General features: G+C 63.6%; 57 protein-coding genes and 2 riboswitches (2 of these 59 running past the window's edge). Of the genes, 22 read left to right on the top strand and 35 right to left on the bottom strand.

Annotated features, from left to right (window positions below):
• Nucleotides 1-1,762: the 3' portion of a penicillin-binding protein 1C gene (gene pbpC, locus V8352_RS08070; RefSeq protein ID WP_336423762.1), read on the top strand. 272 nt of this gene lie to the left of the window's left edge; 1,762 of the gene's 2,034 nt are visible here — the last part of the coding sequence; its start codon lies off the left edge, out of view; the stop codon is at nucleotides 1,760-1,762.
• A 34-nt stretch (nucleotides 1,763-1,796) separates the two neighbouring features.
• Here the strand turns inward: pbpC and rpe are convergent, their stop codons facing one another.
• Complete coding sequence (rpe, locus tag V8352_RS08075; protein WP_336423763.1) at nucleotides 1,797-2,489, bottom strand: ribulose-phosphate 3-epimerase; 693 nt, start codon at nucleotides 2,487-2,489, stop codon at nucleotides 1,797-1,799.
• A 152-nt stretch (nucleotides 2,490-2,641) separates the two neighbouring features.
• Between rpe and V8352_RS08080 the strand changes: the two genes are divergently transcribed.
• From V8352_RS08080 to V8352_RS08090, 3 genes are all read left to right on the top strand, one after another.
• Nucleotides 2,642-3,067 (top strand): PaaI family thioesterase, encoded by a 426-nt coding sequence (locus V8352_RS08080; protein ID WP_336423764.1) that lies wholly within the window; start codon nucleotides 2,642-2,644, stop codon nucleotides 3,065-3,067.
• Between the two features lie 67 nt (nucleotides 3,068-3,134).
• A complete protein-coding gene (locus tag V8352_RS08085) occupies nucleotides 3,135-4,583 on the top strand; it encodes a TrkH family potassium uptake protein (protein WP_336423833.1) in 1,449 nt (482 codons plus the stop codon).
• The gene (locus tag V8352_RS08090) at nucleotides 4,583-6,175 is read left to right on the top strand and encodes a thiamine pyrophosphate-binding protein (RefSeq protein ID WP_336423765.1); all 1,593 of its coding nucleotides are present in this window, start codon (nucleotides 4,583-4,585) and stop codon (nucleotides 6,173-6,175) included. Before V8352_RS08085 ends, V8352_RS08090 begins: the two co-directional genes overlap by 1 nt.
• 63 nt (nucleotides 6,176-6,238) lie before the next feature.
• On the opposite strand, the gene aroC is transcribed toward V8352_RS08090, so the two are convergent.
• A complete protein-coding gene (gene aroC / locus V8352_RS08095; RefSeq protein ID WP_336423766.1) occupies nucleotides 6,239-7,345 on the bottom strand; it encodes a chorismate synthase in 1,107 nt (368 codons plus the stop codon).
• A 96-nt stretch (nucleotides 7,346-7,441) separates the two neighbouring features.
• Nucleotides 7,442-8,554 carry an alanine dehydrogenase gene (gene ald, locus V8352_RS08100; protein ID WP_336423767.1) on the bottom strand — a complete coding sequence of 371 codons (1,113 nt, stop codon included), beginning with the start codon at nucleotides 8,552-8,554 and terminating at the stop codon, nucleotides 7,442-7,444.
• Between the two features lie 137 nt (nucleotides 8,555-8,691).
• Here ald and V8352_RS08105 point away from each other — a divergent pair, with 137 nt between their 5' ends.
• Both V8352_RS08105 and V8352_RS08110 read left to right on the top strand, forming a co-directional pair.
• The gene (locus V8352_RS08105; protein WP_336423768.1) at nucleotides 8,692-9,150 is read left to right on the top strand and encodes an Lrp/AsnC family transcriptional regulator; all 459 of its coding nucleotides are present in this window, start codon (nucleotides 8,692-8,694) and stop codon (nucleotides 9,148-9,150) included.
• A 113-nt stretch (nucleotides 9,151-9,263) separates the two neighbouring features.
• Nucleotides 9,264-9,812, top strand: a complete 549-nt coding sequence (locus V8352_RS08110; protein WP_336423769.1) for a hypothetical protein — start codon at nucleotides 9,264-9,266, stop codon at nucleotides 9,810-9,812.
• 135 nt (nucleotides 9,813-9,947) lie between these two features.
• Here V8352_RS08110 and pnp read toward each other — a convergent pair whose 3' ends face one another.
• The 9 genes from pnp to rbfA form a co-directional block, all read right to left on the bottom strand.
• The gene (gene pnp, locus V8352_RS08115; protein ID WP_336423770.1) at nucleotides 9,948-12,080 is read right to left on the bottom strand and encodes a polyribonucleotide nucleotidyltransferase; all 2,133 of its coding nucleotides are present in this window, start codon (nucleotides 12,078-12,080) and stop codon (nucleotides 9,948-9,950) included.
• Nucleotides 12,081-12,302: 222 nt separating this feature from the next.
• Nucleotides 12,303-13,475: an aromatic ring-hydroxylating oxygenase subunit alpha gene (locus V8352_RS08120; protein ID WP_336423771.1), complete on the bottom strand. Its 1,173-nt coding sequence runs from the start codon at nucleotides 13,473-13,475 to the stop codon at nucleotides 12,303-12,305.
• A 166-nt stretch (nucleotides 13,476-13,641) separates the two neighbouring features.
• Nucleotides 13,642-13,911 (bottom strand): 30S ribosomal protein S15, encoded by a 270-nt coding sequence (rpsO, locus tag V8352_RS08125; protein WP_336423772.1) that lies wholly within the window; start codon nucleotides 13,909-13,911, stop codon nucleotides 13,642-13,644.
• 160 nt (nucleotides 13,912-14,071) lie between these two features.
• A complete protein-coding gene (locus V8352_RS08130; RefSeq protein ID WP_336423773.1) occupies nucleotides 14,072-15,139 on the bottom strand; it encodes a calcium-binding protein in 1,068 nt (355 codons plus the stop codon).
• Nucleotides 15,140-15,212: 73 nt separating this feature from the next.
• A complete protein-coding gene (locus tag V8352_RS08135; protein WP_336423774.1) occupies nucleotides 15,213-15,734 on the bottom strand; it encodes a DUF1643 domain-containing protein in 522 nt (173 codons plus the stop codon).
• On the bottom strand, nucleotides 15,731-16,642 hold the full coding sequence (gene truB / locus V8352_RS08140) for a tRNA pseudouridine(55) synthase TruB (RefSeq protein ID WP_336423775.1): 912 nt from the start codon (nucleotides 16,640-16,642) through the stop codon (nucleotides 15,731-15,733). Before truB ends, V8352_RS08135 begins: the two co-directional genes overlap by 4 nt.
• 55 nt (nucleotides 16,643-16,697) lie before the next feature.
• On the bottom strand, nucleotides 16,698-18,110 hold the full coding sequence (locus tag V8352_RS08145; RefSeq protein WP_336423776.1) for an MATE family efflux transporter: 1,413 nt from the start codon (nucleotides 18,108-18,110) through the stop codon (nucleotides 16,698-16,700).
• Nucleotides 18,111-18,207: 97 nt separating this feature from the next.
• The gene (locus V8352_RS08150; protein ID WP_336423777.1) at nucleotides 18,208-18,957 is read right to left on the bottom strand and encodes a phosphodiester glycosidase family protein; all 750 of its coding nucleotides are present in this window, start codon (nucleotides 18,955-18,957) and stop codon (nucleotides 18,208-18,210) included.
• Complete coding sequence (gene rbfA, locus V8352_RS08155; protein ID WP_336423778.1) at nucleotides 18,950-19,345, bottom strand: 30S ribosome-binding factor RbfA; 396 nt, start codon at nucleotides 19,343-19,345, stop codon at nucleotides 18,950-18,952. The genes V8352_RS08150 and rbfA overlap by 8 nt, the downstream gene beginning before the upstream one ends.
• Before the next feature lie 85 nt (nucleotides 19,346-19,430).
• Here rbfA and dapB point away from each other — a divergent pair, with 85 nt between their 5' ends.
• Nucleotides 19,431-20,264, top strand: coding sequence for a 4-hydroxy-tetrahydrodipicolinate reductase (gene dapB / locus V8352_RS08160; RefSeq protein ID WP_336423779.1), 834 nt, complete (start codon nucleotides 19,431-19,433; stop codon nucleotides 20,262-20,264).
• 66 nt (nucleotides 20,265-20,330) lie between these two features.
• Here dapB and V8352_RS08165 read toward each other — a convergent pair whose 3' ends face one another.
• Complete coding sequence (locus V8352_RS08165; RefSeq protein ID WP_336423780.1) at nucleotides 20,331-21,362, bottom strand: AI-2E family transporter; 1,032 nt, start codon at nucleotides 21,360-21,362, stop codon at nucleotides 20,331-20,333.
• A 349-nt stretch (nucleotides 21,363-21,711) separates the two neighbouring features.
• Nucleotides 21,712-22,836 carry a pyridoxal phosphate-dependent aminotransferase gene (locus V8352_RS08170; protein WP_336423781.1) on the bottom strand — a complete coding sequence of 375 codons (1,125 nt, stop codon included), beginning with the start codon at nucleotides 22,834-22,836 and terminating at the stop codon, nucleotides 21,712-21,714.
• 97 nt (nucleotides 22,837-22,933) lie between these two features.
• Here V8352_RS08170 and V8352_RS08175 point away from each other — a divergent pair, with 97 nt between their 5' ends.
• The gene (locus V8352_RS08175) at nucleotides 22,934-23,296 is read left to right on the top strand and encodes a dihydrodipicolinate reductase (RefSeq protein ID WP_336423782.1); all 363 of its coding nucleotides are present in this window, start codon (nucleotides 22,934-22,936) and stop codon (nucleotides 23,294-23,296) included.
• Nucleotides 23,297-23,332: 36 nt separating this feature from the next.
• Here V8352_RS08175 and thiD read toward each other — a convergent pair whose 3' ends face one another.
• The 3 genes from thiD to V8352_RS08190 form a co-directional block, all read right to left on the bottom strand.
• The gene (thiD, locus tag V8352_RS08180) at nucleotides 23,333-24,130 is read right to left on the bottom strand and encodes a bifunctional hydroxymethylpyrimidine kinase/phosphomethylpyrimidine kinase (RefSeq protein ID WP_336423783.1); all 798 of its coding nucleotides are present in this window, start codon (nucleotides 24,128-24,130) and stop codon (nucleotides 23,333-23,335) included.
• Nucleotides 24,127-24,300: a hypothetical protein gene (locus V8352_RS08185; RefSeq protein WP_336423784.1), complete on the bottom strand. Its 174-nt coding sequence runs from the start codon at nucleotides 24,298-24,300 to the stop codon at nucleotides 24,127-24,129. Before V8352_RS08185 ends, thiD begins: the two co-directional genes overlap by 4 nt.
• Nucleotides 24,301-24,362: 62 nt before the next feature.
• Nucleotides 24,363-24,458: riboswitch (TPP riboswitch) on the bottom strand.
• A 35-nt stretch (nucleotides 24,459-24,493) separates the two neighbouring features.
• A complete protein-coding gene (locus V8352_RS08190; RefSeq protein WP_336423785.1) occupies nucleotides 24,494-24,685 on the bottom strand; it encodes a DUF1674 domain-containing protein in 192 nt (63 codons plus the stop codon).
• A gap of 66 nt (nucleotides 24,686-24,751) precedes the next feature.
• On the opposite strand from V8352_RS08190, the gene V8352_RS08195 reads away from it, so the two are divergent.
• From V8352_RS08195 to V8352_RS08225, 7 genes are all read left to right on the top strand, one after another.
• Nucleotides 24,752-26,011, top strand: coding sequence for an RsmB/NOP family class I SAM-dependent RNA methyltransferase (locus V8352_RS08195; protein WP_336423786.1), 1,260 nt, complete (start codon nucleotides 24,752-24,754; stop codon nucleotides 26,009-26,011).
• A gap of 106 nt (nucleotides 26,012-26,117) precedes the next feature.
• Nucleotides 26,118-27,872, top strand: a complete 1,755-nt coding sequence (locus tag V8352_RS08200) for a heparinase II/III family protein (RefSeq protein WP_336423787.1) — start codon at nucleotides 26,118-26,120, stop codon at nucleotides 27,870-27,872.
• A gap of 26 nt (nucleotides 27,873-27,898) precedes the next feature.
• Nucleotides 27,899-29,488, top strand: a complete 1,590-nt coding sequence (gene purH / locus V8352_RS08205) for a bifunctional phosphoribosylaminoimidazolecarboxamide formyltransferase/IMP cyclohydrolase (RefSeq protein WP_336423788.1) — start codon at nucleotides 27,899-27,901, stop codon at nucleotides 29,486-29,488.
• 28 nt (nucleotides 29,489-29,516) lie between these two features.
• Nucleotides 29,517-29,987, top strand: coding sequence for a signal peptidase II (gene lspA, locus V8352_RS08210; protein ID WP_336423789.1), 471 nt, complete (start codon nucleotides 29,517-29,519; stop codon nucleotides 29,985-29,987).
• A gap of 78 nt (nucleotides 29,988-30,065) precedes the next feature.
• On the top strand, nucleotides 30,066-30,584 hold the full coding sequence (locus tag V8352_RS08215) for a DUF3035 domain-containing protein (protein ID WP_336423790.1): 519 nt from the start codon (nucleotides 30,066-30,068) through the stop codon (nucleotides 30,582-30,584).
• 202 nt (nucleotides 30,585-30,786) lie between these two features.
• Nucleotides 30,787-32,148, top strand: coding sequence for a M16 family metallopeptidase (locus tag V8352_RS08220; protein WP_442970987.1), 1,362 nt, complete (start codon nucleotides 30,787-30,789; stop codon nucleotides 32,146-32,148).
• Nucleotides 32,145-33,470: a M16 family metallopeptidase gene (locus tag V8352_RS08225; protein ID WP_336423791.1), complete on the top strand. Its 1,326-nt coding sequence runs from the start codon at nucleotides 32,145-32,147 to the stop codon at nucleotides 33,468-33,470. Before V8352_RS08220 ends, V8352_RS08225 begins: the two co-directional genes overlap by 4 nt.
• A gap of 74 nt (nucleotides 33,471-33,544) precedes the next feature.
• Here V8352_RS08225 and V8352_RS08230 read toward each other — a convergent pair whose 3' ends face one another.
• From V8352_RS08230 to V8352_RS08280, 11 genes are all read right to left on the bottom strand, one after another.
• Nucleotides 33,545-34,240: an ABC transporter ATP-binding protein gene (locus tag V8352_RS08230; protein WP_336423792.1), complete on the bottom strand. Its 696-nt coding sequence runs from the start codon at nucleotides 34,238-34,240 to the stop codon at nucleotides 33,545-33,547.
• Nucleotides 34,240-34,947 carry an ABC transporter ATP-binding protein gene (locus V8352_RS08235; protein WP_336423793.1) on the bottom strand — a complete coding sequence of 236 codons (708 nt, stop codon included), beginning with the start codon at nucleotides 34,945-34,947 and terminating at the stop codon, nucleotides 34,240-34,242. The genes V8352_RS08230 and V8352_RS08235 overlap by 1 nt, the downstream gene beginning before the upstream one ends.
• A complete protein-coding gene (locus V8352_RS08240) occupies nucleotides 34,944-35,888 on the bottom strand; it encodes a branched-chain amino acid ABC transporter permease (protein ID WP_336423794.1) in 945 nt (314 codons plus the stop codon). The genes V8352_RS08235 and V8352_RS08240 overlap by 4 nt, the downstream gene beginning before the upstream one ends.
• Complete coding sequence (locus tag V8352_RS08245; protein ID WP_336423795.1) at nucleotides 35,885-36,811, bottom strand: branched-chain amino acid ABC transporter permease; 927 nt, start codon at nucleotides 36,809-36,811, stop codon at nucleotides 35,885-35,887. The genes V8352_RS08240 and V8352_RS08245 overlap by 4 nt, the downstream gene beginning before the upstream one ends.
• 6 nt (nucleotides 36,812-36,817) lie before the next feature.
• Nucleotides 36,818-37,537, bottom strand: a complete 720-nt coding sequence (locus tag V8352_RS08250) for a haloacid dehalogenase type II (protein ID WP_336423796.1) — start codon at nucleotides 37,535-37,537, stop codon at nucleotides 36,818-36,820.
• A 112-nt stretch (nucleotides 37,538-37,649) separates the two neighbouring features.
• Nucleotides 37,650-38,939 (bottom strand): ABC transporter substrate-binding protein, encoded by a 1,290-nt coding sequence (locus V8352_RS08255; protein WP_336423797.1) that lies wholly within the window; start codon nucleotides 38,937-38,939, stop codon nucleotides 37,650-37,652.
• A gap of 186 nt (nucleotides 38,940-39,125) precedes the next feature.
• Nucleotides 39,126-39,863 (bottom strand): SDR family NAD(P)-dependent oxidoreductase, encoded by a 738-nt coding sequence (locus V8352_RS08260; protein WP_336423798.1) that lies wholly within the window; start codon nucleotides 39,861-39,863, stop codon nucleotides 39,126-39,128.
• Nucleotides 39,860-40,423, bottom strand: coding sequence for a DUF3833 domain-containing protein (locus V8352_RS08265; RefSeq protein WP_336423799.1), 564 nt, complete (start codon nucleotides 40,421-40,423; stop codon nucleotides 39,860-39,862). The genes V8352_RS08260 and V8352_RS08265 overlap by 4 nt, the downstream gene beginning before the upstream one ends.
• The gene (locus V8352_RS08270) at nucleotides 40,420-41,694 is read right to left on the bottom strand and encodes an MFS transporter (protein ID WP_442970988.1); all 1,275 of its coding nucleotides are present in this window, start codon (nucleotides 41,692-41,694) and stop codon (nucleotides 40,420-40,422) included. Before V8352_RS08270 ends, V8352_RS08265 begins: the two co-directional genes overlap by 4 nt.
• Nucleotides 41,631-42,386 (bottom strand): DUF1365 domain-containing protein, encoded by a 756-nt coding sequence (locus tag V8352_RS08275; RefSeq protein WP_336423801.1) that lies wholly within the window; start codon nucleotides 42,384-42,386, stop codon nucleotides 41,631-41,633. The genes V8352_RS08270 and V8352_RS08275 overlap by 64 nt, the downstream gene beginning before the upstream one ends.
• Nucleotides 42,383-43,672: an NAD(P)/FAD-dependent oxidoreductase gene (locus tag V8352_RS08280; RefSeq protein WP_336423802.1), complete on the bottom strand. Its 1,290-nt coding sequence runs from the start codon at nucleotides 43,670-43,672 to the stop codon at nucleotides 42,383-42,385. The genes V8352_RS08275 and V8352_RS08280 overlap by 4 nt, the downstream gene beginning before the upstream one ends.
• A 204-nt stretch (nucleotides 43,673-43,876) precedes the next feature.
• On the opposite strand from V8352_RS08280, the gene V8352_RS08285 reads away from it, so the two are divergent.
• Together V8352_RS08285 and V8352_RS08290 are read left to right on the top strand one after the other, a co-directional pair.
• On the top strand, nucleotides 43,877-44,545 hold the full coding sequence (locus tag V8352_RS08285; RefSeq protein ID WP_336423803.1) for a sigma-70 family RNA polymerase sigma factor: 669 nt from the start codon (nucleotides 43,877-43,879) through the stop codon (nucleotides 44,543-44,545).
• A gap of 7 nt (nucleotides 44,546-44,552) precedes the next feature.
• Nucleotides 44,553-45,206 carry a ChrR family anti-sigma-E factor gene (locus V8352_RS08290; RefSeq protein ID WP_336423804.1) on the top strand — a complete coding sequence of 218 codons (654 nt, stop codon included), beginning with the start codon at nucleotides 44,553-44,555 and terminating at the stop codon, nucleotides 45,204-45,206.
• Nucleotides 45,207-45,245: 39 nt separating this feature from the next.
• Here the strand turns inward: V8352_RS08290 and V8352_RS08295 are convergent, their stop codons facing one another.
• Entirely contained in the window at nucleotides 45,246-45,683 is a 438-nt protein-coding gene (locus tag V8352_RS08295; RefSeq protein ID WP_442970989.1) for a hypothetical protein, read from the bottom strand.
• Complete coding sequence (locus tag V8352_RS08300; protein WP_336423805.1) at nucleotides 45,680-46,738, bottom strand: alkane 1-monooxygenase; 1,059 nt, start codon at nucleotides 46,736-46,738, stop codon at nucleotides 45,680-45,682. The genes V8352_RS08295 and V8352_RS08300 overlap by 4 nt, the downstream gene beginning before the upstream one ends.
• A gap of 160 nt (nucleotides 46,739-46,898) precedes the next feature.
• Here V8352_RS08300 and ftsY point away from each other — a divergent pair, with 160 nt between their 5' ends.
• The 5 genes from ftsY to V8352_RS08325 all read left to right on the top strand — a co-directional run bounded on the left by ftsY (nucleotide 46,899) and on the right by V8352_RS08325 (nucleotide 52,017).
• Nucleotides 46,899-48,092: a signal recognition particle-docking protein FtsY gene (ftsY, locus tag V8352_RS08305; protein ID WP_336423806.1), complete on the top strand. Its 1,194-nt coding sequence runs from the start codon at nucleotides 46,899-46,901 to the stop codon at nucleotides 48,090-48,092.
• Between the two features lie 96 nt (nucleotides 48,093-48,188).
• Complete coding sequence (locus tag V8352_RS08310) at nucleotides 48,189-49,091, top strand: DMT family transporter (protein ID WP_336423807.1); 903 nt, start codon at nucleotides 48,189-48,191, stop codon at nucleotides 49,089-49,091.
• Nucleotides 49,092-49,107: 16 nt separating this feature from the next.
• Entirely contained in the window at nucleotides 49,108-49,707 is a 600-nt protein-coding gene (locus V8352_RS08315) for an inner membrane-spanning protein YciB (protein ID WP_336423808.1), read from the top strand.
• A 75-nt stretch (nucleotides 49,708-49,782) separates the two neighbouring features.
• Nucleotides 49,783-49,859, top strand: a riboswitch (SAM riboswitch).
• A gap of 55 nt (nucleotides 49,860-49,914) precedes the next feature.
• Nucleotides 49,915-51,093: an O-succinylhomoserine sulfhydrylase gene (gene metZ / locus V8352_RS08320; protein WP_336423809.1), complete on the top strand. Its 1,179-nt coding sequence runs from the start codon at nucleotides 49,915-49,917 to the stop codon at nucleotides 51,091-51,093.
• Between the two features lie 24 nt (nucleotides 51,094-51,117).
• Nucleotides 51,118-52,017 carry a dihydrodipicolinate synthase family protein gene (locus V8352_RS08325; RefSeq protein ID WP_336423810.1) on the top strand — a complete coding sequence of 300 codons (900 nt, stop codon included), beginning with the start codon at nucleotides 51,118-51,120 and terminating at the stop codon, nucleotides 52,015-52,017.
• 8 nt (nucleotides 52,018-52,025) lie between these two features.
• Here V8352_RS08325 and V8352_RS08330 read toward each other — a convergent pair whose 3' ends face one another.
• From V8352_RS08330 to ahcY, 5 genes are all read right to left on the bottom strand, one after another.
• Nucleotides 52,026-52,304, bottom strand: a complete 279-nt coding sequence (locus tag V8352_RS08330; protein WP_336423811.1) for a hypothetical protein — start codon at nucleotides 52,302-52,304, stop codon at nucleotides 52,026-52,028.
• Between the two features lie 150 nt (nucleotides 52,305-52,454).
• Nucleotides 52,455-53,555, bottom strand: a complete 1,101-nt coding sequence (gene folE2, locus V8352_RS08335) for a GTP cyclohydrolase FolE2 (RefSeq protein WP_336423812.1) — start codon at nucleotides 53,553-53,555, stop codon at nucleotides 52,455-52,457.
• 123 nt (nucleotides 53,556-53,678) lie between these two features.
• The gene (locus tag V8352_RS08340) at nucleotides 53,679-54,020 is read right to left on the bottom strand and encodes a DUF2853 family protein (RefSeq protein ID WP_336423813.1); all 342 of its coding nucleotides are present in this window, start codon (nucleotides 54,018-54,020) and stop codon (nucleotides 53,679-53,681) included.
• A gap of 341 nt (nucleotides 54,021-54,361) precedes the next feature.
• Entirely contained in the window at nucleotides 54,362-55,027 is a 666-nt protein-coding gene (locus tag V8352_RS08345; RefSeq protein ID WP_336423814.1) for a PRC-barrel domain-containing protein, read from the bottom strand.
• Nucleotides 55,028-55,198: 171 nt separating this feature from the next.
• On the bottom strand, nucleotides 55,199-55,657 hold the final stretch of the coding sequence (gene ahcY / locus V8352_RS08350) for an adenosylhomocysteinase (protein WP_336423815.1). Its footprint extends 933 nt past the window's final position; 459 of the gene's 1,392 nt are visible here — the last part of the coding sequence; its start codon lies off the right edge, out of view; its stop codon occupies nucleotides 55,199-55,201.

The raw sequence follows: 55,657 nt of genomic DNA on the forward strand, positions 1-55,657 counted from the left end.
TGATCTGCGTGCCATGCTGCGCGCCGCCGCGCAGGCGGTGGCGCAGGGCGGCATCGTCTCGGGCGCCTCGACACTGACGATGCAGGTCGCGCGCCTGATGGAGGAAGGCAGCACCGGCGAATGGGCAGGCAAGCTGCGCCAGATCCGACTGGCACTGGCGCTGGAGCGGCGGCTGACCAAGGATGAGATCCTGCGCATCTACCTCAGCCGCGCGCCCTATGGCGGCAATATCGAAGGTATCCGCGCCGCCACGCTCGCATGGTTCGGCAAGGAGCCGGCTCGCCTGACCCCCGCCGAGGCGGCGCTGTTGGTGGCCCTGCCCCAGTCGCCCGAAACCCGCCGACCGGACCGGCATCCGGCCGCCGCCCAAGGCGCGCGCGACCGCGTGCTGGACCGCATGGCGCAGAGCGGCGTGCTCAGCCACGACGACGCCGAGGCGGCCAAGCTGGACCCCGTGCCGACGGCGCGCCGGCCCTTTCCCGCGCTTGCGCCGCATTTGTCCGATCGCGCCCTCGCCGAGAGCCCAAGCGCGCTGCACCATGATCTGACCATTGATGCCGCGCTACAGGCCCAGCTTGAGACGCTGGCCGCCCGCGCGGTGCGCGGCCTGCCCGGTGGGGTCTCGGTCGCCATCCTTCTGGCCAATCACCGCAGCGGCGAGATTCTCGCCTCGGTCGGCTCGGCGGGCTATGCGGGCGGCGCGCGGCAGGGCTTTGTCGACATGACCAAGGCGCTGCGCTCGCCCGGATCGACGCTCAAGCCGGCGATCTACGCGATGGCCTTCGACCGGGGGCTGGCCCATCCGCAGACCCTGATCGACGATGCCCCGGCGCGTTTCGGCGACTATGCGCCGCAGAATTTCGACGGCCATTTTCGGGGCGAGGTGACCGTCACCGATGCCCTGCGCCAGTCGCTCAATATCCCGCCGGTGCGCCTGATGGACGCCATTGGCCCCGCGCACCTCATGGATGTGATGCGCCGCGCCGGGATGCGCCCCGAGCTGCCCGGCGATCACGCGGGCCTTGCCGTGGCACTGGGCGGCGTGGGGGTCAGCCTGTCGGATATGGTGCAACTCTACGCCGCCCTCGCGCGGGGCGGCGAGGCGATCCCGCTGCATTGGCGGCAGGGTGCAGAGGGGGCCAGCACCCGCATTCTTGGACGCGCTGCCGCGTGGCAGGTCGGCGATATCCTGTCAGGTCTCGCGCCGCCCCCCAACGCCCCTGCCCGCGCGCTCGCCTACAAGACCGGCACCTCCTATGGGCACCGCGATGCATGGGCGCTGGGATGGGACGGCGCGCATGTCGCGGGCGTCTGGATCGGGCGGCCCGACGGGACGCCGGTGCCGGGCGCATTTGGCGGCGATCTGGCCGCGCCAATCCTTTTCGAGGCATTCCAGCGGCTGAAGCCTGCATTTGATCCCTTGCCCCGCCCCCCGCCGGAGACGCTGATCGTCGGCACCGCCGAGCTGCCGCAGCCCCTGCGCCACTTTGCCGGGCGCGGCGCTGCCTTCGTCACCGACAAGGGCGCGCCCGAGTTGATCTTTCCGCCCGATGGCGCGCGCCTTGCGGGCGAGGCGCCGGGGCTGCCAGTCAAGGTGCGCGGCGGTACCCCGCCCTATACGTGGCTGGCCAATGGCACCCCCAGACTGACAGGCATTCGCGGCGAGCAGGCCAATATCCCCGGCCTCGGCAAGGGCTTCAGCCAGATCGCCGTGATCGACGCCGCCGGGCGGAGCGCGCGCATCACGATACGGTTGGACTGATCCAGTCGGGCTGAGCGGACAGGACTGAGCGCTGCTAGGTCATTGCCGCTTCAGCGGCGCTGCGGATTGCGCGGATATTGTCCCCATAGATGCCGGGGTTCTGGACGCTGCCCCCCTTGAAGACGCCGGAGCCCGCAACAAGGACATCCGCCCCCGCTTCGGCCATCAAGGGCGCGGTCTCGGGCGTGATGCCGCCATCGATCTCGATGTGGATGGGGCGGTCCCCGATCATGGCGCGCAAGGCGCGCACTTTTTCAATCTGGCTGTGAATGAACTTCTGACCGCCAAAACCGGGGTTGACCGTCATGACGCAAATCAGATCCACCATGTCCAGCAGATGGGGCAGCGCATCCAGACCCGTGCCGGGGTTCAGCGCAAGGCCCACCTTGCAACCAGCGCCGCGAATGGCCTGAAGGGTGCGGTGGATGTGCGGCCCCGCCTCAAGATGCGCGGTCAGGATATCGGCGCCCGCGTCTGCATAGGCATCGATATAGGCATCAACCGGCGAGATCATCAGATGCACGTCCATGACGGTCTGGATATGTGGCCGAATGGCCGCCAAAAGGGGCGGGCCAAAGGTCAGGTTCGGCACGAAATGCCCGTCCATGACATCGACATGCACCCAGTCACAGCCCTGATCCTCGATGGCGCGAATTTCCTGCCCGAAATTGGCGAAATCGGCTGAGAGGATCGACGGGGCGATCTTGATCTTGCGGTCGAATGTCATTGGCGCGCTCCGGGGGCTGTGGCAAGGGGGCTCTGGCGAGTTGGCATCTGGTAAATGCTCCTTAACCCCCACCGGGGTCAAGGTCACGCGAGATTGCGGCGAGCGCAGCTTTGTGCCACCTATCTCTTTGTCGCGAGCAAAAAGGCCCCGCCATGACCGAAATGCCCCTCTCTCCCTCCCTGCTCGAGCCGCCCTCGGGGCTGCAAACCCATCTGGGATTCGAGCTGACAGAGTGGTCGCGGGATCATGCCGTGGTCGAACTGGAGTTTGCGCCGCATCTGCACAATCGGCAGGGCCTGCTGCACGGCGGCATCCATGCGCTGCTGCTGGACACGGCGATGGGCTATGCGGGCTGCTATACTGGCGAGCCGGGCAATCAGCAGAACGCGCTAACCCTGTCGATGACCGTCAATTACATCGGTCAATTGCAGGGCAAACGCATCATCGCGACGGCACGCCGGACGGGCGGAGGGCGGCGCACCTATTTTGCCGAGGCCACCGTCACGGACGAGACGGGCGCAGTCGCCGCCTCCGCCACCGGCGTCTTTCGCTACCGATCCGGCCCGCTGACGGGCTGACATGCAGAGCCCCGTCATCTCTCAGGCGCGCGAGGCCGAGGCACGTTCACGCGCGCAAAAGCGCCCGATGCTGGATCTGCGCCCGGTTGGATATGTCATCGGCCTGACATTGACGGCTCTGGGGCTGGCTATGGTGCTTCCCCTCGTGGTCGACATCGGAGAGGGACGCGATCACTGGCATGTCTTTGCACAATCGTCGATCCTGACCTGCCTGATCGGCGGCCTCGTCGCAGGTGCATGCCGCAACGGGGTGGGCGAGGGCCTGACCATCCGGCAGACGTTCCTGCTGACCACCGGCGTTTGGGTGGTGCTGCCGCTTTTTGGCGCGCTGCCCTTCATGCTGGGCGCGACGGGTCTCGATTTCACCGACGCGGTGTTCGAGGCGATGTCGGGCCTCACGACCACCGGATCGACTGTCGTAACGGGGCTCGACACGCTGCCCAAGGGGATCCTCTTGTGGCGCGGCATCATGCAATGGCTGGGCGGGGTCGGCATCATCGTCGTCGCCATGGTGTTCCTGCCCGAGTTGCGCGTCGGCGGCATGCAGCTCTTTCGCGCCGAGGCGTTCGACACGATGGGCAAGATCCTGCCGCGCGCCACTGAAATCGCCAGCCGCATTTCGGTCATCTATCTAGGCATGACCATCGCCTGCATGATGGCCTATGTCCTGACCGGCATGACGCCCTTCGACGCCACCGTGCATGCCCTGACGACCGTCTCGACCGGGGGCATGGCAAACTACGATGCGTCCTTCGATGCCCTGCCCCCTGCGGCAGAATACGTTGCAGTTTTTTTCATGATCCTGTCCGCGCTGCCGTTTGTGCGGTTCGTGCAGCTGATTGCCGGCACCGCAAAGCCGCTCTTGGGCGATCCGCAGGTGCGCGGCTTTTTCATCACCATCCTTTGCATCGTCGGCGTGCTGACGGCCTGGCAATTCCTGCAACGCGCACAGCTCACCGAAGAGACGTTTCGCGAGGTGCTGTTCAACGTGGTTTCGATCATTACCGGCACCGGGTACTCCAGCGATAACTACATGCTCTGGGGGCCCTTCGCGGTATCGATCTTCTTCTTTACCGGGCTCATCGGTGGCTGCGCCGGATCGACCTCATGTTCGATCAAGATCTTTCGCTATCAACTGCTGTTCGCCTCCATCCGCGTGCAGCTGGCTCGCATCCGCGCGCCGCATGGCATCTTCACACCGCGATATGCGGGCAAGACGGTGGGCGACGATGTCTTGAATTCGGTAATGTCGTTCTTCGTTTTCTTTACCGTCAGTCTGGGCCTGATCGCCGTGCTGCTCGGCATGACCGGCCTCGACTTCACCACCGCCATTTCGGGGGCGGCCACGGCACTGGGCAACATCGGGCCAGGCCTTGGCGACACGATCGGCCCGGCGGGCAACTTTTCCACTCTCAACGACACCGCCAAGTGGATCCTGACCGCCGCCATGCTGGTCGGCAGGCTGGAACTTCTGGTGGTCTACGCCCTGTTTACTGTCTCATTCTGGAGGATCTGATGTCTGACACATCCCGCACGCGCCCCTTGGGCGCACAAATCTCGCATATGCTTAAATCACGCGGGGTGGATACCATCTTTGGTATTCCCGGCGTGCATAATCAGGAGATGTATCGCGGCATCGAAGAGGCGGGGATCCGCCATCTCCTCGCCCGTCACGAGCAGGGCGCAGGCTTCATGGCCGATGGATATGCGCGCGCGAGCGGCAAGCCGGGGGTGGCCTACGTCATCACGGGCCCCGGCCTGTGCAACGCGATGACACCGATGGGGCAGGCCTATTCCGATAGCGTGCCCCTGCTGGTGCTATCCTCTTGCCTTGACGATACTGCCGCGACGCGCGGCCAGCTGCACCAGATGCTGGATCAACAGGCCGCAGGCGCGACCGTGTCCGACTGGTCCCATACCGCAGGCAGCGCGGCGGCCGCCTACACCCTGATCGATCGCGCCCTGAGCGAATTTCAGTCCAAACGCGCCCGCACCAAGCATATTCAGGTGCCCATCGCCCAGCTTGAGGGAGAGGCCGAGCCTGCCCCCGAGACGCCGCCACAAACCACCCGTGTGCGCCATGTGATGCCGGATGGGATCGCAGAGCGCATCAAGGCGGCCAAGCGCCCGCTATTTGTCCTTGGCGGCGGCGCTGTGCGCGCCTCCCAAGAGGCCCGGCGCGCGCTGCTGACGCTCAAGGCCGCCAGCCTGCCCACCGATGCCGGGCGCGGCATCATCTCGGTTTCGGGCGATCCGCTGCACTATGGCGGCTATCTGGGCCGTCCTGAAACCGCCGCAGTCGCAGGCAGCGCCGATCTGGTCGTTGTCGTGGGCAGCGAGCTGTCCGAGACGGACCTCTGGCGCGCCAAGCTGGAGCATGAAGCCGATATGATCCGCGTCGACATCGACCCCGAAACACTGGGCCAGGAGCCGGGCAGTATCGCCGTGCAGATGGACGCAAATGACTTCTTTACCGAACTGAACACAGCGTTGGAGGGCCACGAGGCGAACACCTCCTGGACCGCCGATGAGGTCGCCAAGGCGCGCAAGCGCTGGCGCGCCGAAGCCGACAGCGAGCGCCCCGGTATCGCGCGCGTCTGCGATGCCCTGCGCGAGGTGATGCCCGAGGATACGATGTATTTTTCGGATATGACGCAGTTTGCCTATGCCGGCAAAGGGTTCTGGGACATGGAGCGTCCGGGCCACTGGCACCATCCCTACGGCTTTGGCACGCTGGGTTATGCACTGCCCGCCGGCATCGGTGGCGCGGCGGCGCGGCCTGGCTTGCCGACGGTCGTCATCGCAGGCGACTATGGCTTCCAATATACCGTGCAGGAATTGGGCACGGCGGTCGAACTGGGGCAACCTTTGCCCATCCTTCTGTGGGACAACGGCAAGCTGAAAGAGATCGAGGACAGCATGGTCGCGGCGCAAATCGCGCCCAATTCGGTCATAGCGCACAACCCCGACTTCTGCGCGCTGGCCAAGGCGTATGGCGCCGCAGCGGCAGCGCCCAAATCGCTCAAGGAGTTGCAAGAGGCCGTAACGCAAGCCTTCAAGACGGATGGCCCCACCTTGATCTACATGACAGGCGACATGTCCGACTGACCCCTGCGCCAAGGCAATTCTGGTTGCCTTGGCCTCAACTTTTTGCCGATCGCCGGGGGCGCGTCAGCCGATGCGCCCCACAGGGCCCAGTGCCCCTGTCTGCCCGCGATGCAGCAGCAGGTGATCGAGCAGGACACAGGCCATCATCGCCTCGCCCACCGGCACGGCGCGAATTCCGACGCAAGGGTCATGGCGCCCTTTGGTGACAACCTCTGTCGCGCTGCCATCCATGCGGATCGACGCGCGCGGGCTGAGGATGGACGAGGTCGGCTTGACCGCAAAGCGCACAACGATTTCCTGCCCGGTCGATATACCACCCAGAACACCGCCCGCATGATTGCTGGCATACTCGGGGCCGTTCTCGCCCATGTGGATCTCGTCCGCGTTGTCCGTGCCCATCAGCTCGGCGGCGGCCATGCCCTCGCCGATCTCGACGCCCTTGACGGCGTTGATCGACATCATCGCGGCGGCAAGGTCAGTGTCCAGTTTGCCATAGATCGGCGCGCCAAGGCCCGCTGGCACGCCGCGCGCGACCATCTCGATGATCGCCCCGACGGAGTTATGATCCTTGCGCAGCTTTTGCAGGTAAGCCTCCCATTCGGGCGCCGCCTGCGCATCAGGCAGCCAGAAATCATTGCCGTCAATCGCGTCCCAATCGAACGCTGCGCGGTCCAGCGCCATCGCGCCCATGCGCGTCATATAGCCCTTGATCGCCACGCCGGGGATCAACTGATCCAGCGCCGCACGCGCGATGCCGCCTGCGGCCACGCGCGCCGCCGTCTCACGCGCGCTGCTGCGCCCGCCACCGCGATAATCGCGATGCCCGTATTTCTGGTGATAGGTGATATCGGCATGACCGGGGCGGAATGTATTGGCAATGTCGCCGTAATCGCGGCTGCGCTGATCGGTGTTCTCGATCATCAGCTGAATCGACGTGCCGGTCGTCTTGCCCTCGAACACCCCCGACAGGATGCGCACGGCATCCGGCTCGTTGCGCTGGGTCATGTTCTTGTTCTGGCCGGGGCGGCGCTTGTCCAGCCAGTGCTGCAACATCGCCTCGTCTACCGCCACGCCTGGGGGACAGCCATCCACAGTCGCGCCCAAGGCTGGACCGTGGCTTTCGCCCCAGGTGGTGACGCGAAACATATGTCCGAAGGTATTGAGGCTCATGGCGTGGCTCCTTTGAGCATGGGTCTAGCCGCCCCGCCCAAACGCCTCAAGCCATTTTGGCAAAGGGCCGCCCCGATCTGGGACGGCCCGGCCAGATTACAGCAATGACTCGGGATGCACCCAATCAATCCCCAATGCTTCGCCAACCGCCTTGTAGGTCAACTGACCCGCATGCACGTTGAGACCGGCAAGCAGATGCGCATCATCAGCGCACGCCTTTTTCCAGCCCTTGTCGGCAAGGGCCAGCATGAAGGGCATGGTGGCATTGCCCAGCGCGATCGTGGAAGTGCGCGCAACCGCGCCCGGCATGTTGGCAACGCAGTAATGCATGATACCGTCGACCTCATAGATCGGATCGGCATGAGTGGTCGCCTTGGATGTCTCAAAGCAGCCGCCCTGGTCGATGGCCACATCAACCAGAACCGCGCCCGGCTTCATGTCGGCGAACTGGGCGCGCGTGACCAGCTTGGGCGCGGCGGCGCCGGGGATCAGGACCGCGCCGATGACCATATCGACCTGCGCGAGGTATTCCTCGACCAGCCCGGCCGAGGAATAGCCGGTGTTGAACGTGTCGCCAAAGACGTCATCCAGATACCGAAGACGCACGAGCGAGCGGTCGAGCACGGTCACATCCGCGCCCATACCCGCGGCGATGCGTGCGGCATGTGTGCCCACGACACCGCCGCCCAGCACCAGCACCTTGGCCGGGCCGACGCCGGGCACGCCGCCCATCAGCACACCGCGCCCGCCATTGGCCTTTTGCAGCGTATAGGCGCCCACCTGTGGCGCAAGGCGACCCGCAACCTCGGACATCGGCGCGAGGAGCGGCAGACCGCCATTACGATCCGTTACTGTCTCATAAGCGATGGCCGTGCAGCCGGAGGCGATCAGGTCATGCGTCTGGGCAGGATCGGGCGCAAGGTGCAGATAGGTGAACAGCAACTGGCCCTCGCGCAGCATCTTGCGCTCGCCGGACTGCGGCTCCTTGACCTTGACGATCATGTCGGAGGTTTCAAACACCTCCTTGGCAGTGCCGATGATCCGAGCGCCCGCTGCAATGTAATCCTCATCGGCAAAGCCCGCGCCGATACCGGCGCCCGATTGGATCAGCACCTCATGCCCGTGCGAAACGGCCTCCAGCGCGGCGTTGGGTGTGACACCCACGCGGAATTCCTGCGGTTTGATTTCTGTCGGGCATCCGATTTTCATGACTGGTCCTCCTCAGTTGATAGGGCTGACACATGCGCCAGATATCGCGCAAAGGGTGCGCAATTTTACGCGTCAAACCCCTTTTCCCCGCAAGGATCTTCGATAGATTGAACTAATCTGTGAAAGGATTTGCTGCCATGTCCCTCGACTCACTCGATCGTCGCCTGTTGGCCGTGCTCCAGCGTCAGGGCCGCATCTCGAATGCGGACCTTGCCGAGACGGTCAACCTCTCGGCCAGCGCCTGCCATCGCCGCGTTCAACGGATGGAAAGCGAGGGGTATATCAAGGGCTATGTCGCCCTCCTCGATCCGCAAAAGATGGGCGTTTCAGCCACGGTCTTTGTCGAGATCACATTATCCGCGCAGGCCGACAACGTGCTGGAGGCGTTTGAAAAGGCCGTCGCCCGCGTGCCCGACGTGCTGGAGTGTCACCTGACCGCAGGAACCGCTGACTACATCCTCAAGATCGTGGCCGAAAGCACCGAGGATTTCGCGCGGATCCACCGGCAGTATCTGACCCGGTTGCCGGGCGTGGCCAAGATGCAGTCGAGCTTCGCGCTCAGGACGGTGTGCAACACCACGGCGCTGCCGGTTTAGCGGACCGCGGCGCGAGGCATGCGCAGTGCAAACAAGGCCGTGCGCGGATAGTTCGTGCATCATCATGCGGGTTTGCCTCAGTATTCAACTGCTTGATATAAATCCGAAAAATAGTGAAGGAGGGATATTTTATTAACTTTGGAACAAGTGGCAGGACTACCGCGCTGATTGCTGCGGCGCTGATAGGTGGCGCGACCTCGGTCGCAGCCGAGGAAAAGATCGGCGAAATTTTCGCGACAATCGATGGCGAGGCGTTTGAATGGCGCGCGCTTGCCCCGGATGCGGACGGCACGGATTACAACACGTCGCTGCGCTTCTTTGGCCCAATGCAGAGTGTCAGTGTAATGGGGTTTTCACCCGGCCAGATTTCGATGAAGCAAACCATTCAGATCACATTCACCCTGACGCCCGGCTCTTTGGACACGTTCGAGCAGGAAGTCATCTACGCCCCCGAAGGTATGAAGCGGATTTGGACCTCCTTGCCGGACGATGATCTGGTCACTGTCGAAAGCTTCGAAGACACCGACGCCGGTGGAGAGGTCTCGGGGCGTTTCTCGGGCCGCCTATGCCTGAAAGAAAGCATGTTCGCAGAGCCCGATCCGGACCAGTGCAAGGACATTGAGGGAAGCTTTGCCTCCTCTCTTCCCGAAGCGACGATTTGACACCGGGGCGAAGGCTTGCGGCGCCATGCGCGGGCAAGGCTTGGCAATCTGGTATCGGCGGCGCCCACGACCCCGCCAAACAAAAAAGGCCCCGGCGCTTGCACCGGGGCCTTTTCAATTAGTCAGAACAGCCGATCAACCTTCGGCTTTTTCTTCCGTGATCTCTTCGCCGGTCTCCTGATCGACGACCTTCATCGACAGGCGCACCTTGCCGCGATCGTCAAAGCCCAGCAGCTTGACCTTCACGTCCTGGCCTTCCTTCAGCACGTCGGACGGATGGTTCAGGCGGCGGTTCTCGATCTGGGAGACATGGACCAGACCGTCACGCTTGCCAAAGAAGTTCACGAAGGCACCGAAATCGACGATCTTGACGACCTTGCCGTCATAGACTTGGCCCTCTTCGGGCTCGGCCACGATCGACCAGATCAGATCATGGGCTTTCTTGATGGCTTCGCCATTGGGCGACGCGATCTTGATGATGCCCTCGTCGTTGATGTCGACCTTGGCACCCGACACTTCGACGATTTCGCGGATGACCTTGCCACCCGAACCGATGACTTCCCGGATCTTGTCGGTCGGGATCTGCATCGTCTCGATGCGCGGCGCGTGAACCGAGAATTCCTGCGCGCCGGTGATGGCCTTGCTCATCTCGCCCAGGATATGCATCCGGCCGTCTTTGGCCTGCGCCAGTGCCTTTTGCATGATCTCAGGCGTGATGCCCGCGATCTTGATATCCATTTGCAGCGAGGTGATGCCATCCTTGGTGCCTGCAACCTTGAAATCCATGTCGCCGAGGTGATCCTCGTCGCCCAAGATATCGGTCAGAACCGCGTAAGAGCCATCCTCTTCGAGGATGAGGCCCATCGCGACACCGGCCACGGCGGTTTTCAACGGAACACCCGCATCCATCATCGACAGCGAGCCACCGCAGACTGACGCCATCGAGGACGAGCCGTTGGACTCGGTAATCTCACTGACCAGACGGATCGTGTAAGGGAAATCCGTCGCGGCGGGCAAGACCGCCTGAAGCGCGCGCCAGGCGAGTTTGCCGTGGCCGATTTCGCGGCGACCCGGAGGGCCCACACGTCCAGCTTCGCCAACCGAATAGGGCGGGAAGTTGTAGTGCAGCAGGAAGTTGGATTTGAAATTGCCATGCAGCGCATCGACGAATTGCTCGTCATCGCCAGTGCCCAGCGTGGTCACGACCAAGCCTTGAGTCTCGCCGCGCGTGAAGAGCGCCGAGCCATGGGTGCGGGGCAAAAGGCCCGTCTGGCAGACAATCGGGCGCACGGTGTCGAGGGCACGGCCGTCGATCCGCTTGCCGGTCTTGACCACGTCGCCGCGCAGGACAGCCGCTTCCAGCTTCTTGAGTGCCGAGCCCAGATTTGCGTCCTCCAGCTGCTCTTCGGTCAGAGCGGCCTTGATGGCCTCCTTGGCGTCCGAGACGGCGGTTGTGCGCTCTTGCTTGTCGGTGATCGCATAGGCCGCGCGGATCTTGTCCTCGCCCGCTGCTTTCACAGCCGCATAAAGCTCCGAGTAATCGGCAGGCTGGAAATCGAACGGTTCTTTCGCCGACGCTTCGGCCAGGTCGATGATCAGGTCGATGACCGGCTGGATCTGCTCATGCGCAAAATTCACGGCCCCCAGCATTTCCTCTTCGGTCAGCTCATATGCCTCGGACTCGACCATCATCACGGCGTCTTTGGTGCCGGCGACAACCAGATCGAGACGCTGATCGGGATTGTTCTTGAGGTCCTGCATGTCGTCGACGGTCGGGTTCAGGATGTAATCGCCACCCTCATATCCGACGCGGCAGGCCGCGATCGGGCCACGGAAAGGCGCGCCCGAAATCGTCAGCGCAGCCGATGCCGCAATCATCGCGACCATATCGGGATCGTTGACCAGATCGTGGCTGAGCACGGTGCACATCACCAGCGTCTCATTCTTGAAACCGGGGACGAAAAGCGGGCGGATGGGGCGGTCGATCAGACGCGCTGTCAGCGTCTCTTTCTCGCTCGGGCGCGCCTCGCGCTTGAAGAAGCCACCGGGCACTTTGCCCGCCGCGTAATATTTTTCCTGATAATGGACCGTCAGCGGAAAGAAATCCATGCCCGGCTTGGGCGATTTCGCAAACGTGACGTTGGCCATCACAGAGGTTTCGCCCAGAGTGGCGATGACCGAACCATCGGCCTGACGGGCAACCTTGCCCGTTTCCAGTGTCAGCGTTTCCTCGCCCCACTGGATTGATTTTTTCACTTCATTGAACATCTGTCGTTTCCTATCTGGAGGCACAGCGGGCCCCTGCCCGGTCCTCCCTTTTTCAATGGCGGCCCCATTGCCGCCGACCCCAATCATCATGTCTTCCAGGTGCCGAGGCCGTGGCACGCAGTCTCAGATGGCTGGCCCATACACGAATTGGATCGGTTTTGAAAGAGAATGCGACATTGCAGCAAAGCTGTCCCACCTCAGGCGCACCGTTCCCAGTGCGCGCTATGCCAGTGTCGGCTCGCCCAGTTGCGCGCGCACCCAGTCCTGAAAGAGGAAGACCTCGTATTCCTCCTGCATCAACATGCCGTGCCGAAACGGAGCAGATCTCAGCCCGGCCTGATTCAATTCGCACGCGTGGCCATCCTGCTCCATCACAAGGATGCCGAAATCGACGATCCGCGCTATGTCGAAATCTGGATCAGCCAATTGCTCTGCATCAAAGAGCCAATCAACCGACAGCTCCGTCTCCTGCGCCGAAAGGGGCGTAATCCGGACCGAGCGCACGTAATCAGCGTGATGTGCGATGAAGACCGACGGCACGGAGGTGACATATCGCTGACCTGCGGCCAGATCATCCTCGGTCAGGCCGGGCAGGCGTCCCTGCGCCATACCATCCATCGACCAAGATTGCGCGCCCGCCCTCAATGTTCCGGCCCGGTGCGGTGACGCGTCTTCGGCGTGATCGGCCCATTCCGGGTCATCTTCGCGGGCCATTATGGCACGGCCATAGATCGGCACGAGCGACGACAGCTCCGGATGAATGTTGGGGCAATGCAGACACTCGTTATAGTTCTCCCAAAAGACCTTCCAATTGCAGGCCAGCCGTTTGGTATAGCTGTGCCCGACCTTCAGATCGGCGAGCGGCCAGTTGGCGACCAGTGCCGCCTCTTCGCCGCCGGGCACATCGAATTCATCGGCTTGCGCATCCAGACAGGCAAAGACGAAGCCGCCCCATTCGGCAACCGAGATCGGCAGCAGCGGATGCTCGCCGCGATCAAAGCCTTGGACAGGGCGCATCGCTCCGGTCGCGCGCAAGCGCCCGGTCAGATCATATGCCCATTGGTGATACGGGCAGGTTATCAGCGGTTTTTTGAACGTGCCTGACGCCTCTTGGCACAGGATCGAGCCGCGGTGCCTGCAGGTGTTGAAAAATCCGCGCAGCGCCCCCGACTGATCGCACAGGATCAGGATCGGCTGCCCCGCGACGTCGAATGTCCGAAAGGCCTGTGGCCCGTCAAGCGCATCCGCCCGGCAGAGATAGACCCAGCTTCGCGCCCATATCTGCGTCAACTCCCGGTCAAAATGGGCAGGGTCGGTGTACCATTCGGCAGGAAGCGATGGCATGGGTCGCGACAAACCGTTGAAGCCGGTTTCGAGAATGGGATGATCTTCCATGGACACCTCCGCCAGAAGGGTTGCGTCAAAGCCTGCTCTCTCGATCTGGAGGCTAACACGGCACACGGGCGGCGGCGCAACGAAAAACGTCCGCCAGAACCTGGCGGACGTTTCAGAGACGTTTGCAGCGGCCAAAGGACCGACTGCGACTGGATCTCGCTTGCGCTTAGCGGCGAATGCCGAGGCGCTTGATCAGGTCGAGGTAACGGGCCTCGTCCTTTTTCTTGGTGTAGTCCAGCAGCTTGCGGCGCAGTGCGACCATCTTGAGAAGGCCACGGCGACCGTGGTTGTCCTTCTTGTGGGTCTTGAAGTGCTCGGTCAGGGTGCTGATGCGCGAGGTGAGGATGGCAACCTGGACTTCGGGCGAACCGGTGTCGCCTTCCTTGATTGCGAATTCCTTCATCAGGCGGTGCTTTTCTTCGACGGTAATCGACATCGGTATCTCCTTGTATCAAGGGTGGCGGGCGCAAGCCGGGATGTCGTCCAGCAAGGTCCATAGAGAATCGGCGCAAGGCCATGGGCCATACGCATCTAGCGGCCTATAGGGCAAATGAGCGCCGTTGAAAAGACACTGCTGCATCAGGCACGCAGAGCGATTAGGGCCGCAGACCCACCTCAAGCAGGCTGGTGCCAATCACTGTGATATGTCCCGCATTCAGGCCTGAGGCGTTGTTGACTGCAGCGATGGGCACCCCGTTCAGCGTGACGCGCATGATGCCCGCATCTTCGGCGTCTTCGGCCAGATCCACCTCTGGCTCGGCGCCGCTTGTGTCGTCATAGACCACCATGATCGTATCCTCATCCGGCTCGAAATCCAGAATTTCCGCCTGATGTTCGGCGCTCAGCCAATTGCCCAGAATGACGGTATCCGCGCCCGCACCCGTCGTCACGATATCGCTTGCGCCTGCGGTAATGATGTCGTCACCGCCACCGCCGTTGAGGAAATCCATGACATCGATGTCGTCCCAGCCATCGGTATCGGGATCATCCACAAGCCCCGAAATGGTGTCGTCGCCCCATCCGCCAAAGACAACGTCATGGCCCAAGCCCCCGCGCAAGTGGTCATTGCCCAGACCGCCATGAAGCGTGTCATCGCCTTCGCCGCCCTCAAGCGTGTCATCGCCCGCGCCACCGACCAGACTGTCGTCACCATCACGCCCGAAAACCACGTCCGCACCGCTGTGGCCGTAAAGGCGGTCATCCCCCTCGTCGCCCACGATAAGGTCGTTCCCCGCATCACCGTGCAGCGTATCGTTGCCCGCATCGCCCGTCAGCGTATCATCGCCGGGCCCACCCCGGAGCTGATCCGCAGCAGCGCCCCCTGACAGCAGGTCCGCGCCCTCGTAGCCGTTGGCGACGTCACGCGCGTCTGTGCCCTCCATCAGGTCGTCCCCTGCGGTGCCGATGGCGATGCGTTCATCGTCAGGCGGGGTGGCATCATCCGCACCGTCCTCGGCTGAGGTGTCGTTGTCAGAGGGTTCGGCGGATTCAAATCCAATGTATGTCAGGAGGCTATCAGCAGCTTCCATGTCAGCCTGATCCTGGGCTTCGTCGTCAGGTGTCTCGACCTCGGCGCGGCCCTCGTCACCCTCGTCATCCGACACGCCGACAAAGGCACTCGCCCCAAGCGCCACCATCCCCAACAGACCCGCAAGCAAAAGCATCGCACAACACCCTTTTCCCGATGGCATTATGCGTGCGGCGCCTTTCCGTGCCCACAAGATTCAAGGCAAGTGGTTAACGCCTGTGCGAAATGCCCCAGGGTTCAGGCTGTCGGGCATAGGCCACGTAGAGGGGATGGCGCGGATGCCCGTGCTTGGTCAGCCCCAGATGATGCAACTCCACCCCTGCGCCGCGCAAAAGGCTCAGAACCTCTGGGCCCCGGTTCAGATGGGCGCCATGCGTGCCCCAGGCCGCGACATTGCAGGCAGCCCAGGCGGATCCCTCAAGGATCGCGGCGTCATTGGCAAGCCCGACAGGATCATCCGCCGCGCGCATCTTGCGAGGATCGGTGTCCCGCCAGGCAAAGATGTTGGTGACGCGAAACGCCCCATAGCCCAGCGTGCGGGCGCGCCTCTCGCAGCGCTCGACCGTGGGATCGTTCTGGACCTCGGTGGCGGTGGAAGGGTTCAGCATTATGAAATGCACGCGCCCGCCCGCATCGTCCCAGATGCGCGTCAGGGCGTATCTGTAGCGCTCGCACTCGGAATAGATGGCCGTCGAGGCGGCGTCGCCCTTGAGATGCGTGCGCGTGATCACGCCGGGTCCACGAAAACGCGGCTGGGGTGCAATTCACCCGCCTTGTAGACGCCCACAGCCACGGCCCGCCCGTCCAGCGATGCCCAGCATTCGTCGCCGTATTCCACATCCGACGCATAGACCATGCCTGCATTGCCATTGCGCAGCTTGGCCGCGCCCTCGGGGGTGCAGCGCAGCTCCGGCAGGTCGGTCAGCCCGACCTCAAGCGGCTGAATATACTCATCAAGGGCCGGGTCATGTGCCAGCTCGTCTATGCGCTCCAGCGTCAGGCCGTCCTTGGCCTCGAACGGGCCCGACCAGACGCGGCGCAGCCACGCCACATGGCCATGACAGCCCAGCACAGCGCCCAGATCGCGCGCGATGGCGCGCACATAGCCCCCCTTGCCGCAGACCATCTCCAGCACGGCGGTATCGGGATCGGGGCGATCCACCAGCAGCAATTCATCCACGAAAAGGGGCCGCGCGGCCAGTGTCACATCCTCGCCATCGCGGGCCAGCTTGTAGGCACGCTGACCCTCGATCTTGACCGCTGAGAATTTGGGCGGCACCTGCATGATGTCGCCAGCGAACTGGTGCAACGCTTCCTTGATCTCGTCATCCGAGGGGCGCGTATCGCTCTGCGCGATCACCACGCCCTCGGCATCGTCGGTGTTGGTGGCGGCGCCAAAGCGCACTTCGAACTTGTAGGCCTTCAGCGCGTCGGTGATGTAGGGCACCGTCTTGGTCGCTTCGCCCAGCGCCACGGCCAGAACGCCTGTTGCCTCCGGGTCCAGCGTGCCTGCGTGGCCTGCCTTCTTGGCCTGAAGCGCCCAGCGCACCTTATTGACGACAGAGGTCGAGGTGATGCCGGCAGGCTTGTCGACGACCAGCCAGCCGGAAATATCGCGTCCCTTGCGTTTGCGTGCCATGCGCCGTGCCCTCTTTGCCTCGAAGCGCGCGGGCTAGCCCACCGGCGCTGGGCTGTCAATCGCGCGCGGGCATCCCGCGCGCGCCCAGCCATCTGGCGAGCCACTGCGAAGGCACACGCACCGGCGCCCAGCCGATGACGCCAAGGCCGACCGAGCGCACGGCAATCAACGCGATCCAGCCACTGATGAGATTGGCAACAAGCGCGCCGATAATCATGCCGATATAGCCGCCCAGTTGGACACCCGCCCACGTCATCGGAACATAGAGCAGGAAAATACGCGAGCCGCTGAGGCTCATCGACCAGAGGGCGCGATCGCGCGCGTTCATCGCCGCATTCGCTGTGATCAGAATGCCGAAGCCCAGAAAGCCCCAGCTGGCGATGCGCAGATATGTCGCCGTATAGGCCTGCGCCTCGCTTCCCGAAGTGATGAGCATGGCCAGAGGCCCCGCAACGAGCAGCAGCAGCACCGCGACGCCAAGGCCGAAAATCACGCAGGCGGCATGGCAGATGCGCAGGCCCTTTTGCGCGCGCGCCGCGTCGCCCGCTCCCCAGGCCTGCCCGACGACCGGCCCGATGCCCGCCGACAGCGCCAGCAGGGGCACGACCAGCACACCCTGCACCCGCGTCGCGGCACCAAAGCCCGCAACAGCCGTATCCCCAAGCGTGGCGACAAATGCGGTGACGATACCCATGCCCAAGGGATTGATCGCATTCGACATGGCAGCGGGAGCGCCAACGCGCACGATCCGCCGGACGGACGTGATCAGCCCTTGCCATGGCGCCGAATTCAACTGCACGGCGCCGATGTACCACGCAAAGAGCATGAGCCCGGCAAAGGATGTCATCCGCGCAATGAGAGAGGCAAGGCCCGCGCCATCCATGCTGAACGCGGGAATGGGACCAAGACCAAAGATCAGCACCGGATCCAGACCGATGTTCAAAAGCGCTTGTAGCAACATGGTCGTCGCGGCCACGCCGCTGCGCCCGCCTGCGCGGAATACAGCGTTCAGCGCCATGGTGGTCACCAGAAATGGGAAGCTGATGCACCAAAAGCGCATGTAGCCCAGAATGGCCACCAGCACCTCGTCCTCGGCCCCCATCGCGCCGAAAAGGTAAGGCCCCAAGAGATGAACAAGCAGCGACAGCGCGCAGGATATACCCAGCGCCAGCGTCATCGCATGCAATGTCATGCGGCGCCGATCCCGCTTGTCCTCGCCGCGGCCGATGGCTTGGCTGATGACTGTGTTCGTGCCCGCTGAAAGGCCGATGGAAAGAGATGTGAGCGCGGTGATGACCGGAAAGACATAGCCGATGGCCGCCAGCGACGTGGCCCCGTCGCGCGCAAGAAAGAACGCATCGGCCAGCCCGACACTCAGCACACCGAGGATGCCAATGGTCATCGGCGCGCTCACGGACCAAAGCGCGCGGCCAACGGGGCCATCGTTCAATGTTGTCTCGGCGCTCATCGCGGGCGATCCTCGGGTTGACGCGCGGCCCCGGAGAGGGCCGCCAATCAGCGAACTTAAGCCGAATTGACCAAAAGCCTAGGAAATACCCGCGTCCCTACTCGGCCGGCGCCGGGCGGCGCACGGTCCCGACGATCGGCCCCATGGGAAAACCGATGTCCGAGCGGTTTAATTCGGGCGCATAGAGGCGCGAGATATTGCCATCGAAGTACAGCGCCTGCGGCAGGTCGAGATGATCCCGAAACAGCCGGGCAAAGCTGTGAAAATTCACCGGCGCTTCGGAAATTGCAAAGACCGCGCGGCGGCCATCCGCACTGGTCCCGACGCCGTTGCGCACATAGAGGCTGTCGCTCTCCGGAAGAAACCGCGGGTGCAGCGCGCCGTCGATCACCAGCATCGGCCCCGATTGCGTCGCATGTCGGCACTGTGGCGCCTCGGCAGCAAAGCGCCGCGTCTCGACCACGTCGGCGCGGCCATCGCGGATGCAGAAAACACCGTTGGGCAACAGGCCAAAGTTTCCCGGCCCCTCGCGCTCAACGAGGCCTGCGGCCTGCTCACCGTTCTCGACATAAAGGCCGACAGGGCGCCGATCAGAGTGATACATCCCCGCGTTCATCGCAAAACCCAGTGCCGCGCCCTCGGCCTCAAGCATGGTGCCAACGCGGCTGAAACTGCCAAGGTTCTCGCCATCCGGCGATTGCAGGAACACACGCAGATCAGCGCTGCGCATATCGACCTCGCAAATCGAATAACGCACGTCCTCGAACGCTTCGGTCCGGCAGTCGGCGGCCTGTGCCACGGCCGGCAGCAGCGCCAGCGTGGCCAGCGCCAGCGCAGCCCTAATCATCCAGATCGCGCTGCACATCGCCCTGCGAAAACAGACGCCGCGTCTCGTCCATCTGGTCGAATGTCGGATCGAGGCGAAACCGCAGGTCCGGCGCGAATTTCAGTCCCAGCTTCTTGCCGATCACGCGGCGCAGCTCGCCCTTGTTGCGCGCCAGAAGGCCGGGAAGCTCTTCCTGGCCCTGCCCGCCCAGTGGCATCACATAGGCCGTCGCGATCTTGAGGTCGGGCGACATACGCACCTCGCCCACTGTCACCGACATGCGCGCCAAATCCGGATCGTGGATATCGCCGCGCGACAACACCTCGGCCAATGTGCGGCGCACATTTTCGCCCACCTGAAGCTGTCGTTGCGAGGGGCCTGCGCCATCATGAAACTTGTTCTTTGCCATGTGCCTGCATTTAGTCGCTATGGCGCCCTTTGCCAAGCGGTGATGCCCGCGCTATCAACGGACCCACACAGCGAGAGGCAGGATCATGAGCGCAGGATCAAATACAAAAGGGCCGGGGATCACGGTGACGGGCGCATCGGGCCGGATGGGCCAGATGCTGATCCGCACCATAAACGAGAGCGGGCGCGCCCATCTGGTCGGCGCTGTCGAGCGCAAGGGGCACGCGTGGATCGGCCAGGATGTAGGCGAGGCGATGGGCGGCGCGCCCATGGGCGTCACCGTGACCGACGACGCGCTCGAGGCGTTCGCCCCTGCGCAGGCCGTGATCGACTTTACCGCGCCGGCCGCGACGCTGGCCTTTGCCAAGCTGGCCGCGCAGGCACGCGCCGTGCATGTGATCGGCACCACCGGATTTACAAATGACGAGATCGAGGGGCTGGTTCCCGCCGCGCGGCACTGCGTGCAGGTGCGCGCAGGCAACATGAGCCTTGGGGTCAACCTGCTGACGATGCTGACAGAAAAGGTCGCCCGCGCGCTGGACGAAGATTTCGACATCGAGATCGTCGAGGCGCATCACAACCAGAAGGTCGACGCGCCTTCGGGCACCGCCCTCATGCTGGGCGAGGCGGCGGCGACGGGACGCGGCGTCGCGCTGGACCGCGTGTCAGACCGGGGCCGCGACGGCATCACCGGGCCGCGCCAGCGGGGACACATCGGGTTTTCCGCCATCCGGGGCGGTGACGTGGTGGGCGAGCATGATGTGATCTTTGCCGCTGCGGGCGAGCGCATCGTGCTGCGCCATCTGGCAACCGACCGCGCCGTTTTTGCGCGCGGCGCGCTCAAGGCGGCGCTATGGGGGCAAGGGCGCACGCCCGGCGCTTATGACATGCTGGACGTGCTGGGGCTGGGCGAGGATTGACTGTGGTTCTGACAAAGCCAAGCAGAGTTCAGGCAATGCCCGCCAGAAAACGCAGCCACGCAGCACTCACACCTTGCCACTCGCAGATAGCAGAACGGCAACGGGGCGCGCGGCCTGGATCTCACCCAGCACGAGCACGAGGCTTGCTGTCAGCGGAACGGCCAAGAGCGCACCCGGCAGCCCCCAAAGAGTGCTCCAAAACGCAAGGGCAAGCAGCACGACAAACGGGCTGAGGTTGAACGCGCGCCCCATCATGCGCGGCTCGAGATAGGCGCCGACAAAGACCTGCGCCGCCGTCAGTGACACCAGAACCGCCCCCGCCATGTTCAGCGTGCCGAATTGCGCAAGGCTAAGAAGGACCGGAAAAATCACGCCGATCAGCGAGCCGATGTATGGGATATAGTTCAGGAACGCGATGAGCACCGCCCAGAAAAGGGCGAACTCAATCCCCAGCAGCAGCATGATGACGAATGACATCGCCCCAAGAATCACGTTTAGCACAGTCTTGACGAACAGATATTGCCCGATCCGCTCGTTGACCCGCGACAGCAAGGAAATCGCGCGCCCACCGGCCTCTTCGCCCCCCATGGCCAGGATCACCTTGCGCGACATCGTACCACGCTCGGCGATGAAGAAGCTGGCGTAGAGGACGACGAGGAACAGCGTGATGCCAAAACCGCGCAGAGACAAAAGCACCGGAGCAATCCACGACCGGAAATCCACCTGATCCAGCGTGACACGCCGGATGTTTGCCCACGTCGGCTCGTCCTCGATCCCCAGGAGACTCGCGTTGCGCGTCACAAGCATCACAAGATTGGATTCATACCGGGGCAGCGCCGCGGCGACCTGTGCCAGATTGTCGATCACAAGAACGAACAACAGGATCACGATCAGGGCGAAAATGAGCAGGATGAGGGCACGTCTGGCCCAATCCGGCAACCGGCCCACGATAGGCAGTTGCTGCATGCTTTCTGCTGCCGCCAACAGAATGTAGACCGAGATGACAGCCGCCAGAACCGGAAGGAGAACAGGTTTACCAATCCACAAGATCCATCCGATCATCAGGATCAGCGCAGTTCCGTAAGTCGCATTTCGCATACGTTTCTGGCGTTCCCTACTTGAATAGCCCTGTTTTAGTTGGCCCTGCTTGCACCAGCTCAAAGCCTTCCGGCCCTTTTCGCTGGTTAATTCGAATCCCTTACCGCCTCAAGTCATTGAGGCAGGAGAGCCGACACCGGGGACGCGACAGCCTTTCATTCCAAAGGAAACCAAGGCCACCGCCCGTCAAAACCATAACGGTCGCATTTGCAAAAGCCACAGAAAAATGCCCGTTTTAGTTGGCAAATCCCGGCTACGGGACCTCGGCAGTGACCCCGGCCTTCCCGCGCTCGAAATTTGTGCAACGCGAGGATGCAGCGCCGCGCGGGCGCCCACAGAAGATCCGGCGTTATGCCAGCCAAGCCTCCAGCGCCGCCAGCCCCTCGTCCAGGCCGCTGCGGCCAAAGCCGATGCGAAACCTGTCGCTTGGCGTCTCGCCCAGATCCGAGCTGTAGATCGTCGAGGGCAGCACCAGAACGCCTGCCTCCTCCACCAGCCGGCGGGCAAAGGCATCGACACCCTCAGGGCCCAGATAGCGCGGATAGCCCATGCAAGAGCCATCGGGCCTGCGCCACTCGAACAGGTCCGGATGCCGGGCAAAGAATGCGTCCCATTTCGGCAGGTTCGCATCCACGATCGCATTGTTGCGCGCCAAGAGCTGGTGCCGCGCCTTGAGCGCGATCAGCGCCAGATGCTCGGACGGGCCGGCGTTGCAGATCGAAAGGTAGTGCTTGAGCCGTTCCATCCGGCCCAGCACCTCGCGATCCTGACATGCGATCCAGCCGATGCGCAGACCGGGCAGCCCATAGGATTTGGACATCACGCCCAAGGACAGCCCCCGCTCGTATTCATCGGCGACAAAGGGCAGATGCTGCGCGCCCGATGGCCCCAGCCCGTTGAATATCTCGTCGTGCAGGATCCAGATGCCGTGATGACGGCACAACTCGATCAGCGCGCGGTAGCGGTCCAGCGGCAGGATCGCGCCAGTGGGATTGTGGGGAAAATTGATCGTGACGAGCCGTGTGTTGGGCCGTATCGCGGCCTTGATGCGGTCCACATCCAGCGACCAGTTGTCATCCGGGTCCAGCGGCACACCCGTCGCCTCGCAGATCATCAGGGGCAGCGTTTCGTGCGACTGGTAATTGGGCGTGACCACGATAGCGTGATCATCCTTGCCCAAGAGCACCGAGTTAGCGGCAAAGATCCCCTCGCTCGCCCCTGCAAAGCACAGCACGTCCTCGGCCGTCTGCCGCAGGTAGGTCGCGGCGATCTCGGCCCTCAGGGCGGGCATACCCCACATCTCGGTATAGCCCAGCCACATCGTCTCGAAGGCTGTGCGATCCTCTTCGCTAGCCATTGCGAGCAGATCGGGCAGCGACACGCTCTCGGCGTCAGAGGCCGTCAGGTGATGGCGGGCGGTGAACTCCCATCTGGCGAAATGTGTCTCCAGGCGGAACTCGGGCAGTGCGGGCATGAGGGCTCCTCTATCGGACGGCGTATCTGGCCGCTGAATGATCCAAAAAGCCATCTGCGGCGTATAAAAAGGGTAAAGTTCATTGAGAGGGTTTACCATGCATCTTGCAATAACCTCCGTTCTTGCCCTGACTCTGGGCATCTTCAGCGCGCCTGTCACCGCACAGGCGTTTGAGCAGATCACGACGCGCGATGACTTTGTCGCCGCCACATCGGGGCGCGATATGACCCGCCTTGGCATCTCTGTTGCCGTGTCGCCCTCGGGCGAGATCAAGGGCCGCGCCTTTGGCTATCCGGTCACCGGCGAATGGAACTGGCAAGGCGACTATTTCTGCCGCGATCTCTACTGGGGCGGCGACCCGCTTGGCCCCAATTGCCAGGCCGTGCGGATCCAGGGCGACACGATCCGCTTCATTTCCGATCAAGGTGCCGGGCGCAGTGCCGATCTGACGCTGAGGTAAAATGGCGCTCGACCAGATTGTGTGTCGATGGGTCGGTCATGCCCACAGCGCATGAAAATGATGGGTCGGCCCGTGGCCCTGCCCCACGTCAAGCATATCGGCGGCAGCGATTGCGCCTGTCACATATGACTTGCCGCGCGCCACAGCCTCGCTGAGGGGCATGCCCGCGGCAAGCCCTGCGGCAATGGCCGCCGACAGGGTGCATCCGGTGCCATGGGTATTGCGGCTATCCACGCGCCTGCCCTCCAGCCACTCCGCGCCGCCCGGATGCAACAGCAGGTCGGGGCTGGCGTCACCGGTCAGGTGGCCGCCCTTCAGCAGCACGGCGCGTGCGCCCAGATCGGCAAGGTGCTCAGCCTGTGCCAGCATATCCTCCCTCGTGCGCGCCTCGGCCACGCCCAAGAGGTCCGCCGCCTCGGGCAGGTTCGGCGTGATCAGCTTGGCACGCGGGATCAGATGACGGCGCAGCGCCTCGACCGCCTCGGCGGCCAGCAATCGGTCACCCCCCTTGGCAACCATCACCGGGTCGAGCACTACGGGCGCATCGAGCCCATCCAGCGCGGCCACCACCGCGCCGATGATGTCGGCATTGCCCAGCATCCCGATCTTGACCGCATCAATGCGGATGTCATCGCGGATCGCCGCGATCTGCGACGCAACAAAGCTAGGTGTCATCATCTCGACAGCCTGCACACCTTGGGTGTTTTGCGCGGTCAGTGCCGTGATCGCGGCCATGGCATAGCCGTCATTGGCCGAAATCGACTTGATATCCGCCTGAATGCCCGCGCCGCCCGAGGGGTCGGACCCGGCGATGGAAAGAATGTTGGGGATCATCGCTGCCTCCCTGCCGCACTCACGGCATAAGGCATATCGGGAACCATGAGGGCTCTGCGGACCTCGACGAGGCTGATGCCCGGATCGCTGATTGCGCCGTTATCGGACGCGCTCCGTGCCAAGGGCTGAGCGGCGCGCGCCTGTGACAAATGGTGTTTGGCCTCGATCATGCGTTCCCCCTAGGTGCAGGCCGGATGCAAGCGGGGGGCAGGACACGGGCCGGACGTCACCGCCCGGTCTTCGCGCAACTTCCTCCGCCGGCATGATCCGGTTCAGGTTCGAAGGGTTCATCTCAGCCCGGCTCTTGCGGGCGCCCCTGTTACGTGGGGCAGGATGTGCGCAGGGCGCGGCGGCGTCAAGCCGTCAGAAGTCGATGGCGATGCCCTTCTTCTCCCAGTCGCCATAGCGCACGGCCTCGAGGCCTTCTTTGCGCCCGCCCAATTCCTTGGGCAGCTCGGTCGCCTCGGCTTTGAGGCGACGCTCTTCGGCCTCGGCCAGCGCGCGCTGCGCGGCGGGGGGCAGGTCGGGGCGGGGGTCGTCGGTGCTGTCGGTCATGGCATGGCTTCCTTTGGACGCTTGCCCCTGATATACGCCGCGCTCGCCATTCAGCAAGGATTTGCCATGCCCGACCCATCGCCGCGCGCCGCAGCCGCCCACCTGCTGGACCAGATCATGGGCGAGCAGCGCCAGATGTCCGACCTTCTGGCGACCGGCGCGCTTGACCGGCTGGATGCGCCGGGCCGTGCCCGCGCCCAGCGCCTTGCCACCCAGACCCTGCGCGGGATCGAACGGGCCGACCGCATTCTGGCCAAGCATCTGCGCAAGCCGCCCCCGCTGACGGTGATGAACATCTTGCGCCTCGGCACGGTCGAGCTGTGCCTGGGCGGCGATGCGCATGGCGTTGTCAACGAATGTGTCACCATGACAGCCAGCCACAAACGCTTTGCCAAGCTCAAGGGGCTGGTCAACGCCGTCCTGCGCAAGGCGGCGGCGGATGGCCCCGCTGAATGGGCGATCCTGCGCGTGCCGCACCTGCCCAAATGGCTGCGCGCGCCGCTGTCCGATGCCTATGGCGCCAAAGCTGTGGCAGGCTTCGAGGCCGCACATTTTGCGGGCGCGCCACTTGATCTGACGGCCAAGGGTGATCCGGCGAAGCTGGCCGAACTTGTGGGCGGCACGGTTCTGCCCACCGGATCGGTCCGCATCATGGAGGCCGGCCAGGTCAGCGCGCTGCCGGGCTATGACGCGGGCGATTGGTGGGTACAGGACGCCGCCGCCGCCATCCCGGCCAAGCTGCTGAAGGCCGCGCCCGGCGAGGCAGTGCTGGACATGTGCGCCGCGCCGGGGGGCAAGACGCTGCAACTGGCGGCCACGGGCGCGGATGTCACCGCGCTCGACATCTCGGACGCGCGCATGGCGCGGGTGCGCGAGAATCTGGGCCGCACCGGCCTGGGCGCCCATCTGGTGAGCGGCGATGCCCTGACACATGAGGGCAGCTATGACGCGATCCTGCTGGATGCGCCCTGCTCGGCCACCGGCACGATCCGGCGGCACCCCGACCTTCCCCATGCGCGGGACGGGTCCGAAATCGGCGATCTGATCGCTTTGCAGGCCGCCATGCTGGACCGCGCGCTGAGCCTGCTGAAACCTGGCGGGCGGCTACTCTATTGCACCTGCTCGCTCTTGCCGGACGAGGGAGAATGCCAAGTGGACGAGGCGCTGGTGCGCCATCCGGGCCTGACCGTCGACCGGGGCGCGCTGGACATGCCGGGCCTCGACCCCGCATGGATCACCGCCGAGGGCGGATTGCGCCTGCGGCCCGATTACTGGCCCGAGCGCGGCGGCATGGACGGCTTTTACATGGCGCTCCTGCGAAGCTGACGCGATTTTCGCAATCCTTCGGTGACTCGGGCGCGGGGGCAGGCTAGTCTGCGCGCGATGAGGCGCCACCAAGAGCGCCCGAGACATGAGGCGGGCGATGAGGCGCATGGCACCACCGGGCACATTCCGCACAAGATGGACGAGGCTGCAAAACCGCATCGCCGCGCGGCGTGCGGCGTGGGCACGGCCTGCGACCGCCTTTGTATCGTCGCCCGAGCCGCGCACCATCGGCAGCTTTGCGCGGGGCCGCCAGCTGTCGGCGGGGAATTTCATGCTTGCCGGGCATCTGGTGCAGCAGCCCGGCCTGCCGATCTGGGATATCACCGCGCCCGATGCGGCCTTCGAGGCCGAGCAGCATGGATTTGCCTGGCTCGATGATCTGGCCGCAGCAGGCGACGGGCCTGCCCGCGCGGCTGCCCAGGAATGGACCGCCGATTGGATCAAACGCTATGGCGCGGGGCGCGGCCCCGGCTGGACGCCCGACCTGACCGGTCGGCGCCTGATCCGCTGGATCAATCACGCGCTCTTTCTTCTGGCCGGTCAGGACAAGGCCACATCCGACGCATTTTACCGCTCACTGGCGCAGCAGACATTGTTTCTGGGCAAACGCGCGCACGCGGCGGCGCCCGGCCTGCCCCGTTTCGAGGCGCTGACGGGCCTCATCTATGCGGGGATCTCGCTGGAAGGGATGGACCACTACGTCGCCGCCGCCACCCGCGCGCTAGACCGCGAATGCAACGCGCAGATCGGGCGCGAGGGCCATCTGGTCACGCGGAATCCCGAGGAATTGCTGGATGTCTTTACCCTTCTGACCTGGGCGGCAGAAGCGCTGGGCGAGACGGGGATCAAGGCCCCCGGCCTCAACGCCGCCACTGCGCGCATCGCGCCGACGCTGCGCACATTGCGCCATGCCGACGGCGGCCTCGCGCGGTTTCATGGCGGCGGGCGCGGCCTCGAGGGGCGGCTGGATACCGCCCTGGTCGCCAGCGGCGTCAAGACGCGCCGCACCGACGGTCTGGCCATGGGATACGCGCGGCTCAGCGCCGGGCGCACCTCGGTCATCGTCGATGGCGCGCCGCCGCCAGCGGGGGCGGCATCGGCAGGCGCACACGCCTCGACCCTCGCGTTCGAGCTGACATCGGGGCGCCGCCCACTGATCGTCAATTGCGGCTCGGGCGCAAATTTTGGCGCCGAATGGCGGCGCGCCGGGCGCGCGACGCCCTCGCACAGCACCCTTGTCGTCGATGGCACCTCCAGCGCACGGCTCGGCGCAGCCGGCGCCGAGGCCGAATGGCTCAGCCAGGCCCCCCGCCACGTGCCCGTGCAGATGAGCCAGGCATCGGATGGCGTGCGATTCGAGGGCGGGCACGACGGCTATGTGCGCCGCTACGGCCTGACCCATGCCCGCACGATCGAGATGACCTTCGACGGGCGCGGCGTCGCGGGCGAGGACATGCTTCTGGCGCTCGAGCCGGAGAACAAGCGGCAATTCGATGCCGCATTCGACGCGACCAGGATGCAGGGCGTGCCCTACCAGATCCACTTCCACCTCCACCCCGATGTGGACGCGAACATCGACATGGGCGGGGCTGCCGTCTCGCTGGCGCTGCGCAGCGGAGAAATCTGGGTATTTCGCACCGACGCGCGCGCCAAGATCACACTGGAGCCGTCGGTTTATCTGGAAAAATCACGGATCAAGCCGCGTTCGGCCAAACAGATAGTTTTATCCGGGCGCGCGCTGGAGTATGCGGGCCGCATCCGTTGGTCGCTGGCCAAGGCACAAGATACCCCGATCAGCATCCGCGATCTGGCGCAGGATCCGCCATATTCCGGTGATGACGACGACCAAGATGAAGATTGACACGCACGCAACGCAGGACCGCCCATATGACCGATCTCACCCCCATCCGCCGCGCCCTTCTGTCCGTCTCGGACAAGACCGGGCTGATTGATCTGGGGCGCGCCCTCGCCGGACGCGGGGTCGAACTGCTCAGCACCGGGGGCAGCGCCAAGGCGCTGCGCGATGCGGGCCTCGAGGTGCGCGATGTGGCCGATGTCACCGGCTTTCCAGAAATGATGGACGGGCGGGTCAAGACGCTGCATCCCGCCGTCCACGGCGGCCTGTTGGCCCTGCGCGACAATGACGCCCACGTCAGGGCGATGGAAGAGCACGGTATCGGCGCGATCGACCTGCTGGTGGTCAACCTCTATCCCTTCGAAAACACGGTCGCGGGCGGCGCGGATTATGACACCTGCATCGAGAACATCGACATCGGCGGCCCCGCGATGATTCGTGCCGCGGCCAAGAACCACGGCTTTGTCAGCGTGGTGGTCGACACCGAGGATTACGCCCCCCTGCTGGAGCAGATGGAGGCCAATGACGGCGGCACCACGCTCGCCTTCCGCCAGACGCTGGCGATGACCGCCTATGCGCGCACTGCAGCCTATGACAGCGCCGTCAGCACATGGATGGCCGCGCAGCAAGGCGATGCCGCGCCGCGCCGCCGCACCGTGGCCGGATCGCTGGCGCAGGTTCTGCGCTATGGCGAGAACCCGCATCAATCGGCTAGCTTCTATCTCGACGGCAGCAATCGGCCCGGCGTGGCCACAGCCGAGCAATTGCAGGGCAAGGAACTGAGCTACAACAACATCAACGACACCGATGCCGCGTTCGAGCTGGCCAGCGAGTTCGCCGCCAGCGACGGCCCCGCCTGCGCCATCATCAAGCACGCCAATCCCTGCGGCGTCGCCCGCGCGGCAACGCTCAAGGACGCATATGTGCGCGCCTTCGATTGCGATCGCACGTCGGCCTTCGGCGGCATCATCGCACTGAACCAGCCGCTGGACGGCGCCACGGCCGAAGAGATCGCGCAGATCTTTACCGAGGTCGTCATCGCCCCCGGCGCGGACGCGGACGCGCGCCGAATCTTTGAGGCGAAAAAGAACCTGCGCCTTCTGATCACCGATGGCATGGCCGACCCGCGCACGGCGGCCCAAACGATCCGGCAGGTGTCGGGAGGCTACCTGATGCAGGACAAGGATAACGGCCATATCACAACCGATGACCTTAAAGTTGTCACCAAACGCCAACCGACAGAGGCCGAAATGGCCGATATGCTGTTCGCATGGAAGGTCGCCAAACACGTCAAATCCAACGCCATCGTCTACGTCAAGGACGGCGCGACCGTCGGCGTCGGCGCTGGCCAGATGAGCCGCGTCGACAGCTGCCGCATCGCCGCGCGCAAGTCACAGGACATGGCCGAGGCCCTGGGCCTTGCCCAGCCTCTGACCCAAGGCAGTGTCGTGGCATCGGATGCGTTTTTCCCTTTCGCGGACGGCCTGCTGACGGCCGCCGAGGCGGGCGCGACGGCGGTGATCCATCCCGGCGGGTCGATGCGCGACGACGAGGTGATCGCCGCCGCAGATGAGGCAGGGCTGGCCATGGTGCTGACGGGCATGCGCCACTTCCGCCACTGACGGCCACTGGGCCAAGAAAGGGCGCGACATGAAAATCGTTTTCTGGACAAGCTTCTGGGTCTTTCTTCTGGATCAGGCGACCAAATATCTCGTCGTCCACTCGATGAATCTGCGCACTCTGGGTGCAATCGATGTCTGGCCGCCTTTCATCAACCTGCGCATGGCTTGGAACTACGGCATAAATTTCGGCCTTCTGGCCGGGGATTCGCCCTACACGCGCTGGGTGCTGATCGCCGTTGCGCTGGTCATCGCGGGGGCGGTCCTGTGGTGGGTGCATCACGAGCCCGGCGGCAAATGGCAGAAAATCGCTGCCGGTCTGCTGATCGGTGGGGCGCTGGGCAATGTGATCGACCGCATCCTCTACGGCGCTGTTGCGGATTTCCTGAACATGTCCTGCTGCGGCCTGAGCAATCCTTATGCCTTCAACGTGGCCGATATCTCGATCTTCATCGGTGCGTTCGGCATGATCATTTTCAGCCCCGGCAAAAAGCCTGCGTGACCTCGCCGTGCATTTGTATTAGATGTCGCAAAGCACAGTATGACGAACCTGATACCTCGCCAAAGAAGGGCCTACCCCATGCGCCGCAGCATTCTGGCACTTGCACTGCTGACATTCGCCGCCGCCGCCTGCGGGCGCAGCGACGGCGCCCTCACGCGGATCACGAATGAAGGCAATGGCCCGGATGAGTTCGCAGTCCTGCCGACGGCCCCCTTGCAAACCCCCGAAAGCTATAACGCCCTGCCGGCGCCGACGCCGGGCGTTGCCAACCTCGTCGACCCCAATCCGCGCGCGGCGGGTGTCGCGGCGCTGGGCGGAAATCCTGCGGCCACCGTGGGCACCACCGTTTCGGCAGCCGATGGCGGGCTGGTCAACTACACGGGCCGCTTTGGCGTCCAGCCTGCCGTGCGGCAGGATCTGGCCGCCGAGGATGCACAGGTGCGCCGCCGGTATGGCCGCGTCAATATCTTCAACATCGGGCCAAATGACGACTACACCAGCGCCTACAAGAAACAATGGCTCGATAGCCAGGTTGAGCAGCGCCGCATGATGCAGCGCGGTGTCGTGACGCCTTCCGCGCCGCCCGCATCGAACTGACATCACCCTGCAAGACAAGAGCGCCCCGGCCACCACGGCACGGGGCGATTTTCATTTCGCGGCGCTATACGCAGGGCCGCGCCCTTCGTTTCAATCAGGCCGGATCCGATCACGGATATGACATCACGCCTTGCACACGCTCCGGCGCGCCGTATCTAACTGGCAACGTTTACAGACAGTCCGTCCTTACCGGAGAGCATATATGCGCGCCTTGACCCTCGCCCTCATGATCCTTCTGCCCGCCGCTGCGATGGCGCAGGAGGCGGCGGATACCGGCACCGATCAGGTCACCACCTACACCTTGGAGAACGGTCTGGAACTGGTCGTGATCGAGGATCACCGCGCCCCTGTCGTCACTCATATGGTCTGGTATCGCGCCGGATCGGCGGATGAGCCGCCCGGAAGTTCGGGCGTCGCGCATTTTCTTGAGCATCTGCTTTTCAAGGGCACCGACACCCTGGCCCCCGGCGAATTTTCCTCCACGGTGGCCAAGCAGGGTGGCAACGACAACGCCTTTACCAGCTATGACTACACTGCCTACTTTCAGCGCGTGGCCGCCGACCGGCTGGAGCTGATGATGCAGATGGAGGCTGACCGCATGGTCAACCTCAAGCTGGACGAGCAAAACGTCGCAACCGAACGTGAAGTCATCATCGAAGAGCGCAACATGCGCGTCGAGAACAACCCCGGCGCGCTCTTTCGGGAACAGTTGAAGGCGGCGCAATACCTCAATCATCGCTATGGCACGCCCGTGATCGGCTGGCAGCACGAACAGCCGCTGCTGACGCTTGAGGATGCGGTCGATTTCTATACCACGTATTACGCCCCCAATGATGCCATCGTCGTCGTTGCCGGTGACGTGGTGCCCGAGGACGTGCTGGCCATGGCGCAGACCCATTACGGCGCAATCCCCGCCAACCCGGACCTACCCGAGCGAGTGCGACCAGAAGAGCCCCGCCAGCTGGCACCGCGCCGCTTGACGATGGAGGATCCGCGCGTCGCACAGCCCTATCTCACCCGTTCCTACCTCGCGCCCGAGCGGGACAGCGGCGCTCAGGCCGATGCCGCCGCGCTGACCATCCTGGCCGAGATCCTAGGCGGCGGCACCACATCGCTCATGGCGGAGAAACTGCAATTCGATGCGCAGGTCGCAGTGCAATCGGCGGCTTGGTACGATGGCGTCTCGCTTGATGAGACGACCTTCACCCTGCTGGTCGTGCCCGTGCCGGGCGTCACACTGCCCGAGGCAGAGACGGCAATGGACGAGGTCGTTCAGGGCTTCCTTGAAAATGGCGTCGACGCCGATCAGCTGGAGCGGATCAAGATGCAGATGCGGGCGGCGCTGATCTATGCCCGCGACGACGTCAACGGCCTCGCCAATCGCTATGGCGCGGCGCTGGCCTCGGGGCTGACTGTCGAGGATGTTCAGGCTTGGCCGGACGTGCTTCAGGCCGTCACCGCCGAAGACGTGATGCAGGCGGCGCGCGATGTCTTCGACCTTCGCAATTCTGTCACCGGCTACCTGACCGCACCCGAGACCGCCACCACGGAGGCCACCCAATGAGCCGTACGATCATCACCCGCCTGATTCTACCCTGCCTGATGGCACTCGCCTTCGCGCTGCCCGCCCGCGCCGAGATCGAGGTGCAGGACCTCGGCACGCCCGGCGGCGTCGATCTGTGGCTGGTCGAGGATCACAGCATCCCTTTCGTCGCGCTTGAGATGCGCTTTCGCGGTGGTGCGTCCCTGGACCAACCCGGCAAGCGCGGCGCAACCAACCTGATGACCGGCCTGCTCGAAGAGGGCGCGGCCGACATGGACAGCCGCGAATTCGCGCGCCGGGCCGAGGCACTTGCTGCCTCCTTCTCCTACGGCGCGGGCGATGACACTATCAGTGTCTCGGCGCGTTTCCTCAGCGAGAACCGCGACGCGGCGGTGGAGCTTCTGCGCGCCAGCCTCGTCGAGCCGGCGTTCAACCAGAAATCCATCGACCGCGTGCGCGGTCAGGTTCGCTCGATCATACAGTCGGACGAGAAAGACCCACGTGCCTTGGCGGCGCGCGCCTTTGATCAGCAGACATTCGGCGATCACCCCTATGCCACCTCCAAGGACGGCACTCTTGACAGTATCGCGGGCCTCACGCGGGATGATATCGTCGTCGCCCATCGCGCCGCGCTGGTGCGTGACCGCCTCTACGTCGCCGCAGTTGGCGACATCACCGCGGACGAGCTGACCGCGCTTGTTGACAAGCTGACCGAGGGTCTGCCGCAATCGTCGGATATCGCCCTGCCCGGCGAGGCCGATATCACCCTGCCCGGCGGCGCGACCGTCATCGACTTTGACACGCCGCAATCCACCGTCACCTTCGCCCAGCCCGGCATTGATCGGGATGATCCCGACTTCTTTGCCGCCTTTCTGCTCAACCAGATCCTTGGCGGTGGCGGCTTTGAGAGCCGCCTCATGGACGAGGTGCGCGAAAAGCGCGGGCTGAGCTATGGCGTCTACTCCTACCTCGTCGACCGCGACGGTGCGCAGCTTTGGATGGGTCAGGTCGCCTCGGCCAATGACCGCGTCGCGACCACAATCGAAGTGATCCGCGATGAATGGGCCAAGATGCGCGAAACCGGGGTCACCGCCGAAGAGCTGGAGGACGCCAAGACCTATATGACCGGCGCCTATCCGCTGCGCTTTGACGGGAACGGACCTATCGCCAACATCGCGGTCGAAATGCAGGTCGAGGGTCTGCCCACCGACTACATCGCCACGCGCAACGATCAGGTCGACGCGGTCACGCTCGAGCAGATCAACCGCGTCGCGCGCGACCTGCTTGACCCAGAAAAACTTAGCTTCGTCGTGGTCGGAAAACCCGAGGGCTTGTCGAACTAGGGCTGCATACGCATTGCTGCGCTCATCGTTTTGTCGGGGGAAGAACACCCATGTTCGCCTGCTATGATCAGGCGCTACACGCCAAGGTAGCGCGCCGCGACTGACGTGTCGGCGCGCACCTCTTCCACGGTCATCACAGCACCGTTGCGCCCATTCTCGACAAAGGCCACCCGATCCGCGACCTCAAGAACCGCGTCCATTCGGTGCTCGACCAAAAGGATCGCGGTGCCTTGGCCGCGCATGCGCAGGACCACCTCCTGAATCGCGCCGACCACGGACGGCTGAAGACCCTCAGTCGGCTCATCAAGCAGCAGCGCCTTGGGACGCAAGCACAGCGCGCGCGCGGTGGCCAGCATCTGCTGCTCGCCGCCCGACAAGGTTTGAGCAGGCTGGCGATAGCGTTCTCTCAGGCGCGGAAAAAGGTCCAGCACCTCCTCCAGCACTTCGGGCGGGCTCTTCCGCGTGCGCATCCCGATCTCAAGGTTCTGCGCGACGGACAGCCCGGCAAAGAGCCGCCGTCCTTGCGGCACATAGCCGATCCCGGCGCGCGGCACATGGTGCGGGGCCAGCGCGCTGATCTCTTGACCCGCCAGCACCACACGCCCGCCCATCAGCGGGATGAGGCCCATGATCGCGCGCATCATTGTCGTTTTGCCCGCGCCATTGCGCCCCATGAGGCACAGGATTTCACCCTCCGCCACATCCAGCGACAGCTCGCGCAGCACGCGGCCACCGCCATACCCCGCGCTGATCCGCTCCAGCGCCAGCATCACACGCCCCCCAGATAGGCGGCCTGCACGCCCCGGTCGGCGCGCACTTCATCCGGCGTGCCCTCGAAAAGCAGTGCCCCGGCAGACAGCACCGTCACCCGGTCTGCCAGCGCCATGACGACATCCATGTTATGCTCGATCAGCAGGATCGCACGGCGCCCGGCCTGCCCGCGCACCAGATCCTTGAAGGCCGCGATTTCCGGCTCGGACAGGCCCTGCGTCGGCTCGTCAAGGATCAAGAGGCGCGGCGAGGCCACCAGCCCCATGGCAATCTCGACAAGGCGTTGATGGCCATAGCTGAGATCGCCCGCCAACACGTCCCGATACCGCTCCAGACCGACCTGCTCCAAGACGGAGCAGGCGGCCTGCGCCACCTTGCTTGCCGCCATGTGTGGCCGCGCGGCCAGTGCAACATTCTCGGCCACAGGCAGGCGCGCATAGATCGACGTGATCTGAAAGGTATAGGCCATCCCAAGACGGGTGCGCCGATGCGCCGGCAGCGCGGTGATGTCCTGCCCGTCAAAGACCACTTGCCCGGCACTGGGCGCAATCCGCCCGCAGATCATACCCACCAGCGTCGTCTTGCCCGCCCCGTTCGGCCCGATCAGCGCCCGCACCTCGCCCGGCTCGACGGCCATGCTGACGTCATCGACCGCGCGCACGCCGTCATAGCTCTTGCTGAGGCCGCGTACCGACAGAAGACTCATGGCAGCCACCCCCAGAGGCGTCGGCGCACCTCGCCCATGATCCCCTGCGGCGCAAAAAGCGTGAGAAGCACGAGAACCACGCCGGCAATCAGCATGTAGGCGTTCGTGATGTCCGAGCTGAGGTCGATCAGGTAGAACATGAATAGCGTGCCGATAAAGGGCCCAAGCACCGTCCCTGCCCCGCCCAGCAGCACCCAGAGCAAGGGCAGGATGGAATATTCGACCCCCGCAAAGCTGGCCCCCGCATAGCCAAAGAGCAGGCCATAGGCCGCCCCCGCCGTTCCCGAGATGGCCCCGGACACAGTCATCGCCAGCAGCTTGATCCGAAACGTGTCATAGCCCAGCATCCGCGTGCGCGCCTCGTTCTCGCGGATCGCGATCAGGGTGCGGCCGAACGGCGCGCGCACCAGCGCAAGGCAGAGACCCATCACCACGGCAAAGACGACCAGCGCCGCAAGATAACGATTGGCCTCGTCGCTCAGATCAATGCCCCACAGCACGCGCGCGCCCCGCGCAATGACGAACCCCTCGTCGCCCCGCGTCCACTCGCCAAAGTAAAGCACCGTCAGGTATCCCGCCTGCGCGAACATCAGCGTCACGATCATGAAGGCGACCCCCGCCGTGCGCAGCGCCAGCGCGGCGAGGCCGGCGGCCACCGCAGCGCCCGCGACAACCCCCAGCAGAAGTGCAGGCGCAGCGCCCAGCCCCAGATGCTGAACGCTGAGGGCCATGCCATACATGCCCGCCCCGAAAAGCAGCGCATGACCAAGGCTAAGCAAGCCCGCATAGCCAAAGATGATGTTGTAGCCCATTGCGTAGCTGGCCAGCACCATGATGCGCGCGAGGTTGCCGTGATGATAGGCAGGCAACACGAAGTGCCCCAGCAGCAGCAGCAGCAGAACGCCACCATGAAGCGCTATGATGCGCGCGCCCACGCTCATACGCTGCGCGTGCCAAACAGGCCTTGGGGCCGAAAGACCAGTACCAGCGCCACCAGAAGCGTTGCGATGATCTTGGCCAGCGTGGGCGAGAAGAAGACCGAGATGATGCCATCGCTCAGCCCGATCAGGATGGCGGCCACGACCGTTCCGGGCAGGCTGCCGAGGCCGCCAATGATGACGACCGTAAAGGCCAGAAGCAGCGGATCGGCGCCCATCAGGTAGTGCGCCTGCGTGATCGGCACGACCAGCACGGCGGCCAGTGCGGCCAGCGCCGCGCCAATGCCAAAGACCATCGCATAGACACGCTCGACCGGGATGCCAAAGGCGGTCGCCATGTCGCGGTCTGCCTGAACCGCGCGCATAACCAGACCGATGCGCGTGCGCGCCATCATCACCCAGACGCCCAGCAGCACCACCGCCCCGGCGCCGATCACCGCCAGTTTATAGCTGGTCGTCGCCAGCCCCCATGGCCAGTAAAGCGCCAGCGCGCCCTCTTTCATCTCAACCCAAGGCAGGGCGAGCCGCGTGTTGAATGGTGCCTCGACCGGCCGCGCGTCAGGTCCATAACTCATCAAGGTCAGTTGCTGGATGATATAAAGCAGGCCGATCGTGGCCACGATCGTGCGCTCGGGGTCATAGGCGACGCGCTTGAGGATCGTCATATCGGCGGCCACGGCGATGGCCCCTACGATCAGGGGCGCGCCCACCAGCGCCACGGCGAACCCCATGGCGGGCGGGCCGCCCACCATCTGCGCGATGACCCATGCCAAGACGGCGCCCAGCATGAAGAATTCGCCATGCGCGATGTTGACGACGCGCATCACGCCAAAGACAAGGCTGAGCCCCACCGCCGTCAGCGCCAGAACCGACGCCATCACCAGCCCTTCCAGCGTCGCCAGCATCAGGTAGGGGCCCAGCTCCATCCGGCGCTAGCCCGCCGCCAGCTCGGCGCGGTGCGCCTCCACAAGATCGCCCATCGAGTGAAACATCATGTCATAAAGCGGCATATCGCCCGGATTCATCGTCGCGCCAAAGCCTTCTTGATCGTGGCGCCGGTAGATCCAGCAATTGGACAAGCCATGGCGATTGGCCGGGCCATGATCGTGAAACATGCTTTCAGCCGTGTGCAGGATGTCACCTTTGGTCAGGCCCAGTCGCGTCATCTGCTCGAGCATGTAGTCGAAATTGCGCGGCTCGGGTTTGTAGCTGCCGATATCCTCGGCCACGTAAGTCGCGGTAAAGGGATGGCCCAGCTTGGCATCGCTAAAGGCAAAACTCGCATTGTCGACATTCGTCAGCGCGATCAGCTTGAAGTGATCTTTCAGATAGGCCATCGCCTCGGCGCTATCGGGAAAGGCGGGCCAATGCTCGACCGAATGGCCATAGACCTGCGCCTCCTGCCATGATGCGGTCAGCCCCCATTCCTCGGCCAGCCGCTTGTAGACCGTCGCCAGCACGTCGCGGTAGTTCTTGGCCGGTGTCACCCGCTGGCAGGTGCTTTCATGAAAGGCGTGCGCCTCAAGGATCGCATCGCGACTGAGGTCCAGTTGATCGGTCAGCGGCTTCAACCCCGCGATCATGCCAGATTCCCAGTCGATCAGGGTGCCATAGACATCGAATGTCAGCGCCTTGTAATCACTCAGCTTCATTGCAGAACTCCTTGCCGTGTGGGCCGTATCCGGCCTGTTGTTGCAGGAGATAACCCAACGCTCGCGGCAAACATACCCTGAAATTCAGCGCCCGGAGGCTATGCCCCTCCTCTCAGAAGGGCTGCTGCGTGTAATCCACCTCGTCAGGATAGAACCCTTCTTCGATGCCTGCGGTATGCACGCGCACCAACCGGCCGTCTTCGATGCGGCTGATGTGCTGCTCGCCAAACACCTGATGCGTGCGCCCGTTGAACTGCATCGGCCCTTGCGGCCATTCGCGGCTGTGCGGGATTTCGGTCACCGCCTCAACCGCCTCGATCAGCGTCTGCCGATCCTGCGGTCCGCGATACCCCGAGGCCTCCATGCCCGCCTTGATCGCATGCAGCGTGGTCCAGCAGCCGAACATATGACCATAGGTCGATACATCGCGCGAATCCTCCAGCGAGGCACCATTGTCATCGACACCGACGGCGGCACGGTAAAAGGCCTGATGCTCGGTCTGGTCCGGCTGGGCATAGCGGTGCATCCCCTCCCAGAAGTGCGAGCCATCCAGAAATTCAAGACCGGGGCTGTTGATGTCGATCGCCTCAAGGCTGTCGATAAACCCGAAGAGCTGCGGCCCCGACCCACCAAAGAACTCACCCAGCTCCTTGACGAAGGTCAGCACCGAGGGGCCGACCATCACGTGATAGACCACCTCGGTCTCGCGCGGAATCTTGGGGAAATAGCGTGTAAATGAGGTTTCGGACGGCGGAATGGCGATTTTTGCCAGAACTTCGCCCCCCTGCGCCGTGATCGCCTCGCTAAAGAAATCGCGGTGATCGTGTCCATAGGCGTAATCGGGAAAGATCATGGTGACCTTCTTGCCCAGGTTATCTCCGACGAAGGGCGCGACTGACAGGACCTGGCTCTTCACATCCGTGATGCCCGCCTGAACGGTATAGCGGTTCAACATGCCGCTTGCTACGTGATGCCCTTCGGAGACGACGAAATAGGGCAGCTTCAACTCGCCCGCGCGCGGCGCGGATCCTATGACGACATGGCTGAAAAGCGTGCCGTAGGCGACGTCGCACTCGTGCTGATTGGCGAACTTCTCGATCATCTCGGCGCCCCGCTTGGGGTTGGTGCCGTCGTCTTCGGCCACCAGTTCGACCATGCGGCCGTTTATGCCACCATTGTCGTTGATGTATTTCGCAGCGGCGTTGCCCGTCCGCTCGTACCAGCGCCCATAGGCCGCGCCGACGCCCGTGCGGTGAACCTGAAATCCCACCTTGATCGGCTCTGCAGTTTGCGCATGCGTGTAGCGTGCCCAAAGCGGCAGCGCAGCCGCGCCGCCTGCCAAGGTGCTGAGCGCCTTGCGCCGTGTCAGGGTCGGTGTCAGGGTCTTTTCGGTCTTGGTCATGGCCGCGTCCTCATGCTGCGGCAGGTGGCCCTGCCGTCCCGCCGCGATCCTGCGAAGCTGGCACCCGATTGTCCAGATGTTTGCGCCCCTCGTTCGCCCACAACAGGAGAACTCTGGGCTTTTTCTTGGGAAAAACACCCAAAAACCCGCCGCGCGACAATTCGCCCGGACCCCGGCTATGCTGCGCTACTTGCCAAAAAAGCGGTTGTAGAGCCAATCGGGCCAGATCCGGCTGAATCGAAAGAGGTAGCTGAACATGCGCGGGAAGTGCCGCACCGTTGCGCCGGGGTCGTTCATCATCTCGAACATCTCCTGTGCGGCCTCATCGGCCGTCATCAGGAAGGGCATGTTGAAATCGTTCTTGTCCGTCAGCCGCGTCTTGATGAAGCCGGGGTTGGCGATCTGCACGCGCACGCCGGTATTGCGCAGATCGACCTGCATGCTCTCGCCCAGCGCCATGACGCCGGCCTTGGACGCGGCATAGCCGATGGCACCCGGCAGCCCGCGAAAGCCCGACAGCGAGCCGGTCAGCACGATATGGCCCGCATCCTTGGCGACCATCTTGGGCACCACGGCACCGCAACTGCGCAGCGCGCCGACAAAGTTGATGTCGCCCATCGCCTCCGCTTGCTCGGCATCCCAATCCTGCGCCGCAAACGGCCAATAGACGCCCGCAGTATAGATCATTCCGTCGATCTCGCCGACTTCCTCGGCGGCGCGGCGCACGCTCTTCAGATCCGAGACATCGACAGTGACCACATGCGAACGTCCAGGCAGGGCCTCTGCCACGGCCTTCAGCTTGTCTTCGCTGCGCGACGACAGGATCAATTCGGCGCCAGCACGGCTCAGCTTGTGTGCCAGTGCCTCGCCCAGACCATCACTGGCCCCGATCATCCAATAGCGTTTTCCGATCCAGTCGGTCATGCAGCATCCACCTTTTTCATCGTGGCCACCAGTTCGGCCACCTTTATCCCATACTTACGGAACTGGCTGCGATTGACGATAGTTCCGCCGGGCGTCAGATACATCCAGTCGGTAACGCTCAGAACATGCCCCCCCGCCTCGGCGGGCAGGCGGATGCGGTAGCGCAGCATCAGCGACGCTCCGCTGAGCTGTCCGCGCCCCGCTCCGACCAGATCGTCGGCCTCGGCGCGCAGGGTGCCGTTCGGCCCCAGGGACAGGCGCCATTCGCGATCTTGGGTATTGCCGCTGTCATAGACGAAATGCTCGGCCAACGTGCCGGTGTCCCCCGTCCAGGTGCCCCGAAACTCCGCATCAAAGCGCGAGGCGACGCGCCCCAATGGGCCATAAATGACGCCATGACATGCGATGCGCCCCGACAGGTGCTGGCGCATGTCCATGGCGGGCGCGCTGCTGGCATAGTCTTCGGGCTTCTGCGCGTTGAAATCCGTAAGGCTCTGGCGCAGCCAGACCGCGACACCGCACAGCAGCGCCCCCAATACCATCCACCCGATCACAGTCATGCCATATTCCCCTCTGGCAGGCGCGTTGTCGCCAAGAGCGCGATGGCCACCAGTTTCAACACGCACGGCAGCGCGCAATAAAGCAGCGTCAGAAGCAGCAGCGCCGCCTCGTCATTCTGCGCGCCCGCCTGAAATCCGCCCGCCTCCAACGTCGGCAAGAGCGCGACAGCCGCAATCGCGAGCGTCAACTTGGACACGAAGGACCACAGGCCAAATCCCTCGCTCGCCCCCGGTGCGATATCGGCCATGCGGCGCGCAAAGATCGCAGGCAGCAACGTCAGATCGGCCCCGACAGCTGCGCCCGACACCACGCAAACCACCGCAAAGGCCCATATGTCACCAGTGCCAAGCAGCGCCGCGCAGCCGAAGGCGGCGATGGCCAGCACCATCGCGGCAAGCAACGTGCGCTTGGCCCCCCACCGCTCGGCGGCCCGGCCCCATGCGGGCGCAGCCAGCGCAGCCGACAGGAAAAAGACCAGCAATAGCGGCCCCTCCCATCCCGGCGCGCCAAGGCGGCTTTCGACGAAGAAGAGGAACAGCGTGGAGCTGACGGCGACCGGCGCCGCATTGACCAGCGCGATCAACAGCAGGCGGCGCGATATATCGTCCCGCAAGATCGGACCAAAGCCTTCGGACGGGATCGACGCGCGGCCCCACTGGCCCCACATCGCGGCCAATGCCAGCACGCCAAGGATGGCGAAGGCCAGCGCAAATCCTGCATATCCACCCAAAAGCACGGGCGCCACCGCTGCCGCGCAGATGCCCAAGAGCGCGCCCGTCTCGCGCCAGCGCGCCAGTCGCAGATGCCCCGACTGGGCCAGCGCCGAGGCGGTCGAGACGCCCTGAGCGTAAAAGCAGATCGTCAGATAGCTGAAGCTGGAGAAAACCACCGTCAGCATTACCGCAAACCACCAGACAGGCGCGATGGGCGGGGCCACGGCAAAAAGGCCGATCATCGCCAGTGCCATTGCGATCCCTGCAATCAACACCGTGACAGCGCGAAACGCCTGCGTGCGTGCGGCAAGCCGGCCCAGCAGCGGGTCCTGCACCACGTCGATGAGGCGCAGCGCGAAAAGGACACTCCCAAGCAGGGTCAGGGACACGCCATATTCATCGACATAGAACTTGGGCGCGTGGATGTAGATCGGCAGGCCCGCCGCAGCAATGAAAGCAGCAAAGAGAGAGAAAGCAGGCAGGCGCGGCGCGCTCACCGCGTAACCTCGGTCTCGGGCGGCTCGGGGCGGGGGCGATATGTGGCACCCTTCCACCATAGCTTGAGCGCCTGCCAATGGATCAGCGCCAGCACCCGGCGCGAGCCGAAGGGACGGCGCAGCATCGCAGCCAGCAGCCCCCGATTGCTGAGCCCGCGGCGCGGCCCGGTCAAGGTCGCGACCAGACCGCCATCGCCCCCGGTCATGTCGATCCAGATGCCAATGCGGTCCTCTCGCACGTCGAACCGGAATTCATACCCGCCATCGACCTTCTGAAAGGGGGAAACATGGAAAATCTTGTCTGAATGCAGTCGATCCTCGGCCCCGATGACCGAACCGTCGGCCTTTAGGCACAGATAGCTGTGGCGATCGCCAAACGTATTGCTGACCTCGGCGATCACCTGCCGCAGACCGCCGTCGGCGTCCCGGCAGAGCCAGAAAGACACCGGATTGAACACATGGCCCATGATGCGCGGCTGGGCCAGCAGCTCGATCCTTGCAGGCTGCGGGATCTGGTAGCTGTCCAGCACCTGCCGCACCCAAGGCGCGCCGATACCGTGGCCCGGCGCCCCACCATGATCGCGATCATGAAGGCTTGCCAACCCGGCGCGATTGCGCCCGAAGAGACGCGGCGTGCGCAGCTCTGCTTCGGCATCCGCCAGAACGTAGTCGATGGAATAGCGAAACGAATTGCTGACCGCGCCCTTGCGCCCGTGCCACGTGTGGCCCGCGATATGATCGACACGGCTCATGCCGCGGCCAAGGCTCCGCGCTCGGTGAGCGCATCGGCCACGTCGACGGCGCTGCCCAGACCATCTTCGTGAAAGCCGCTCTTCATCCATGCACCACAATACCAGGTATTCTGCGCCCCGTTCATCGCCGCGATACGCCCCTGCGCGGCCAGCGCAGCCTGATCATAGACCGGATGGCGCAGCGTCACGCGATCATGGATCAGCTCTTCACGGATCTGGCGCGTCGTGTTCAGCGTCACGAAATGCGGATCATCCATCGGGATCGGCTGCAACTTGTTCATCCAGTAGGTCAGGTCGATACGGCTATCGGTCTTGGCGCGGTCCTCGGTATAATTCCAGGACGACCAGACGGCGCGGCGGCGCGGCATGATCGACGCATCCGAATGCAGCACGACGTCGTTTGGCTGATACCCGATGGCGCCCAGATTGCGCCGCTCGTCAGCGCTGGGATCGGTCAACAGGCGCAAGGAGTCGTCCGAATGGGTCGCCATGACGACCGCATCAAACCCCTCCCAATCGCCGCCTGCCTTGATCTGAACGCCCGCAGGCGTGCGGCGCACCGCCTGGACCGGACAGCCGGGCCGCAGTAATACGCCAACGTTGCGCAGATACGTCTCAAGCCGGTTGACATACTGCACAGAACCGCCCTTGACCGTATACCACTGATGCTGACCATCGTAATTCAACAGCGCGTGGTTCTCGAAAAACCGCATCATCGTCTCGGCCGGAAAATCCAGAATCTTTCTGGTCGGCGTCGACCAGATCGCGCCCGACAGCGGCAAAAGGTAATAATCGCGAAACCAATCCCCGGTGCGCAGGTGCGTCAGCAGCGCGCCAATGCTCATGTCGCTGCCGCGCGAAACCTCCAGCGCATTGGCGTTGAAGTGAAATATATCGCGCAACATCCGCAGGAAGCCGGGCCGCGCCACGTTGCGCCACTGGGCAAATGCCGCGCCTGCGCCGGCAAGACCATATTCGATGCGCCCCCCGTCGATGGACGCGCCAAAGCTCATGTTGCTGGGCACGACAGGCACGTCGAGCTGGGCAAAGAGATCGGCCAGATGCGGGTAATTGGCATAGTTGAAAACGATAAAGCCGGTATCGACAGGCTGGTCACCACGCTTGCCGGCCATGATGGTGCGGGCATGTCCGCCCAGCCGCGGCTCGGCCTCATAAAGGGTTACGTGATTTTCTGCACTCAGACGATGGGCCGCGCCCAAACCGGAAATTCCGCCCCCGACAACAGCAATCTTGCGTCTCGGGGCGGGCTGCAACTCAAATGGCATATGGGCAAGGGTCCGTTTTGTTCATTCTTATAGCCAAGGATACGGCTGGGGGACTGCATTGGATGCAAATTCATTCCAGTAGCCGATGCGCCCTGCGTATTTTCACGCAAAGGTGATCCAATACTGCGCCTGTGCCGTAATAGGCATATGTTTTGCACGATTGACACCTCTTACGATAGCTTGGCATCGTTTCATGGGACCGCTATGGCGGTTGCAGCGCAGCCGCGTGTGCAAAAGATCGAAACGTCAGGACATTACGCATTGCCCCCAGAACGGCCAGACACTGACCGGATCGAGACTGGCCGGATTGAGACTGGCCGGGTCGAGACTGGCCGGGAATTCGAGAATAACCGTTGGACCGACATCATCGCGCGCATCCGCGATGACGCGGACGAGGCGGCCTTTGCCGAAATCTTTGATCATTTCGCGCCACGCGTGAAAGGTTTCTTGATGAAGTCCGGGGCCAGCGCGACGCTTGCCGAGGAATGCGCGCAAGATGTCATGGCAACGCTCTGGCAGAAGGCGCATCTCTTTGATCCCTCCCGCGCCAGCGCTGCCACGTGGATTTTTACCATTGCCCGCAACAGGCGCATCGACGCGCTGCGCAAGGCACGACGCCCCGAACCCGAGGATATCATCTGGGGCCCAGAAGAGGCACCGGATCAGGCCGACGTTCTTGCCCTCGAGCAGGAAAGCGCACAACTGGCCGAGGCCATCGCCGCCCTTCCCGCCAAGCAAAAGACACTGATCGAGGCCGCTTATTTCAGCGATCTCAGCCATTCGGAAATCGCCGAGAAAACGGGCCTGCCGCTCGGCACGATAAAATCACGCATCCGTCTCGCGATTGACCGGCTGCGCCATACGATGAAATGAAAACGCCATGACAGACCCTATCGCACATCACCTGACGGACTCTCTCCTGATGGCCTATTCCTCGGGATCACTGCCCGAGGCATTCAGCCTGACCGTGGCCACGCATATATCGCTGTGCGATGAATGCCGCGCCCGGCTGGGTGCATTTGACAGTGTCGGCGGCGCGCTGCTGGACACGGCCGACGCATCACAGATGGCACCCGGCAGCATGGCGGCAGCACTAGCAGCAGCCAAGTCGTCGGCCGCCACGCCTGCCCGCGCAGCGGCGGTGCGCCCCACCGGTGTGCTGCCTGCGCCCCTTCAGGATTATGTCGGCGGTGATCTGGACGCGGTGAAATGGCGCGCGGTCGGCATGGGCGTGCGCCAGGCCATCCTGCCGACCCAAGGCGGCGCGACCGCGCGCCTGCTGCATATCCGCGCCGGGGCCGCCGTGCCCGATCACGGACATAATGGATTGGAGCTGACGCTGGTGCTTCAAGGTGCCTTTGTGGACGACGAGGCGCGATTTGCGCGCGGCGATATCGAAATCGCCAGCGAAGACCTTCAACATACGCCCATCGCGGATATCGGCGAGGATTGCATCTGCCTTGCGGCCACCGATGCCCCGCTGCGATTTCAAAGCTGGGTTGCGCGTGCAGCCCAGCCTTTCCTGCGCATCTAAGGGCATCCGGCGCGCTGTGCGCCCCTAGGGTATCGCCTGCTAGACGCCAACGTCAGGGCCCGGACAGACCAGCGGCTCATCGCTTTGGCCGACCTCATAGAGTTCTACTGACGTCGGATCATTCTCGAATTTCGCAATCAGACCATTCGGACCCTCGCGAAAGCTCCAGCATTGGGGGTCCGGCTCGGTATCGTAGACAAAGCAGATCAGCCCGTCCTCCTCATACCATTCGCCCTCTTGGCACGTGCCCTCGACAAAGGACCACCGCACGCGGCGGTCATCCAGATATTGCTCGATTCCATAGGGCATGCCGTCCGCGCCATAGCTGAATGTGCGGCCCTTGGTATAGGCATCGAACTCATCGGCCGTCATGTACTCTTGTGCAAGTGAAGGGGCGGCGATGAGCGACAGGATGAGGGCAAGAAAACGCATGCCGCATTTATGCCACGACGCGGCCCGGACCGCTACAGCTTTCATGGCGCTGCCCCTTGGGTGGCAGAGGCTCTATCACGCCGCGCCTCCCACCGGTCAAGACGGCGGTCCATGACACGCCGCCAGACCGTCGGGGCCAGCGACAGGGCCGCCATCAGCGGTAGGGGATAGGGCAGCGATGGCATATCCTCGGGCGTCAGGCGCAGCGCCGGAAATTCGGTGCCCGGCGAGACATGATGATGCGAATGGCGCGGCGCATTGAGTGTCATCGCGGATGAAAACCGGTGCGGCGCATTCCACGAATGGCCCGGCCCCACAGGCTCCAGCGCGCCGGTGTCCAGCCTGCGCCGCCGCAGCCCGTAGTGCTGCACGTAATCCGACATCATGATCTGCATCTGCGCGTGAAGGCACATTGCGACATAGGCGGCGATCCCGGCCAGCCCACCCAATGCGGCCGCGAGCATGAGACAAATGATGCCGGCACCGACATAAAGACCGTAAGGATGCCGCCACAGTGGCCGGCCCGCCCGCGCCAGCATGGCCTTTTCAGCCTGCCAACCCGCCTTGAACCCGCCACGCCCCGCGCGCCACGCAAAGCGATAAAACCCCTCGCCGCGCCGCGCGCTGCTGGGATCGCCGTCACTGGCCACATTGACGTGATGGACCAGAAGATGCGCGCTCGCGTGGTGCCCGATCAGCAAGCTGCTATACACCAGCCTGCCCAGAAGGCGCAGCAGACGGGGGCGCTTGTGGATCAGCTCATGCGCGGCGGGATGTCCGATCTGGCCAAAGACCAGCCCCGCCGCCACCCCAAGGCTGATCCGCGCGGGCCAATCCAGCCCCGCCTGCCCGGCAACCGCCCAGACCGCAGCGCCCAGCACGACGAAATGCAACACGCCCAGCACGGCCAGAAGCCGCGGCGCACCCGGAAATTCCGCGCCGTCCTCCGGCACGCCGGGTGCCGCGGCGATCATCCGGTCCAGCGCGAACGACAGAACGGTCATGTAAATCAGCGCCGCGTAGGGCCAGACCCCGCCAAACGGAGCCCCGGCGAGGATCATCGCCATCGGCGCAAGGGTTGCGCAAGAAAACAGGATCATTCGTGTCGCCTCCTCGCCCGGACAGCCTTGGGCCTCATACCTTAACATTGCATTTCCCCATAAGGAAAAACTGGATGGCATAGCGCCGCAGGGGGCAATCCCTTCCATATCCGTCCCAAGCCCATTAGATGAAGGGAACTGAGGCGCAGACGGGGGCATCATGGCTTTTTTCAAGAAGCTGAAGGACAAGCTGTTCAACTCGTCGTCCAAACTGGACGAGGGGCTGGATGCAATCGTCGAGGATGGCGGCGAGGTGGACCCACCGCCCTCGCCCCAGCCGGGCGAGCCACAGCAGGACGCACCCGCCCAGCCGGCGCCGCGCCCCGAAGAGATCCCGCCCCCCATAGACGAGATCCCCGCGCCAGCGCCGGAGGAGCTTCCCAAGGCGCCGCCGCAAGGCATCGTGCCGCCGACCCCGATCGAAATACCAGTCGAAGACACGCCGCCCAGCGCGGAGGCAGGTCCGTCCGGCGGGCTGCTTGGCCGCATCTTTGGGCGCGACACCGCACGCGCGCCGCGCCGCGTGCTGGACGACGACATGCTCGAGCGGCTCGAAGAGCTGCTGATCACCGCCGACATGGGCGTTGATACCGCCCTGCGCGTCACCGCCAACATGGCCGAGGGCCGCATGGGCAAGCGCCTCTCGGCGGTCGAGATCAAGCAGCTTCTGGCGCAGGAAATTGCCCGGATCATGGAGCCCGTGGCGCGCCCCATGCCGCTCTACCCGAAAAAGCCGCAGGTCGTGCTGGTTGTAGGTGTCAACGGCTCGGGCAAGACGACGACCATCGGCAAGTTGGCGAGCCAGTTCAAGGCGGCGGGCAAAACGGTTGTGATTGCCGCCGGTGACACCTTCCGCGCGGCCGCGGTCGAACAATTGCAGATCTGGGGCGACCGCGCGGGCGTGCCCGTGATGACCGCCCCCGAGGGCAGCGATCCGGCCAGCCTTGCCTGGGATGCGATGGCACAGGCCGAACGCGATGGGGCCGATCTTTTGATGATCGACACCGCCGGGCGGCTGCAAAATCGCGCCGACCTGATGGAGGAACTGGCCAAGATCGTCCGCGTCATCCGCAAGAAGGACGAAACCGCGCCGCACAACACTCTTCTGGTGCTCGATGCCACCACCGGGCAGAACGCGCTCAGCCAGGTCGAGACATTCCAGAAGCTGGCCGATGTCTCGGGCCTCGTGATGACCAAGCTTGACGGCACGGCGCGGGGCGGCGTCCTGGTGGCGCTGGCCGACAAGTTCGGCCTGCCGATCCATGCCATCGGCGTGGGCGAGCAGATCGACGACCTTTCGCCCTTCGACCCCGAGGAATTCGCCGCCGCCCTCACCGGACTGGATACCGAATGACCCCGGCGCCCAAGGCGCGTCGCCTGAAGCGCGCGCACCCTTGACGGCCCGCGCCGTGACACCGCGCGGCCCAGCGGCGCGGCAACGCACCCAGACGTGAGCGATTGGCTCATCTCCATCGAGGGGACGGCATCGGGCCAGCAACTGGCCCTTGCCCTCGCGCTCATGGCGGCCCTTCTGCACGCCGTTTTCGGCGCGATCCAAAAGGGCCGTCACGATCCATGGCTGACACGCGGCGCGGTCGATTTCAGCTATGCGGCCCTGGCCGCGCCGATCGCGCTCTTCCTTGTGCCGTGGCCCGAGCCGCATATGTGGATCATCTTTGCAGCGGTCTGGGCGATCCATACCGTCTACAAGATCCTGCAAGCGATGGCCTATTCGCGCGGCGCCTTCACCGTGGTCTATCCGGTCGTACGCGGCACGGGGCCGCTCTTTGCGGTGATCGGTGCTTATCTGCTCTTTGGCGAGACCTTCAATCTGGTTCAATGGATGGGTGTCGCGGTGCTTCTATCGGGCATATTCGGCCTTGCGATCTACAACCTGATATTTCTCGACGTCGCGCGCGACACGCTCCCGGCCGCATTGACGCTGGCGGTGATGACGGGTCTTCTGGTCGCCGCCTACACCACATTCGACGCCTACGGCATCCGCGAGACCGCCGATCCCTTTACCTTTCTCGCGTGGTTCTTTCTGATCGACGGGCTGAGCATGCCGGTGATCGCCGCGATCCGCTGGCGCCGGATGGAGGCGCGGCCCGACCTCGGCCCTCTCATGCTGCGCGGTGCCATCGGCGGGATCATCGCACCGCTGTCCTTCGGCGCGATCATGTTGGCCACCCGCCTCGACAGCGTGGGCGAGGCGGCGGTCTTGCGCGAAACATCGGCGGTTTTCGCCGCCCTCATCGGCTGGCTTTTTCTGGGCGAGACGGTCGGACCAAGGCGCACGGCACTGATGGCATTGATTGCGGCGGGCGCCGTGATAGTAGAGGTGGGCGGATGACGCCCTTGGAGGATACATGAACGAACGCAAGATCAACGGCGGGCTCAAGACCGGCCTCGAACTGGGGCCGATCCTCGCCTTTTTCATCGCCTATATCCTGCTCAAGGACCGGATATTCACCATTGGCGGCACCGAGTATGATGGCTTCATCGTCGTCACGGCGGGCTTCATACCGGTTTTTCTGGTCTCCATCGGCGTTCTGTGGGCGCTTACCGGGCACCTGTCGAAAATGCAGGCGATGACGGCAATCCTCATCACCGTCTTTGGTGGCCTCAGCATCTGGTTCAACGACCCCAAGTTTTTCAAGATGAAACCGACGATCATCTATCTGCTGTTCGGCGGCATCCTTGGCATCGGGCTCTTGCAGGGCAAATCCTACCTTCAGACCGTCATGGACACCGTGATGCCCCTGACGCGCGAGGGGTGGATGATCCTCACGCGCCGGCTCACATTCTTCTTCCTCGGCCTTGCCCTGCTCAACGAGATCATATGGCGCACCCAAAGCGAAGAGATCTGGGTTTATTTCAAGACCTTCGGGCTGACGGCCGCCATTTTCATCTTCTTCATAACCCAGTCCAAGATCTTCAACGAATACGGCTCCGATCCCAAGGAATGATCCCTGCTTTCATTGTTCTTGCAAATACTCCCGCCGGAGGCTCCGCCAGTTGACGCACGCGCGGCGCCGGAGTATCTGCCCTCGGGTGGCGATTTGTTACCGGATTGCGGGCCACGTTAAACAATTCGCTAAAAGGTCACGGGAAAGGCTCCCCTTTTCGCATGACCGGCTCGGGAGTTCAGGGGCATTGGCCCGGAGGTCGAAACGATGACAGATAATTGGAAAACACGCACCGCATTGGTGCATGGCGGCACGGCGCGCAGCCAATGGGGCGAGGTCAGCGAGGCGATCTTCCTCACGCAAGGCTTTGTCTATGACAGCGCCGAGGCCGCCGAGGCGCGCTTTATCCAGACGGGGCCGGATGAGTACATCTATGCCCGGTACGGCAACCCGACGGTGGCGATGTTCGAAAAACGCATCGCGATGATCGAAGGGGCCGAGGATGCCTTTGCCACGGCCAGCGGCATGGCCGCTGTCTCGGGCGCGCTGACCTCGATGCTGAAGGCGGGCGATCATGTCGTCTCGGCGCGGGCGCTTTTCGGATCGTGTCTTTATGTGTTGAACGATGTCCTGACGCGCTACGGCGTCGAGGTGACATTCGTCGACGGCACTGACCTCGGCCAATGGGAAGAGGCGATTCGCCCCGATACCACGGCCGTCTTTTTCGAGACGATCGCCAATCCAACGCTCGATGTGGTCGATCTTGAGGCGGTGGCCAAACTGGCGCATGCACATGGCGCCAAGGTCATCGTCGACAACGTGTTTGCCACGCCCGTCTTTTCCCGCGCGATCGAGCAGGGCGCCGATGTCGTCGTCTATTCCGCGACCAAGCATATCGACGGGCAGGGCCGCGCCTTGGGCGGCGTCATCATGGGCACACGCGACTTCATTCGCGGCACGGTCGAGCCCTACATGAAGCATACAGGCGGCTCCATGTCGCCCTTCAACGCGTGGATCATGCTCAAGGGGCTCGAGACGATCGACCTGCGCGTGCGCGCGCAAGCGGCATCGGCCCTTGCGCTGACCGAGGCGCTGCAAGGCCACCCCAAGGTCAAACGAGCGATCTATCCCGGCCATGCCAGCCATCCCCAGCATGACCTGACGATGCACCTCATGGGCAAGGGCGGCACCGTCGTCGCGCTTGACCTGCAGGGTCAGGCCGAGGCTTTCCGCTTTATCAATGCGCTGAAGATCGTGCTGATCTCGAACAATCTGGGCGACACGAAATCCATCATCACCCACCCTGCGACGACCACGCATCAGCGCCTGCCCGAAGACCAGCGCATGAGCCTTGGCATCACGCCGGGCCTTGTGCGTCTGTCGCTCGGGATAGAAGATCCCGATGATCTGATCGCCGACATCCGGCAGGCGCTGGACGCGATCTAAACCCCTATCGGAGAGCCTTTGACCATGACCGACCGTCTATCCGGCATCGTGACGCCCTTGCTGACCCCCTTCAACGACGATTTGACGGTCGCGGATGATCTCTATGTCGATCACGCCCGGCACTGCCTGGCCCAGGGCTCGCATTATCTGTCGCCCTTCGGCACGACCAGCGAGGCGCTCAGCCATTCGGTGGCCGAGAGGATGCGTCTGGTCGAACTTCTGATCGATAGCGGCGCCGCCCGCGCCGATCAGTTGATGCCGGGCACCGGCCTTTGCAACCTCGAAGAGACGGCGGCGCTCTGCCGCCATGCCGTCGATCTGGGCTGCCGGGCCGTCATGACACTGCCGCCCTTCTTCTTCGTCACCGCCAGCGACGAGGGGCTTTACCGCTATTTCAGCGCGCTGATCGAAAAGGTCGGCAGCGACGCGTTGACCATCTGCCTTTATCACATACCCCAATATGCGGGTATCGGATTTACCCCCGCACTCGCCGCACGCCTGAGCGAGGCGTTCCCAGAGGTGGTGACCGCGCTCAAGGACAGCTCGGGCGATTGGGACAATACCCGCGCGGTGATCGAGGCCGCGCCGAGCATTTCCGTCTTTCCCGGCAGCGAGGGCGCGATGCTGGAGGCGATGGCGCTTGGCGGGGGCGGCTGCATTTCGGCCAGTTGCAATTCCAACGCGGCGGGTATCCGGCGGCTCTATGATCTTGCGCGGGCAAACGACACCGCCGGAATGGACGCGCTGAAGCCTCAGATCGACGCCCACCGCGCCGCCGTCTTTTCGGGCGGTCTGATTCCCGGCCTCAAGGCACTGAAAGCCGAAGAGACCGGCGACGCGCGCTGGCTTAATTTGCGTCCACCGTTGTTGAACGCAGCGCCCGAACTGGCCGCGCCGCTGGCCGAAACCGTCTGGCGCGGTTGACAGCGGGCTTAAACCGGAATCGAAACCGTATGCTTGGTCAGCTCGGGCATCGGCCGCGGCGCTGAGGGCGCGCGCGTCTGACGCGCTGGTGCAGAGACCCTGGTCTGGGTCTTTGGGCTGCTTGGCGCCGCGCCCGCCGTCCGTTCGGGCGGCCATGCGATCATTGGGTGGGAGGCAAGCGCGGCCTCGCCAACAATCTGCGCAAAGCGGAACTGCTGTTTGAACATGTAGCTCATGAGGCCGATGTAGGCCGTAACATGAGGGGGCATTGTATGCTTGGAAGTCATTGTCGTCTCCCTTAGGTCAGGGGGTGAACGAGGGGTAGTGTTGCATGCCCTTTGGCGAGTCGCCAAGTGCCATCCCGCCGCTGCCGGGATTCAGACGGAAATCCGCCTGCCACGCAAAATACCCCGCATCCGCCCTATGCGGCGTCCCGCTCAGCCGACGTGAAATAGCGTAGAAAACAGCTTGGGATCAAGGCTTTGCGCGGTAAACGTCTCACCCTCGGTCAGGACGCTGACGGCATCGTGGCTATGCAGGCTCTCCTGATGGCTGGCAACGACCCGAAAATCGCCAATGCGCCCATCCGCGAGCAATCGCTCGCAAAAAAGGCGCGCGGCATCTTCGACAAAGATCGGATTGGCTGCATTTAGCTCGGCAAAGGCCTGCTCGTCCTCGCGCTTGACCATCACTTGCGTCTCGGTCGGCACGGCGGCGCGCGCCAGATCGATCAGATCCTCGAACCACAGGCAGTCATTGCAGCACACCTCGACCGAGATCCGCGCGACCGAGCGCTGAGAATGGGGCGTGGCCAGCTGCCCGCGGGCCTGGCGCGCATGCTCGCTCAACTCCAGTGAGCAGGGGCAGGTGCTGGAGTAAACGTAATCGAGATGCATGAACTTGCGGCGCACGCCCTCAACCTCGACCAGCTCGAGCGCGATGTCGTAATATTGATACCCCTCCAGCCCCGAGCGGAGCGAACGGACCTTGGCAGGGTAGGAAAAACGCATCTGGATCCGCGCATCGATCGAGCCGAGGTCCGCGATATAGTCATCCAGCGCCGCCTCAATTACTTCGAAGCTGAAGGTCTTTTCCGCATGCTTGTAAAAGCTGCGCATGATGCGGGACATGTTGATGCCCTTCTTGTCGGCATCAAGACTGACAGTGCCGGTAACCGAAGTCTCAAGCGTCAGATCGCCGTTGTCGCGCGCATGAAAACGGATCGGCAGACGGAAATTCGAAATGCCGACATGCTGCAACTGCTGGCGCGAGCCTCGGATCAGCGACGCGGGACCGTTCTGAAGATCAGGCATCGTTGCGCGATAGGCGTCATCCGGCTCGAAGTCATCCGGATAGTTGCGCGACAGAGCCGGATAGTTGGCCACCTCGCCGCGCGGCAACAGACGCGCGATGGACGGATCGAGGTCAGCGACCTCCTCGGGTGTGGCCGCCGCGGCCCAGCGACGCAGGAGGGCCAGCGCATCCATCGCGTCATCGCGGTCTGGTGCGGCCTCCATGCCGGGTGTGTGATGTGTCATTCTGCGGCTCCTTGCCTAAAAGACCAGACCGTTGATTTAGAACTGCCGATAGCGATTGCCACGGAAAAGCAAAAGCGCCCGCCATGGCTGCATGACGGGCGCATCACGGTGCTGCAAGCCAGTTTAGCCGTAAACAGCCTCTTTGCCAAAATGCTTGGTCAGCATGTAATAAACCACGGCGCGGTATTTGTTGCGCTCGGACCGCCCGTAAGTGTCGATCACAGAGTTGATGGCTTCCATCAGGTGCGGACCATCCGCAAGGCCCAGCTTCTTGACGAGGAAATTGTCTTTCACCGTCTCAAGCTCGCCCTCCTGGGTCGCGGCGACGGTCGAGGCATCGGCATCATAGATCGACGGGCCGCAGCCGATCGTGACCTTGGTCAAAAGGTCCATATCAGGCGTCATGCCACATTTCGTCTTCAAATCTTCTGCGTAGCGCGCGATCAAATCGTCACGTTTGCCCATCTCAAATCTCCTTTTGTCGCGGTAACTCCGCTAATCAATGACCCTCACCGCCAAGCGGCTGAGCAAAGGTTATCGGCTGCGGTCCATTTCACAAAGAAAAAATCAAATCTGCGCCCTGCGCACAAAGAAACGCAAAAGACCCCCGGCCAGCGTGGCCGGGGGTCCAAGCGCCAAAGATGACTTTGGCATGGTCAAGCAAGGTAGACTTAGTCGGTTGTCGACTCTTCGGTCTCTTCGTCGTCTTCGCTGGACGAGTCACCCTCGGAACCTTCTGTGTCCGTGTCATCGGACTCGGAGTCATCACTCTCTGCGTCATCTGACCCACTTTCATCAGACCCACTTTAATCCGAGCCGCTGTCATCCGAGCCACTGTCATCCGAAGTGGATTCATCACCCTCTTCCGTGGACTCATCACTGTCGTCGGTGGATGTGCCTTCGGTGTCCATGCCTTCGCTCGATGTGTCATCGGTGGTTGCGGGCTCGGCCGCGTCATCCGTCGTTGCATCATCAGACATGCTGTCCGATGTGGTCGCGGAATCGTCCGACATGTCGTCGCTCGCCATCATATCGGCAAGCGGCGTCTCGTCCGGCAAGCCTTCAAGGCCCGACTCGTCGATCTCGGGACGTTCTTCCAGCGCCTCGCGCGTGGTTTCCATCGTGACCATCTGCTGATCCGCGTCATAGCCGAGTTCGTCCAGCGGAACGGCGACAGTATGCTCGCCAAGACCCAGGAAGCCACCGATACCGATGACCGCCTCGGCAGTGCCACCTGCGCCGACAACATAATCGATGTCGCCGATGGATTCGCCATTGGGCTCATAGACGCTCATACCCACCAGATCACCCACGGTCATCTCGTCAATCGAGGTGAAGGCCGGGGTCATTGCCGGCGCATCGGCCGCCATTCCAGTATCCGTGCCGGTGCCCGTCGTGGTATCTTGGGCGATTGCGCCGCCTGCGATCAATGCGGATGCGGCTGCGGTCATCATGAGTTTCTTAAGTGCCATTGTGTATTCCTCCTTGGCTACACGTTACGCCAAGGTAAGGAATGATGGCCCCCGCCGGTTCCGGCCCAGATCAACTATTTGAAAGCCCCGAAACCAAAACAGGCAGAAACCCGCCAAGGGCCCTGCCTGAATCGGCGGAAACACGTCAGTTCCCGACAAAATTGAGCAAAATCAGTAGCGATAATGCTCGGGCTTGAACGGACCTTCGGGCGTCACGCCAATATAGTCAGCCTGCTCCTTGCTGAGCGGCGTCAGCTTGACCCCAATCCGATCGAGGTGCAGACGCGCGACCTTTTCATCCAGATGCTTGGGCAGGATGTAGACCTCGTTCTTGTATTGCTCGCCGTTCTTCCACAGCTCGATCTGCGCCAGCACCTGATTGGTAAAGCTGGCCGACATGACAAAGCTGGGATGTCCGGTGGCATTGCCAAGGTTCAACAGACGGCCCTCGGACAGAAGGATCAGACGGTTGCCCGAGGGCATCTCGACCATGTCCACCTGTTCCTTGATGTTGGTCCATTTGTGGTTCTTGAGGCTGGCCACCTGAATTTCATTGTCGAAGTGGCCGATGTTGCCGACGATCGCCATGTCCTTCATCTCGCGCATATGCTCGATGCGGATCACATCCTT

The organism is Roseovarius sp. D0-M9, from assembly GCF_037083805.1.
Taxonomy (GTDB): domain Bacteria; phylum Pseudomonadota; class Alphaproteobacteria; order Rhodobacterales; family Rhodobacteraceae; genus Roseovarius.

Bases quoted from the DNA above. Each gene is read 5' to 3' on its own strand.
- rpe (WP_336423763.1), bottom strand. From the start codon at position 2,489: ATGACATTCGACCGCAAGATCAAGATCGCCCCGTCGATCCTCTCAGCC.
- V8352_RS08080 (WP_336423764.1), top strand. From the start codon at position 2,642: ATGACCGAAATGCCCCTCTCTCCCTCCCTGCTCGAGCCGCCCTCGGGG.
- V8352_RS08085 (WP_336423833.1), top strand. From the start codon at position 3,135: ATGCTGGATCTGCGCCCGGTTGGATATGTCATCGGCCTGACATTGACG.
- V8352_RS08090 (WP_336423765.1), top strand. From the start codon at position 4,583: ATGTCTGACACATCCCGCACGCGCCCCTTGGGCGCACAAATCTCGCAT.
- aroC (WP_336423766.1), bottom strand. From the start codon at position 7,345: ATGAGCCTCAATACCTTCGGACATATGTTTCGCGTCACCACCTGGGGC.
- ald (WP_336423767.1), bottom strand. From the start codon at position 8,554: ATGAAAATCGGATGCCCGACAGAAATCAAACCGCAGGAATTCCGCGTG.
- V8352_RS08105 (WP_336423768.1), top strand. From the start codon at position 8,692: ATGTCCCTCGACTCACTCGATCGTCGCCTGTTGGCCGTGCTCCAGCGT.
- pnp (WP_336423770.1), bottom strand. From the start codon at position 12,080: ATGTTCAATGAAGTGAAAAAATCAATCCAGTGGGGCGAGGAAACGCTG.
- V8352_RS08120 (WP_336423771.1), bottom strand. From the start codon at position 13,475: ATGGAAGATCATCCCATTCTCGAAACCGGCTTCAACGGTTTGTCGCGA.
- rpsO (WP_336423772.1), bottom strand. From the start codon at position 13,911: ATGTCGATTACCGTCGAAGAAAAGCACCGCCTGATGAAGGAATTCGCA.
- V8352_RS08130 (WP_336423773.1), bottom strand. From the start codon at position 15,139: ATGCTTTTGCTTGCGGGTCTGTTGGGGATGGTGGCGCTTGGGGCGAGT.
- truB (WP_336423775.1), bottom strand. From the start codon at position 16,642: ATGGCACGCAAACGCAAGGGACGCGATATTTCCGGCTGGCTGGTCGTC.
- V8352_RS08145 (WP_336423776.1), bottom strand. From the start codon at position 18,110: ATGAGCGCCGAGACAACATTGAACGATGGCCCCGTTGGCCGCGCGCTT.
- V8352_RS08150 (WP_336423777.1), bottom strand. From the start codon at position 18,957: ATGATTAGGGCTGCGCTGGCGCTGGCCACGCTGGCGCTGCTGCCGGCC.
- rbfA (WP_336423778.1), bottom strand. From the start codon at position 19,345: ATGGCAAAGAACAAGTTTCATGATGGCGCAGGCCCCTCGCAACGACAG.
- dapB (WP_336423779.1), top strand. From the start codon at position 19,431: ATGAGCGCAGGATCAAATACAAAAGGGCCGGGGATCACGGTGACGGGC.
- V8352_RS08165 (WP_336423780.1), bottom strand. From the start codon at position 21,362: ATGCGAAATGCGACTTACGGAACTGCGCTGATCCTGATGATCGGATGG.
- V8352_RS08170 (WP_336423781.1), bottom strand. From the start codon at position 22,836: ATGCCCGCACTGCCCGAGTTCCGCCTGGAGACACATTTCGCCAGATGG.
- V8352_RS08175 (WP_336423782.1), top strand. From the start codon at position 22,934: ATGCATCTTGCAATAACCTCCGTTCTTGCCCTGACTCTGGGCATCTTC.
- thiD (WP_336423783.1), bottom strand. From the start codon at position 24,130: ATGATCCCCAACATTCTTTCCATCGCCGGGTCCGACCCCTCGGGCGGC.
- V8352_RS08185 (WP_336423784.1), bottom strand. From the start codon at position 24,300: ATGATCGAGGCCAAACACCATTTGTCACAGGCGCGCGCCGCTCAGCCC.
- V8352_RS08190 (WP_336423785.1), bottom strand. From the start codon at position 24,685: ATGACCGACAGCACCGACGACCCCCGCCCCGACCTGCCCCCCGCCGCG.
- V8352_RS08195 (WP_336423786.1), top strand. From the start codon at position 24,752: ATGCCCGACCCATCGCCGCGCGCCGCAGCCGCCCACCTGCTGGACCAG.
- V8352_RS08200 (WP_336423787.1), top strand. From the start codon at position 26,118: ATGGCACCACCGGGCACATTCCGCACAAGATGGACGAGGCTGCAAAAC.
- purH (WP_336423788.1), top strand. From the start codon at position 27,899: ATGACCGATCTCACCCCCATCCGCCGCGCCCTTCTGTCCGTCTCGGAC.
- lspA (WP_336423789.1), top strand. From the start codon at position 29,517: ATGAAAATCGTTTTCTGGACAAGCTTCTGGGTCTTTCTTCTGGATCAG.
- V8352_RS08215 (WP_336423790.1), top strand. From the start codon at position 30,066: ATGCGCCGCAGCATTCTGGCACTTGCACTGCTGACATTCGCCGCCGCC.
- V8352_RS08220 (WP_442970987.1), top strand. From the start codon at position 30,787: ATGCGCGCCTTGACCCTCGCCCTCATGATCCTTCTGCCCGCCGCTGCG.
- V8352_RS08225 (WP_336423791.1), top strand. From the start codon at position 32,145: ATGAGCCGTACGATCATCACCCGCCTGATTCTACCCTGCCTGATGGCA.
- V8352_RS08230 (WP_336423792.1), bottom strand. From the start codon at position 34,240: ATGCTGGCGCTGGAGCGGATCAGCGCGGGGTATGGCGGTGGCCGCGTG.
- V8352_RS08235 (WP_336423793.1), bottom strand. From the start codon at position 34,947: ATGAGTCTTCTGTCGGTACGCGGCCTCAGCAAGAGCTATGACGGCGTG.
- V8352_RS08240 (WP_336423794.1), bottom strand. From the start codon at position 35,888: ATGAGCGTGGGCGCGCGCATCATAGCGCTTCATGGTGGCGTTCTGCTG.
- V8352_RS08245 (WP_336423795.1), bottom strand. From the start codon at position 36,811: ATGGAGCTGGGCCCCTACCTGATGCTGGCGACGCTGGAAGGGCTGGTG.
- V8352_RS08250 (WP_336423796.1), bottom strand. From the start codon at position 37,537: ATGAAGCTGAGTGATTACAAGGCGCTGACATTCGATGTCTATGGCACC.
- V8352_RS08255 (WP_336423797.1), bottom strand. From the start codon at position 38,939: ATGACCAAGACCGAAAAGACCCTGACACCGACCCTGACACGGCGCAAG.
- V8352_RS08260 (WP_336423798.1), bottom strand. From the start codon at position 39,863: ATGACCGACTGGATCGGAAAACGCTATTGGATGATCGGGGCCAGTGAT.
- V8352_RS08265 (WP_336423799.1), bottom strand. From the start codon at position 40,423: ATGACTGTGATCGGGTGGATGGTATTGGGGGCGCTGCTGTGCGGTGTC.
- V8352_RS08270 (WP_442970988.1), bottom strand. From the start codon at position 41,694: ATGGTGGAAGGGTGCCACATATCGCCCCCGCCCCGAGCCGCCCGAGAC.
- V8352_RS08275 (WP_336423801.1), bottom strand. From the start codon at position 42,386: ATGAGCCGTGTCGATCATATCGCGGGCCACACGTGGCACGGGCGCAAG.
- V8352_RS08280 (WP_336423802.1), bottom strand. From the start codon at position 43,672: ATGCCATTTGAGTTGCAGCCCGCCCCGAGACGCAAGATTGCTGTTGTC.
- V8352_RS08285 (WP_336423803.1), top strand. From the start codon at position 43,877: ATGGCGGTTGCAGCGCAGCCGCGTGTGCAAAAGATCGAAACGTCAGGA.
- V8352_RS08290 (WP_336423804.1), top strand. From the start codon at position 44,553: ATGACAGACCCTATCGCACATCACCTGACGGACTCTCTCCTGATGGCC.
- V8352_RS08295 (WP_442970989.1), bottom strand. From the start codon at position 45,683: ATGAAAGCTGTAGCGGTCCGGGCCGCGTCGTGGCATAAATGCGGCATG.
- V8352_RS08300 (WP_336423805.1), bottom strand. From the start codon at position 46,738: ATGATCCTGTTTTCTTGCGCAACCCTTGCGCCGATGGCGATGATCCTC.
- ftsY (WP_336423806.1), top strand. From the start codon at position 46,899: ATGGCTTTTTTCAAGAAGCTGAAGGACAAGCTGTTCAACTCGTCGTCC.
- V8352_RS08315 (WP_336423808.1), top strand. From the start codon at position 49,108: ATGAACGAACGCAAGATCAACGGCGGGCTCAAGACCGGCCTCGAACTG.
- metZ (WP_336423809.1), top strand. From the start codon at position 49,915: ATGACAGATAATTGGAAAACACGCACCGCATTGGTGCATGGCGGCACG.
- V8352_RS08325 (WP_336423810.1), top strand. From the start codon at position 51,118: ATGACCGACCGTCTATCCGGCATCGTGACGCCCTTGCTGACCCCCTTC.
- V8352_RS08330 (WP_336423811.1), bottom strand. From the start codon at position 52,304: ATGACTTCCAAGCATACAATGCCCCCTCATGTTACGGCCTACATCGGC.
- folE2 (WP_336423812.1), bottom strand. From the start codon at position 53,555: ATGACACATCACACACCCGGCATGGAGGCCGCACCAGACCGCGATGAC.
- V8352_RS08340 (WP_336423813.1), bottom strand. From the start codon at position 54,020: ATGGGCAAACGTGACGATTTGATCGCGCGCTACGCAGAAGATTTGAAG.
- V8352_RS08345 (WP_336423814.1), bottom strand. From the start codon at position 55,027: ATGGCACTTAAGAAACTCATGATGACCGCAGCCGCATCCGCATTGATC.